This is a genomic window from Microbulbifer sp. A4B17 (genome assembly GCF_003076275.1).
Taxonomy (GTDB): domain Bacteria; phylum Pseudomonadota; class Gammaproteobacteria; order Pseudomonadales; family Cellvibrionaceae; genus Microbulbifer.
Map to the genome: position 1 here is coordinate 4,738,086 of NZ_CP029064.1, position 57,671 is coordinate 4,795,756.

Below are 57,671 nucleotides of genomic sequence, written 5' to 3' on the forward strand. Positions count from 1 at the left end.
TGCAGAACTGTTCCCCCAGATATCTCTCGGCGATGCACCGGAGCAGACAAAATAGCGGGGCCAAACTATGAAGATAAATGCAGCCGCAAAACTGCAAGAGCGCAGGCAAAGGCAAAAAAAGCAGCAGTCAAAACTGAACCTAGTATCACTGATGGATATCTTCACCATCCTGGTATTTTTCCTTCTGGTGAACTCAACCAGTGATGTTCAGGTTCTGCAGACTGATAAAACCATAAAGCTACCCAAGTCCACCTCACAACAGAAACCCGAGGTGACTACTGTAGTACGGGTCAACAATAAACAGCTGTTTGTCGGGGACCGATTTATCACTAATATCGATGATATAGACCCCAGCGCAGAGAATATTGAGGCCCTGGTAACAGAGCTTAAATACCGTGCTGAACGAGCTGGAGAGCTGAGCGAAGTCCAGAAAACTCTGGGCCGAGCAGTGACTATTTTAGGTGATGAACAAGTTCCCTATGAATTGCTAAAGCAGATCATGCACACCTGCGCAGCCGCAGACTTTCGCGATATGTCTTTCGCCGTAGAACAAACAGCGCCGGAAGATCCTTCGGGGGTGGAATCCTGATATGAGTACAGCAACCGTTAGTTACGCCCCCTGGCAACTACAGGAAACAGTACTTCCCTGGTCCGCCTCGAGAGAGGAGGATCAGCGATTTATTAAATTGCTGCGCGGTGGCCTGATAGCCCTGGCAATCAGTGGTATTGCCGTTGCACTGGCGCCAGTACCCGAACTCACCCGGGAGCAGGCCGAAAGGGTACCGCCACAGCTGGCCAAAGTGATTTTGGAAAAAAAGGAATTGCCAAAACCCAAGCCAAAGCCGAAACCCAAAGAGCAAAAGAAGCCCGAGGAAAAGAAAAAGCCCGAAGAGAAACCCAAAAAGAAAGCGGAAACACCCGACAAGCCCAAGCCTGTGGAGAAGCCGCGCAAGGTTAAAAATCCCCCGGTTGCCAAAGTACAACAGGCCCGGGAGAAAGCGGCCAATAGCGGCCTGAATGCACTCGCCGATGATCTGTTGGATATGCGCGAGAGTTTTAATACATCGGATATTAGCCGGGGCCAGCTCAGCTCGGGTAATGCTACTGCCACTAAAATAGAACGCAGTATGATCGCGGATAAGTCAAAAGCCTCCAGTGGCGGCGTTGCCGCCGGCAGAGTGAGTCGCGATACCGGTGGCGTCTCACTGGCCGGTCGTGAAAACACTCGTGTGCAAAGTACCCAGGCAACGGGTTCAGCCAAAGAAGCGGTGGCCAAGGCCAGAGGACAAAAATCCATACGTACCGACGATTCCATTCGCAGTGTTATGGAAGCCAATAAAGAGGCCATTATTGGAATCTATAATCGCGCGCTGCGCAGGGACCCAACTCTGCAGGGAAGGCTCACCGTACAGTTGGTGATCGCACCGAATGGTGCTATCGCGTCGATCAAATTGGTAGAGAGCGAGCTCAATAACCCGGCACTTGAGCGCAAGTTGCTGGCGAGAATCCGCATGATCAATTTTGGTTCTGCCAACGTTGAGAGTACTACCAAAAACTACTCAATCGACTTCCTGCCCTCTTAAGTACCGAGTAGCTATCTTGTCAGTAGCGTGGCGACACAGGGACGTGCCGCCATTTGAAGGGAGTAAATAGGTGGACAGGGAGCTGATCCACCCAATCAACTAAAGCAAATCCAGCGCATAGCGACGCAATGTTTGCATAGGAATAATTTCCAGCGCCTTCACATGTGTACTCTGTAAAAATACCCGGGGAGCCATATCCAATTTCTCCGCTTCAAGCCAGCGCGCGGCACAGAGACACCAACGATCCCCTTCCTTTAAACCGGGAAAATTAAACTCCTCTACCGGTGTACTCAAGTCATTGCCGCGACTGCGGGAAAACTCCAGAAACTTATCAGTCACGGCAACGCAGACGGTGTGGGAGCCGAGATCTTCTTTACAAGTGTTACAGCAACCATCGCGAAAAAAACCTGTCTTGGGGTCCAGGCTACAAGGCATCAGTGAATCGCCAAATACGTTGACTGACTTCTCTATCTCCATTCCTGACTCGCTCCACTTTTATCATCAATTAGCTGAATGTCCACTAACTGCCAGCGCAGGCCATTGCGTTGCATCAGCAGGCGCAATTCAGGCCGGCCATATTCACCATATTCAACACTCAGATGATTGAGGTCGGTAAAATGCCAGCCCATTCTCTGCCAGGAGTCCTCTTTATCCTCCTCCGTAGAAGGCTCACTTTCGGAGCTGCTCTGCATCTCGCTACCCTGCCGATAGATTTCCCGCTCAAATGCCTCCAGGTCCTCTCCCCCTCGAAGGAGGTCCGCAATGCCTTCAGGCGTAATAAACTGCTGTAAAAGTGGCTCCATAAAGAAGTTCGCACCAGCGCTCAATAGCTCATCAAACTCCTGGGGAACTGAATTACTTAGGGAGCTCCTAAGTTGCTGCTGCAAGCGAACCTTTAAATTGTCACGCAAAACAGGAAAATCGATATAGCGTTCTAAAGTATCAATACTCTCGCTTCTAACCTGCGGCTGTTCGGATTTAGCCATTTCCGCCGCACGCTGCAACTGCCCGATGGAATAAAATGGCAAAGCGGCATATCCGGCGATAACCAACACCAAAATCAGGCCACCCGTCCACAGTATTTTTTTCATTAATCCAGTTCCTTATTCGCTCTCTGGGGATTTTATGTCGAGAAAGATATATCACCTAATTTGATGATGTATTGGCGTGGCATTGTTCGCCACTCCCGCCTATGAGATATTCCCATCCCAGACTCTACACCCCACTAATAATCTGAATCTCAATAAGGACAGCTAACAAGATGAGTGACATCTATAAGGCCCCCGAAGCGAATTTGGCCAATAGCTCAGAGAGTGACGACTCTGGCTCTATTGAAAAGGGCATTGCCGGAGATTATTCATTTTCTATTGGGGAAACTATCAGTGAGGCCTGGGAACGCACTAGCGGCAACAAAGGCACCATTTGGGTGGGAGCAATACTCTACGGCGTAGCCACTATTGCTATTTCCCTCGTTGCAGCTTTGATTACTGGAGGCGCTGCGGCATTCAGCTTAGGTAGTGCCCCAGAGTCGACCTCAGCAATCGCCGGCATACTCTATCAGCTTATTGTCACGATTGGCTGCGCACCTCTGGCCGTGGGTATGACGATGATTGGTATCAAGATTGCCCGCGACGAAAAGACTTCCGGCACAGAGGTGTTCGCACACTTCGACAAAATAGTGCCACTCGGTATTGCCACCATCTTACTCTATCTACTAGTTGGGATAGGTATGGTATTGCTTGTGATTCCAGGTATTTACCTGGCTATCGCTTACTTGCTAACAATGCCGTTAGTCGCCGATCGTAATCTAGGTCCCTGGGAAGCACTTGAAACCTCTCGCAAGGCCATTACCAAAAACTGGTTTGCCTTCCTCGGCTTTTTCATTGTAACCATGTTGATCGTTATAGCCGGTGGTCTCGCCCTGCTAATCGGTCTGATCTGGGCATTACCTCTGTGCATTATTGCTATAGGTGTCGCCTACCGAAAAGTTTTCGGCGTCCCCAACCATAATTAAGTTTTTCTACCTGACAGGAGTGGTGGCTTGCTGGATACCACCTATAACGTCGAAACACCTGAGGGGATCGATTTACGCGCACGGGCAGCTGGGCCCGTGCCGCGTATCCTTGCCTATGCCGTGGACGTTTTTTATCGATCACTAATATTGGCTGCGATCGGCATGGGCCTGTTCTTCGCCGGTTTTGCCGGTGCTGGCATCTGGCTCGTCTGCGCCTTTCTTCTCGAGTGGTTCTACCCGGTATTTTTTGAGGTCATGCGCCGTGGCCAGACACCAGGCAAGAAGTCTTTTGGCTTGATGGTGGTCAACGATAACCTCACGCCCGTGTCTTGGAGTGCATCCATCGTACGCAACCTGCTGCGCTTTGCAGATTTTATGCCGTTTGCCTACGCCACTGGCGTAATCAGCATGACCCTTGGGCGCCACTTCCAGCGACTCGGAGATCTGGCTGCAGGCACTCTGGTGATCTATCGCGAAGAGGAAAAGGCACCGATTGCCCTCCCAGATACAACCCCGCTCCCACCACCGCAAAACCTGCGCCAGCAGGATCAGCAAGCACTGGTCAGCTTACTGGAGCGTCACGAGGATCTAAGTGAAGCGCGCCAGCGGGAACTCGCCAACCTGCTCGAGCCGATTACCCGAAAAAAGGACAGCGATGCCTTGAGCTACCTGCGTTCCGTAGGCAGTTGGCTACTCGGTGGCAGGGGATAGGCAGAGATACCTATGAAGCAGAGAGACTTTGAGAATCGCTACCGCGACAGCTGGGAGCAATTAGAAGCCTGGCTGAAAGCGGATCGTAACAAGTCCGAAGTTGCGGCTCTGGACCTGCCCGTCGCCTACCGAAACCTTTGCCAGCAGCTGGCGATGGCAAAGGAGCGACAATATACCAACCGCCTGATAGACCACCTCAACCAGCTGGTTATGGCCGCACATCATCGTGTCTACCGCCAGGAGACCTTGCGCCGCAAGGGTTGGTTGCACTATTTGTTGGCGGGTTTTCCCCAAGCTGTACGCGCTAACAGCCGGACCGTACTGCTAGCCACCGCTCTGTTCTTAGTGCCGGGGCTAATTTTGGGCATCGGCACTTACAACAACGATGCCCTGGTCTACGCCGTCATGTCACCAGACCAGGTTATGGATTTTGAATCCATGTATGACCCGAGCAATCGGGTGCTGGGCCGCGAGCGCGGTTCAGATACCGATCTGTTCATGTTCGGTTTTTATATCAAGAACAATATTGGCATCGCCTTTCGCACCTTTGCCGGCGGTGTACTTTTTGGCCTGGGGTCAATTTTCTTCCTGGTATTTAACGGCATCTATATTGGTGCTGCTTTCGGACATATTACCCGGGTCGGCTTTATTTCGACTTTCTATCCATTCGTGATTGGCCACGGCGCCTTTGAGTTAACTGCCATCGTTTTAGCTGGTGCGGCGGGACTGATATTGGGACGCTCACTCGTCGACCCGGGTCAACACCAGCGTACAGTGGCACTGCGCCTGGCCGCGGTGGAGGCAATGAAAATCATGTACGGTACTTTCCTGATGTTGGTGATTGCCGCCTTCCTCGAGGCCTTCTGGTCTTCTAGTGCCAGTACTCCAATTGCGATCAAGCTCGGGGTAGGCGCCCTGTTTTGGGTGCTGGTCTTTGCGTACTTTATCCTGGCGGGGCGCAGGGAGGACGCAAACCATGCAAATTAAGAATCTGGCCGTGCGCGCCCGCTTGCGCTCCCCCTGGGAGTCTGTCGATCTCGGCATCGCCCTGGCACGAAAGTACTGGTGGCAGCTTTTTATGGTCTACCTGTTGCCCTCAGCGCCACTATTTGCCCTGTGTTATTGGCTGTTTCCAGAGTCACCGATGCTCTCCATCTTATTTATCTGGTGGCTGAAACCGGTATTTGATCGGCTGCCCCTGTTTATGATCAGCCGCGCATTATTTGGCTCACCGGTATCCGTTGGCACGGCCTTGAAGCATTTCTTCAGCCAGAATCGTCGCGACTGGTTTTTGTGGCTCACTTTCCGTCGGCTGAGCCCCACGCGCTCTTTTGATATGCCTGTCACTGTACTGGAACAGTCCACGGGCAAAGCCCGCTCCTCGCGTATCGGAGTACTACATCGCAAACACTCCGGTGCAGCTACCTGGCTGACGATTACGCTTTACCATATTGAGATGTTCCTCCTCGCTGCATTGTCGGTGATGGCATTTCTGTTTATCCCTGAGCAGTATTCCGGTGGGATCGATTGGATGCCTCTGCTCCTTGGGGATACTCAATGGTTAGAGTGGATATACAACGGGCTTTACCTGTTTGTTATGGCGGTTGTTGCCCCCTTCTATATCGTCAGTGGGTTTTGTCTCTACATCGGCCGCCGCATCGAACTGGAAGGCTGGGATATTGAAATTCAATTCCGAGATCTGCTTGAAAACCAACAGCACAAAAAGGAATCCCGCCGTAGAAATAATCCCGGTGCCACCACTTTGGTTCTACTTTGCAGCCTTATCTTAATGGCGGTATTACCCGCACCGCCTACCAGCGCAGCGCCGGCGGAAACCCCACAGCAAGCCCAGGAACATATTGATGAAATCCTCGCCGGTGAGGACTTTCACCAAATTCAGGAAGTTAGTGGTTGGCGTAAAAAGGACAAAACAGAAATCGAGTTAGCCGAGGAAAAATTTCCAGATTGGCTGATCGACTTTATTGAATGGCTCTTTGAAAGCAATCCAGATGAACCCAGGAGTGAATTCAAATGGGGCCCAACAATCGCAAAGATTCTGGAAATTGTGCTGTGGGTAGGAATAGTGTGCGGTCTCGGTTACCTGATCTGGAGACATCACGAAAAGATTCTTCAGAGCTTACAGTGGCAGGCCAAGCCAAAGAAAAAGCAGCCCGTCCCCGAAACCCTATTCGGCCTGGATGTACGCCAATCGAGTCTGCCCGATGATGTCTGTGCAGAGGTCATGCGCCTGTGGGTAGAGGGCGATAAGCGAGCCAGTCTGGGACTGCTGTATCGCGCCACTCTTTCTCACTTGATTGAGGATTTCGAGTTCCATTTCGGCGACCACCTCACCGAAAGCGAATGTGCCCAGCTGGTGCGCACAAGACAACAGGAACCCAAAGAAGAACAGCCCCCGGTAAGCCCCACGCTGAGTCATTTTGTACAGGAACTCACCGCAAACTGGCAGCAGCTTGCCTATGCCCACCGACCGCCGCAAGAGGCCCAGGTAAACACCCTTTGCGGTCAGTGGCAGCAGGAGTTTGGCAATGACCGTTAAAAGAATATTGATAAGTGCCCTGGTGCTAGGCTGTGTCGCATTGGTATGGCTGTTCCTTACCTTCTACGAGCGCTACTCCGAAGAAATCGATATCGGCTGGGGCACAAAAGCCCGGCACAATCCCTACCTGGCCGCCGAGCAATACCTCACCGACTTACAGATGAAGCCGCGCCAGGCGGATAATATATCTGTACTCCAAGGCCTAGCCTCCGATGCCACCCTGTTTATCAGTAGCTCCAGCCAGGTCTATAACCCCACCAAAGCCCAAGAGCTTATCGGGTGGGTCGAGCGCGGTGGTCACGCTATCGTCGTGGCCTATACCGGCAACTTCGACAGCGACTCCGGACGCAGTGAAAACCGCGACTGGCTGCTTGAAGCCATGGACGTCTCCATTAAAGAGGGTTACAGCGAGTTCGAACTGCAGCAAACACTGGAACAACTTCTCGGGGAGGATGCCGTACTCGAACCTGAGCAGAACCCCGCCGATGCCATGCGCGAGCACAATCGTAAAATTGACGAAGGCGAGCCGGAAGAGGAACCCGAAGAGGAGCCATCCCGCAACCCAGTTGTGCCAGAGGAAGACCTGATAACTCTACCTGTTGAGGGTAATAGTGGGATACAGCTATATCTAGACCCCAGCCACCTGCTCTATCACCCGGCGTTCAACGACGAGACTTACGATAATGGGCCTGTTTTCTGGGCAAAAATATCCCGCGACGACAGCGGAGTACCATTTATGCAGTTCGAGCGCGGCAATGGTGTGATAACCCTGATGACAGACAGTACCCTATGGCAATCCCAGCGTATCGGCCACTTCGATCACGCCTATTTCTTACAGTTGCTGGCCGGTGAAGGAGAGTTTATCTTTCTCACCCGCCCCCGCTTTGAATCCCTTTCTAAGGTTGCTCGTCAATATGCCGCAGAGTTTTTTCTCGCCGGCGCACTGGCCTTACTCGCTTGGCTATTACTACACGGACGCCGCTTCGGCCCATTGCAGCCGGAGCCGGAAGTGTCCCGCCGTTCGCTGTTAGAGCACATCTCCGCCTGCGGCCACTACTACTGGCAGGACGATCAATGTGAAGCCCTGCTGCGCGGCTACCGTCAAGAGCTCCTACGGCGCCTTGACGCCACCCATATCGACGCCACTAAAAAGCGCAAGCTGTGCGACAAGCTCTGTGCCCCCACAGGCATGGATGAACGTCTAGTAGTGGAAACCCTGTGGGGCAAGCCCCCTACTACTGAAGAAACATTTACTGAACACATGCGTAATCTGCAGCGAATTGAGGCAGTCCTATGAGCGAGACCACTCTTCAACCGGAACAACAAACCGCGAGCCCATCACCTGACTGGCAGGCAGCATCCGCCAGGCTGCAGCTGCTGCGCAACAATATTAATCGACTGTTGATTGGCCAGGAACAGGTGGTCGACCAGGTAGTGGTAGCACTGTTGGCTTCCGGCCACGTACTGCTGGAAGGCGTGCCCGGCCTCGGTAAAACCCTGCTGGTGCGCACCCTGGCCAACTGTTTTGGCGGTAATTTCCGCCGCATCCAGTTTACCCCAGACCTGATGCCCGCCGACGTCACTGGCCACGCCATGTACAACATGGGGGAGAGTCGCTTTGAAGTGCGTCGCGGACCGGTATTTACCAACCTGCTGCTGGCGGATGAAATCAACCGCGCCCCCGCCAAAACCCAGGCCGCCCTGCTGGAAGTGATGCAGGAAAAGCAGGTCACCATCGACGGCCAGGCACTGAAAGTACCCAGCCCGTTTATGGTGCTCGCCACCCAGAACCCCATTGAGCAGGAGGGTACCTACCCGCTGCCAGAGGCGGAGCTTGACCGCTTCCTGCTGAAAATCCTGATCGATTATCCCAGCCTTGATGCGGAACTGAAATTAGCCGCGGCCGCCAGCAGTGGCCGCATTGAGCGCAGCCTGCAGGAGAAGCTGTCGGGGGAGATTACTGTCGAGGAGTTGCAGCAACTTCAAGCCCTGGTGCCCCAGGTGGGCCTCGACGAGCAGGTATTGAATTACGCCGTGCGCCTGGTGCGTGCCACCCGTCAATCGCCACAGCTGCGCAGTCCCGCCGGCCCCCGCGCCAGTATCGGCCTGCTACAGGCCGCTCGCGCCAATGCCCTGTTACAGGGACGAGAATTCGTATTGCCAGATGACATCAAAGCCATGGCAATCCCGGTGATGCGCCACCGTATCGGCCTGTCACCGGATATGGAAATTGACGGTGAAACTGCCGATACCGCCCTGGCGATGATTATCGACAGCGTAGAGGCGCCGCGACTGTGACACAGACTGTAGCTGCGGCCGAGCAGCAGGCAGTACCAGCAAAAAGCGGTCGTACCGGCCCAAGCCCGCGCCTGGTAAAACTGCTCGGCTACTGGTGCCTGGCCTCCCTGGCAATTACAGCAGCGCGAATCTGGATTCCGCAAACCAGCTCATTTATCGGCAACCTTTGGTGGGGAGCGAGTGCCCTGCTAATCGGTGCCGCCCTGCTGGACTTTCTCACCGGCTATCGGGTAACCGGCCTGCAGGGGCTGCGGCGACTGCCTGGCAACCTGGCTCTGGGCGTACGCAATACTGCACGGCTAAAACTGCGCAATACCAGCCCGCGCCCCCTGTTACTCCAGGTTTCGGACTCGATCCCACAGCAACTGGGATCGACAGGGCTGCCGCGCTCAGCACAGCTCAACCCCGACCAGGAAATCACCATCGAGTACGACCTGGTACCCCGCCGCCGAGGCAGCGCCTCTTTCGGACGAATCGAGGTGCTGGCCAACTCTCCCTGGGGACTCTGGCAGACAAGGGTATGGCTGGGAAAGGAGCAGACCGTAAAGGTCTACCCCAATTTTCTCGGCATTTCATCACTGCAGTCACTCTCCACCGAGCAGAGCTTGCGCCTGATGGGATTACACCAGCAACAGCGACGCGGTGAGGGCATGGACTTCCGTCAGTTGCGGGAATACCGCCAGGGCGACAGCCAGCGACAGGTGGATTGGCGCGCAAGTTCGCGACTGCGCAAACTGATCAGCCGCGAATACCAGGATGAGCGCGACCAGGAAATTATCTATATGCTGGATTGCGGCCGTCGGATGCGCGCTAAAGACGGCGAACTGAGCCACTTCGACCACGCGCTAAACGGCCTGTTGCTTTCCGCTTATGTTGCCATCAAACAAGGCGACGCGGTCGGCTTGCAAGCATTTGCTGCTGCACAAGAGAGCAGTGGTGGACAACTGCCGCCGGTGAAAGGGGAAAGCGCTATCAACCTGCTGTTGAATAACGTTTACGATCTTCACTCCGGCACCAGCAGTGCCGATTACACTGGCGCCGCACAACATCTGATGGCCCACCACAAGCGCCGCGCCCTGGTAATCCTGATTACCAACTTGCGCGATGAAGACAGTGACGAGCTGCTCGCCGCAATCAAATTGCTGTCACGCAATCACCTGGTGATGATTGCCAGTCTGCGGGAGACCTCCGTGGACAAATTGTTAAAGCAACCAATCCAGAACTTCGACAATGCGATAAACGGTGCCGCAGCGAGAGACTTCCTGCGTCGTCGGGAGCAACTACTCCAGCATTTGCAGGCGCACAATGTCATAGTGGTGGACTCAAGACCGGAGCTTTTGCACCAGTCCCTGGTGGAAGCCTACTGGCGCCTGAAGCGCAGTGGCAGAATCTGATCCCAGCAGGTTTACCGAACGGGGATTCTTCGAATCCCCTCTTTTCAAACCCTCTCTCCTACCTCTCCCTACCCGCGATACTCCTGGACTGCCTGGGAACTCTCCCCGACTCCAAGAATCTGTTATTAAGCGCATTATCTACCGGAGCCATTATCGCCCGGGAAAATTAAATTAATTTTCAGAGAGCGCTAGGGAAAAGGAATTAATTTCCAACCAAACCTGATAGAGCTCAATTTACCTCACGCTAGTTCGCAAAAGTTATCTTGTGGCAGTGGCACTTTGCTGTATCACCAGTTAACCTCTTGTTACTCACCGCCGGGTATTTAAAATGGGCCCCGGCAAAATACAGACCATCTTATTTATGAGCGGTAAGCGCACCATCCAATACTGTTCCCGTCTGTCCCAGTGGCAGGCGCTGTTGCTATTGCTGGTATTTCTCAGTGCGCGCGGTCTGGTTCCTGCGGGTTTTATGCCTGCAGAATTTGCAGCGGGAACGCCCTATGGGCTCTGCCATGGCGATAGTCGCAGCGCATTATTGCTCAATGCCCTCAGTGCGCATTCCCACAGCGATCATCACGGCGACCACTCTTCAAGCCACAATCACGATACGCTAACCGCGCACTCGTTTGCCGATAACCACTGTAATTTCTCCGCCGCTGCCAGTATTGCCAGCGCACCATCTACAGAACTGGAAATAGTCCTATCCGGTTTTACTCAACCGACTTCTTATCCGGCTTTTTTTCGCGTTATCTCTAACGCTTACAGCCGCCCACTGATTCGCGCGCCCCCGGTTTAATTCCTTTTTTATTCCAACATCATCCCTCCGCAGCTCGCTGTGGAGCGCAAGTCTCATTGCTGTCTTAATATTTTCAGCGCTTTGAGCCTTGCCAAAATACGACCACTTTTTCAGGTGGGGATATGTCGCGTGCGCCAAATATTACCCAGGCCTGCGCGCTTACTGCTGCGTGCCCGAAACGCCAGCGAAAAGGATTGAAACCATGCACCAGAGCAACAACACAAAAATTTTTTTGAAGAAACCTCTCAGTCTGGCACTTGCTGCCTGCTGTACCTTTTCAGCACACCTCGCGGCGGAAGAATCCGAAGAGTCAGAATCACTAAAAGACAGTGACATGGAGCAAATGGTAGTCACCGGAGTAAAAACTGAACTGCCTCTCAACCTGGTAACCGATCCGAAAAAACCCCGTCAGCCATTGCCGGCCAATGATGGTGCCGACTACTTGAAAACCATTCCGGGATTCTCCGTAGTGCGCAAAGGCGGTACCAGTGGCGACCCGATGCTCCGTGGTATGGGGGGATCGCGCCTGGGGATGGTAGTGGATGGAGAAACAATGGCGGGTGGTTGTCCCAGCCGAATGGACCCACCTACAGCCTATATTTTTCCCGAGGCAATGGACGAAATTGAAGTTATTAAAGGGCCACAGAGCGTCCTCTATGGCCCGGGAAATTCCGCCGGCGTAGTTGTATTTAATCAGCAGCAGGAACGCCCCACTGAAAGCGACTGGAATATGCATGCGAGCCTGCTCGGCGCCAGTGCCGAGCGTCGCGATGGTCTATTCGATATCTCCTATAGTTCGCCGCAGTTTTCTATCCGTAGCTCCTCGACCTCGGCATCTGCGGACGACTACGAAGACGGGGATGGCAATGAGGTAAATTCCAGTTATGAGCGCTGGAGCAGCCAGGTCAATTTAGCCTGGACACCCAGCGACGATACACGGGTCGAGTTTGATACTGCATTTAGCGATGGTGAAGCTGCCTATGCAGATCGGGGAGTCGACGGTTCCAAGTTTGCCCGTGAGAGCCACAAAGCTAAATATTTCCGCAGCAATATCACTAGCTGGCTCGACTCAATTGAGCTCCAGGCCTACTACAACTATATCGACCACATCATGGATAACTACAGCCTGCGCGAGCTATCCAGCACCGCTACCCCCATGGTCATGAATCTCGATAGTGAGACCACAGGTTTCAAGATGGCTCTGGTGTTTACGCCTATGGACGATGTGGAATTGACCAGTGGAATTGATGCCCGGGAAAATCGCCACACCGGCCGTTCGACCATGAACCAGTCCACCATGGACTACCGGGATATGGAGCGAGAGGCCGATGCCGAGTTTAACCAGCTGGGGTTATTTTCTGAGGTCAGCTGGCAGGTCGCAGCCAATCAGCGCTGGATCGCCGGTGCACGAATGGATGATTGGGAAGTAAAAGACCTTCGCGATGAAGTTGCTCTATCTATGATGTCCTCAGTGGATAACCCCACTGCGGGAGAAACTCGCTCAGAGCTATTGAGCAGCGGCTTCCTGCGCTATGAATATGGTCTCGAGAGCGGCCCCAATAGTTCTGCCACACTCTTTGCTGGACTCGGCTACACCGAGCGCTTCCCCGATTATTGGGAAATTTTCTCCTATGAGACAGCAGACTCTTACAGCGCACTGGATATCGAATCTGAAAAGACCACCCAGCTGGATATCGGCTATATCTATCGCGGTGAAAAACTCTCCGCCAGTGTCTCCGGATTCGTCAATCAGATTGATGACTACCTGATGATTGAAACGGATTACGAAAAAGCGGCAGTAATGAGTAGCATGGATTCTATGGGTAGTATGAATATGGATGGTATGGACTCCTCCGATACTCGCACTACCTCCATTGTCAGAAACATCCAGGCGCGCTCCTGGGGTTTGGAGTTTGACTCCTCATATCAGCTCAACGAGCAGTGGCGCACTGAATTCACCGTAACATCTGTTCGCGGTGCCAACGAAACCGATGGCACTACCCTTGCACAACTGCCTCCTTTAGAGGGCCGCCTGGGACTCTACTATGAACAGGCACAGTGGTCAGCAGGTGTTTTATGGCGCGCTATCGCAAGCCAGGACCGAGTGGATATCGGCAAAGGCAATATTGTTGGTCAGGATATTGGTGCAACCGACTCTGCCAACGTCGTTTCCATCAATGCCGGCTGGAAACCCAGTAAAAGTGTACTGGTAACTACCGGTATCGATAACCTATTCGATGAGACTTACGCTGAACATATCAGTCGCTCTGGAGCCAATATTATTGGTTTCGATCAGTTGACTCGGGTTAACGAACCGGGACGCACCTTCTGGCTGAAAGCCATTTATCGAATTTAAAAGCTATTGGGGCCCCAGGGCCCCTTTTTCACTATCCAAGAACCTCAGCATTTAATTAATAAATTTCCACGAATAAAAATATTGAGAAAAAATAAGTTAAAAGGTGGAAGGCCTACTAAAAGCGGTAGGAAAAATTCAAACTCAGGGTGCGCAGATGCCCGAGGTTAACACGTTCAATTTTGCCAATATTATTGTAGTTATACTCTAATGAAGTATCGAAATCCTGAGTCCACATAATTCGGTAACCCACTCCGGCATTCCAAAAGGTATCACTGCCACTGGCATCAATAATATAGATATATCGATCATCCGGATAAAATGGTGGGTATTCTCGATACCAATAGCCTCGTCTTATAACATTATTCAAATCCACATCGGCATAATTATATCCCACCATCCAATAGAGACATTGAACGTGGCAATTCAGGGTAAAATCAATTTTAAAATTTAAACCTACCTGATCTACTGTGACATGATTATCATCGAAATGTGAGGCTCGCAGCTCAACTTGCCAGACTCCCACAGCCGGTGTAATTCCAAGGCTGACATAGCCAAAAGAATCCCGCTGCTTATTTAACTGCTGCTCGCCACTCCCAAAACCAACGGTACCGATAATCCGGTACTCTCCCGTGGCGACACCATCAAAAGGATTATTCGCCTCGAATCCATAACTGGACGCAGCTATAAAAAAGGAAAGCAGGTAGACGGATAGCTTTATCATCGCCACTCACATCAAAAAGCCAGTCATCAAGTTCAAGCTCAGTGAATTATTTCAAGTTGTTTCTACATCAATAATGGCCCAGACGCCTCCTACAAAAGCCGGGTTTTTCTTCAGGTTGTCTACATCACCTGCTTGCGGCATTGGCTGTCCAGCCTGACGGAGCTCTTCCAACCGCTGAAAAATCGTTTCAGCCATTTTTTGCAGGGTCCCCTCAAGGGTATCGGCATAGCAGTGGCAATGCGGCAGATCCGGTGCAATGGCACCAAATCCGGCATATTCAATATTGTGCACCACAACCGGGTAGCGCATTGAAAAATACTCTTATGTATTAGCTTTCCAAAGCGTAGACTGCTTTACATTTTACGGGGGAATTTGGCAAGGAAATTAGCTAATTAGCCGGGAAATAATATTTCGCGCTGGCACAGATTCAACACTATAAGTGACAGCACTGAGTAGGAAGAACTGCCGTATTCAAATTAAAACCTGCAGCACTACAGTTTTTCACACAAGAAAATATTTGGAATTTAGTTAACGGGGCATCCTACCTAATAGGGCCCGGCGGGAAAATAGCATGCTGTTATAGGTGCGCCGCAACGCAATATCATTTGCATCGACTGCATTGGAGAGGGCTTCAAAATGCCGCTGCAACCAGTTTATTTCCTCCTCCAGTTCCCGACGCAAACAGCGAATTTCACCTTTATCCTGGTTAAAGCGCAGATCGGGTCCAGACATCAGTGAGCCTCCTGAATTTGGAAATATCCAGATCCCCTTTAAAGCCTCCACCAGTGGTGGTGGAGGCACAAAAATACTCTCTATATGTTTACTGGCGTCACACCCTAAGCAGCGGACTTATCCAGCAGTAGGGATTGCCAATCAAAAGAAGAATCGCCAATTACATAGAAAAAGGGATTTAGCAGAGAGTCTTTGGTGTTGTAGCGCAACAAATTAAACTCTTCGTCCACAACAATACCACCTGCTGCTTCAACTACAGCCTGAGCTGCCGCAGTATCCCACTCGCAAGTAGGAGCGAGACGCGGATACAAATCTGCTGCCCCCTCAGCAACCAGGCATAATTTCAGCGAGGAGCCCATATTTTTGCACTCGACAGCTCCCAGTTCAGACTCGATACGTTGTACCAACTGGTCGACGGTGCCAGTTCCATGGCTGCGGCTGGCCACAAGCTCAACAACTTCACTATTATCCAGGCGCGGCTTCAGTGGACGCACCCGAATTTCAGTTTCGCCATTGGCATCGCGCTTAAAGGCTCCTTCGCCCTTGCAGCCGGCATAAGTGATATTCAGTACCGGTACGTAAACCACCCCCAAAACGGGCTCGCCATTTTCGATTAACGCGACATTTACGGTAAATTCACCGTTGCGTCGGATAAATTCTTTGGTGCCATCGAGCGGATCGACAATCCAGTAACGCTGCCACTGACTGCGCTCTTCGAACGAGGGCATTTCCTGCTCTTCTGATAAAACCGGTACTCCCTCGATAAGCTGTGCTAACGCCGGTTCCAGTACTTTGTGAGCGGCCAGATCTGCGGCAGTTACTGGGGAATCATCTTTCTTTGTCTCGACTTCCAACTCAGCGCTGCTGTGATAAACCTCGAGAATCGCCTCTCCCGCGCGTTTGCAGATCTCTATCACCTGCTCCAAAAGTGCTTTATCCATTACAACTCCATACTCTGTGAACTCACCATTATAAAATCTTAGGCGGAGAAAAGGTCCTGAACGGACAGATAGCGCTCACCAGTGTCATAGCTGAACACCAGTACCCGGCTGCCCGCATCCATCTCACCCTCGCGTTTTTTCAGGGCCGCAAGGCTGGCACCAGAAGAGATACCCACAAAAATTCCCTCTTTTAGTGCGCATTGACGCGCCATTTCAAAACTATCTTCCTCACTCACCAATACAGTACCATCGAGTACTTCCGTATTGAGCACCTGGGGTACAAAGCCGGCGCCAATGCCCTGCAAACGATGCAGGCCTTTTTCTCCACCGCTAATCACCGGTGATTTCTCCGGCTCTACCGCATAGACCTGTAATTTGGGAAAGTGCTCTTTTAAGACTTCACCACAGCCCGTGATATGCCCGCCAGTACCCACACCGGTAATCATGTAATCCAGCCCCTCAGGAAAGTCTGCCAGGATTTCCTTGGAGGTAACATCCCGGTGCACCTGGGCATTGGCGCGGTTATTAAATTGTTGGGGCATCCAGCTATTCGCATGTGAGGCCAATAACTCCTCCGCCTTAGCAATAGCGCCGCCCATACCGCGCTCTTTAGGTGTAAGGACCAATTCTGCGCCCATTGCTTTCATGACCTGGCGACGCTCTGCCGACATAGACTCCGGCATGGTCAGGATCAGGCGATATCCCTTCACGGCAGCAACCATCGCCAGTCCAATACCCGTATTACCAGAGGTCGGTTCGATTATTACTCCACCGGGCTGCAGGGCTCCACGACGCTCTGCATCCTCAATCATCGCTAAGGCAATTCGGTCCTTAATGCTGCTACCCGGATTAAAGCGTTCTACCTTCATCCAAACTTCTATATCGGGGCGAAACAGGTGATTGATTCTTACGTGAGGGGTATTGCCGATTGTTTCCAGAATATTGGCCGCTTTCATCGGTGAGGCTCTCCATGACTAGTGCTCAAGGCAAACAACTGCCGGGCATGTATGTTCGATGCTCCATATTACCCCAGAAATGTCCCGCGACCGGCACGGGAGAAAACCCAATTGGAATTAGAGAGCACAAGCTATCGATGATGCGGAGGAAAACCGTTAAATTGATGAGGAGGTATACAAAATAAAAATAAGGTAAGTACCTATGTCCGTAGAAAATTCCGTACCCAAGCACAACTTTCGTAATTACCTGGTACCGCTGTTCCTGGCCAGTGCCACTTTATTCATCTTTCTGGATACCTGGAAGCTGGATAACTTGTGGATGCCCGCGCTAAAAGCGCTGCCGATACTGTCTCTAATGATGATTGCCAGACTAGAGCTGCGGGGCATAACCCTGCTTTTCACTTTTCTAGCCCTCTGTTTCTCCGCCATCGGCGATGTACTCCTCGAAATGCAATTCTCCCAGCACTTTGTGTTTGGACTGGGTGCTTTTCTTATTGCCCAGCTAATCTACGCATTGGGCTTCCTGCGTTTTGCGGAGCCCCCCAATCGGCGCAACTTTATTCGCACACTACCTGTGGTGATTGCCGCGCTGCTTTTGGCGCAAATTATCCTCCCTGCTGCTGGGGATTTAGCCCCGGCGGTAATGGCTTACCTGCTGGCTATCCTCGCCATGGCGGTCGCAGCCGCCATGCACAAGGGTGACTCCACTCTGCTATTTGCCGGTGCGGTCATCTTTATGGCTTCAGATACATTGATTGCTATTAACAAGTTCATTACCTCACTGCCACTAGCCGATGCCGCCATCATGCTCACCTACTACAGTGCACAACTGTGTATCCTGTACGGCATCCGCCGCGCCCAGGCATAATGCAAACGATCCGGGAAGGCACTGGCAAGCCAACTAAACTTGTCTTCCCGCCCCATCTCAAAGAGGTAGACAGCTCCCATGCTCGACTGGCGAAGTATCGACACCGTATTGCTGGACATGGACGGCACCCTGCTGGATTTGCATTACGACAATCACTTTTGGCTCACGCACCTGCCCAAGCGCTACGCCGAGGTCCACGGCTTTGACCCTAAGGAAGCCCAGCAGAAGCTCGAGATCGAGATCAATGCCCTCCGCGGTACATTGGAATGGTACTGCCTCGACTTCTGGGCGGAAAAGCTGGAACTGGATATCCTAGGCATACTGCGTGAAATTGAGAGCCGAATCGCCCTGCGCCCCCATACCGAGGCGTTTCTTAACGGCCTGCAACAATTGCAAAAACCCACTTACTTAGTCACCAATGCCCACCGTCATGGGCTGGAACACAAGCTGGAGATTACCGGTATCGACCGCTGGTTTGACGGCATCATTTCTTCCCACGATTATGGACATGCCAAAGAGAGCGCAGATTTCTGGGACTCTCTGCGGGAAAACCTGGAATTTGACCCGGAAAAAACCCTGTTTGTCGACGATAACCAGTGCGTGCTGGGCGCTGCCCAGGACTACGGTATCGCCCACCTGCTGTGTATCCGCCAACCGGATAGCCGGGGGCCCAAGCGGGAAATTACCAACTTCCCGGCGATCCATCATTTTGATGAGATTATGGCATTTGACTGCGGCAGATCCGGCACCGGGCCCGCCTGAATTCACAAGGAAAATATGGAAAAAGTACGTATCGACAAGTGGCTCTGGGCCGCGCGCTTCTTTAAGACTCGCAGTATTGCCAAGCAGGCGATTGAAGGGGGCAAGGTTCATGCGGATGGTCAGAGAGTCAAAGCCAGCAAAGAGGTTTCTACCGGTGCAAAACTAAGTATTCGCCAGGGCTGGGATCTGCTGGAAGTTGAAGTGACCGCACTGTCAGATCAGCGCCGCGGCGCCGAAATCGCCCGCACCCTGTATCGCGAGACGGAGGGCAGTATCGCCCGCCGTGAAAAGGAAAAAGCCGAGCGCCAGGCAGCGAATATCGGGGTACAACCAGAGCGCCCCAATAAAAAGCAACGCCGCCAGATACACCGCTTCCTGCGGGATCAAGAGTAGATTCGCCAGACAAAAGTGGTGAAATTTCCGCCATTTCCCACTTTAGCTGCTAAACTGCCCCCACTTAACCCGATAGAAACAGCCATGATGAAACGACTGATCGCCATCTCCCTGCTGATTTTGCTCGGTACTCAAACCGCCTTAGCAGACAGCCGTGAACACGAGCAGCTCAAGCGCTCAATCATCAAGATTTACACCACTGCCGCCGCCCCGGATTACTTCAATCCCTGGGCCCTGCTCAATCCCAAGCAGCTGTCCGGCTCCGGTGCCGTTATCCGCAACCAGCAGATTCTGACCAATGCGCACGTTGTAGCCAACGGCAGCTTTATTCAGGTCCAACGCCACGGCGACGCAAAAAAATTCCGCGCTCGGGTGAAATTTGTCTCTCACGATGCCGACCTTGCCCTGCTGACCGTCGATGACGAAAGCTTCTTCAACGATACCCGTCCCCTGACCCTGGGCGAATTGCCGGACCTGCAGGAAGAGGTCACCGTCTACGGCTATCCCATTGGCGGTAAATCCCTGTCCATTACCCGCGGTGTGCTCTCCCGCGTGGAACACCAGTACTATGCCCATGCCGAGAGCTACCTGATGGCGGGCCAGATAGATGCGGCAATCAACCCGGGCAACAGCGGTGGCCCGGTTATCTCCAATGGCCGCATAGTCGGCGTGGCCATGCAAACCAATCAGAGCGCTGAGAATCTTGGCTACTTTGTACCGCCCAGCGTGATCGCTCATGTCCTCGAAGATGCCAAGGACAATGTGCACCAAGGGTTCCCCGAACTGGGGCTGGTAACCCAGAGCCTTGAAAGCCCATCGATGAAAAAGGCGGCCGGTCTCGAGGAAGACCAGGATGGCGCCATGGTCGTTAAAGTGTTCGACAATTCCCCCGCAGCTGAAGTGTTTAAACCCGGCGATGTCCTGCTCGAAGTCGATGGCTTTAAAGTAGCTGCTGACCGCACGGTGGAGTGGAGAGAAAACCAGCGCACTAACTACCACTACGCTGTGGACCGCCACCATGTCGGTGAACGTTTACCGGTGCGCTTCTCCCGCGATGGTGAAGAGCAGACCGCTGAGGTCACGCTGGCCGCAACACCTCCCTCACGCGCTATGGTGCTAGGAGAGCAATTTGACCGCCAGCCCCGCTACTATATCTACGGCGGTGTTGTCTTTGTGCCCCTGAATATGAACCTGATCAAGCGCTGGGGCAAAAACTGGCACTCCAAGGCCCCCATCGATTACCTCTATGCCCGAAACCAGTGGAGCGATGAGGAACGCCGTGAACTGGTTGTCGCCTTGAAAGTATTACCCGCCAATGTGAACCTCGGTTACCACGACTGGAAGAACTGGATTATCGACTCTGTGAATGGCCACAGCATCAAGGACTTCGACGAATTTGCCCAATTAATGGAGAGCAATAAGCAGGACTTTGTGGACTTGCGCGACCGCTCCGGCTATCGGATGGTCTTGGATGCAGCAGAGGCCCAGGAACAGCAACCCCTGATCCTGCAGACCTACCATATCCCCCAGCGCCACTCCCAGGGGCTGTTTAGCCAGCTGGCCAACAAAGAAGAATAAAAACTGATAGAGGCAAGGGACAGCCGTGAAGTCACTGTACATAACCAGCATTTTCGGCAGCCTGTTATTGGCTGCCAACATTAGTGCCGGAGAGCTGTATCGCTGGATCGATGAAGATGGCCGAGTGCACTTTGGTGACCGCCCCCCAGTCCATGCTGAGGCCAAGGATATCTCTAGCAAGCTGACACCTATCAACTCAGCCAATGCCACCACGGCACGCAGTCGCAATCAATCCGCTCAGCCTCGAAATGTCGAGCAGCAATATCAGGATCGCTTAAATCGCGAGGCACAAGAGCGACAGCAACAATTAGATAAAGCCTGTAGCAAAGCCCGTAAAAACCTCGAGATATTGCGGGGTCGGGTAATATTTTTAGATGACAACGGCAAAGAAGTGCGCCGCACAGAGCGGGAGCGCGAACAGATGGCAGAAGACTATCAGCGCCAGGTTAATCTCTATTGCGGTTAAAATTAACCGGACCCCATAAGCGCAACTATTCCCCATTGATCAGCGACAGCTACCATTTAGGCATATCCGCCTCTAAAATCCTGCGGTTTTAATACCGAGAGCCCCCGACCTATGTCCGATCAGCTGGAACGCTTTATTTTCTCCAAACACGATATTCGCGGACAGGTGGTGACACTTACTGACTCCTACCGCGATGTACTTAAGCACAATCCATTGCCTGCGCCGGTGGCCCGCCTGCTGGGGGAGTTCCTCACCGCAGCCTGCCTGCTTTCAACCACACTGAAGTTCGAAGGTGTCCTTAGCCTCCAGGCCCGCGGCGAAGGCGATGTACCAATGATTATGGCGGAATGCACCCACCACAGCGACCTGCGCGGCATAGCCCGGGTAGCTGAGGGTGCACAGATCGACGAAAATGCCACCCTGCGCGATATGATCGGCCCCCGCGGCGCCCTGGCCATTACCCTAGAGCCAAAGCGCGGTGAGCGCTATCAAGGCGTGGTTCCCATGGAGCAGGATAATCTGGCCGGCTGCCTGGAAGACTATTTTAAGCAATCAGAACAGTTGGCAACCCGCGTTTGGCTGAAAAGCAGCGACAGCACCGTCGCCGGCCTTATGTTGCAGATACTGCCGGGCAACAATGCCGCCACGGAAGAGGAAAATCGGGACGCCTGGGAAACAGCGATTCATTTAGCAGAGACAGTGACCGCCGAAGAACTGTTTACCGTCCCCCACCCTGAGCTGATTCACCGCCTGTTCCACCAGCTGGAGCCTGCAACCCTGGGTACCGACGCCATTCGCTTCAAGTGCAGCTGTTCAAGAGAGCGCAGTGCCCGCGCGCTGGTTTCCCTGGGTGCTGAAGATGTTTACCGACTGCTGGAAGAGCAGCGGGGCGAAATTATCGCAGACTGCCAATTCTGTAATACCCAATACCGCTTTGACCGGGACCAGATAGAGTCCCTCCTCAACGCTCCTCCCCACACTCTTCACTGACGTATTCAGGGCTGCGCGACCGTCTTTACCCTTTGCGCAGCCCTGTTAACTGATACTTCTGCCTTCCACCTAAAATTCACAAAGCAAATAGTGTTTAATATAACCATAAGTTTAAAGAATTTTAGTCGATATTATTTTCCATGACAGCGCTGTCATTGACTACAAAACAGCCAGAGTTGGTATCCGCATATTTTGAATTTTGCAATAATGCGCCCCCAAAATTTTCTACGGCTGCTTATACCTTGGGCGGCCCCATTATTTTTACTGTCCAACTTTCACGGGTATTCCACGAATGGCACAGATCGACGACTCCGCGATGGTCTTCAAGAACCTATCACCGGCACAATTGGTAGAGCAGGCTCTGACACGCGGCGAGGGCAAGCTGTCAGATACAGGCGCTCTGGTGGCTGAAACCGGCGCGCGCACCGGTCGCTCCCCGGCTGACCGCTTTGTTGTAGAAGAGCCCTCCACTGCCGACAGCATCGCCTGGGGCAACGTCAACCGCCCTTTCCCGCAGGATAAATTTGACGCCCTGTGGGATCGTGTAGAGGCTTTCGTTGCCGGTAGCGATACTTTCGTCCAGCACCTGCATGTGGGCCAGGACGAGGACCACTACCTGCCAGTTGTAGTGACCACCCAAACCGCGTGGCACAACCTGTTCGGTCGCAACATGTTTATTCGCGCCGAAAAGTACAACCCCAAGTCCAAGGAAGAGTGGCAAATCCTGCACGCTCCTCACTTTGTCTGTGAGCCCGAGCGCGATGGAACCAACTCCGAAGGCTGTGTAATTATCAACTTCGGCCAGCGCAAAGTACTGCTGGCCGGTATGCGCTACGCCGGTGAGATGAAGAAGGCAATGTTCTCCGTACAGAACTTCCTGCTGCCAGAAAAAGACGTAATGCCCATGCACTGTGCAGCTAACGTCGGCGAAGATGGCGATACCTGCCTGTTCTTCGGTCTGTCCGGTACCGGCAAGACCACCCTGTCCGCAGATCCCGAGCGCTACCTGATCGGTGACGATGAGCACGGCTGGACCAAGGGCGCGGTATTCAATATGGAAGGTGGCTGCTATGCGAAAACCATCGACCTGAGCCAAAAGAATGAGCCGGTAATCTGGGATGCCATCCGCTTCGGTGCCATCGTTGAAAACGTAGTAACCAACGATCACGGTACTGCTGACTACTGCGACACCAGCCTGACTGAAAACGGCCGCTGCTCCTACCCGCTGGAGCACGTTGAAATGCGTCAGCTGGAAAACCGCGCCGGTGAGCCGAAGAACGTTATCTTCCTGACCTGTGATGTATCAGGCGTACTGCCCCCGGTATCTATTCTCTCCAAAGAGGCCGCGGCATACCACTTCCTGTCAGGTTACACTGCCCGCGTTGGCTCTACCGAGCTGGGCGCAGAAGCCGGTATCCACCCGACTTTCTCCACCTGCTTCGGCGCTCCGTTTATGCCCCGTGCACCGCGCGAATACGCAGACCTGCTGATGAAGCGCATCGAAGAGTTCGGCTCCAAGGTCTACCTGGTAAACACCGGTTGGACCGGCGGCTCTGGCGATAAAGGCAAGCGCTTCCCGATTCCGGTAACCCGCGCTGTGGTTGCCGCTATCCAGAGCGGCGCCCTGGAAGGCGTTGCCACTGAGCACCTGGATGCCCTGAACCTGGATATCCCCATGGAAGTGCCCGGTGTGGACAAGTCCTACCTGAATCCACGTGAAGCCTGGGCTGACAAGGCTGCTTACGACGATCAGGCAGGCAAGCTGGCTAAGCTGTTCGCAGAAAACATTGAAAAGTTCAATGTGAGCCAAGACGTTAAAAATGCAGGCCCTAAAGCCTAAATAAAAGGTTGCCGGGCACAAAGTGCTGCCCGTGACCCAAAAGCCGCTGTTTCCTCCGGGACCAGCGGCTTTTTTGTGGCTGCTTCCAAACCCGTGGCCCGTCGATTTTTGCGGCTATAGTGAGTAAACAGGCGCCGACGATTTTAGCGTCGGTAGAACAACTCTCTCAGCAGCAATCGCGAGCACTATGTCCGCAGGTAACTCGTTTACTCGCTTCGAAACTCTGTTCCCACACAAGCCGCCCGGGCAAAGGGTCAATCGGGTAGTCGTCAGTGCCCTCACCTTAATACTCAGCGCCATTTTATTCACTCTCTGGCTGTATCTATTCCTCTCGTCGCAAGAGAAGTCTTATGTTGAACATCGGGGTTACCGGCTCGCCAACGAAAAGACCTTCGATAAATTCCTGCGAGAGGGCAACAACCGGTCCAGGGTGCAAGCACTCAATCAATTGCTACATGACCGAGGTGTCGCCGAGGTTTTTCCCATCCGCGATCTTCTGCGACAGGGAGATGACTGGCTCGACCTGGGGGAACCGCCGTTCGCAATACCGCCCAGAGATCAGTGGTCAAATATTGTAAAAACACTCAATTTGGTGCGAGACAAGATAGTTCCGCTGATCGGCCCGGTCACCGTGGTTTCCGCTTATCGCACAGATGCCTATAAACGAAAACTTGAGGGTGAGGATCAGCCTCGTCACCGTGACTTTTGTGGGCTGGACCTGATCCCAAACTCCAATATCGGCCACAAAGAACTCGCTGAAGAGCTGAGCACCCTGCACGCGCGACTCGGCCCTGATAGTAATGTAGGGATAGGCCTGATCGACGACGTCCTGTTTCATATCGATACCTGTGGTTATCGCACCTGGTAACTGAGGGAGCCATCCGATGGTTATGCAAAGTGACAAAGAGTTTGCAGAGATCAACCAGCGCAATTTGCGCAGGCGAATCCTTATCATTGGAGCAATCGTTCTAGCGATCCTTGCCGGACTATTTATTTTTACCTACGATCGTGTGCGGGAGATTGATGATCGGGTGAAATCCCCCATCGACATCCTGCCCCTGCTGATGATCCCAGAGGTATACGATATCCAGGGCTACCCGGCAGCCTCAGAAAGGGCATTCAGCCGGTTTCTTACTAAGGGCAATAATCACGCGCGCTTCACCCAGCTAAAAAAATTCTTACGCTCCAACCGAGTCGACCAAGTTGTTCAACCCTATGAACTGTTACGCCAGGGCAGCGACTGGCAGGATTTGGACGAACCGGCTTTCGCTATTCCTCCCAAAGAACTCTGGTGGGGCATCGTCAATACACTGCGAGTCATCGAGCGAGAAGTAGTGCCTCGTATCGGCCCGGTTACCGTTGTCTCCGGCTGGCGCACGGTGGATTACAATCGCAAAGCCGGAGGCTCCAAGGGGAGCAAGCATCTGCACTTCTGCGGACTGGATATTGTCCCAAAAAAGAAATTTTCCCGGGAACAATTAGTGCCCGTGCTCAAGGATATCCACAAGCGCAACGGTCGTGAATGGCAAATGGGCCTGGGAATCTATCGGGGCATTCGATTTCACGTGGATACCTGCGGATACAGGCGCTGGTAAAACCCCACGGCTTCTGCTTAGATAGAGCAAAAATTAGGCGCCCTCTACCACTGGGCAGCCAGAGAAGCAGAGGAAGTCGCAGTGCAGGAAAAACTGGAAAGGCGCTCGTTTATATTGACCTTGTTATTGGTCAGCGTAGCTTTTTTATTCTTAATAAAACCCTTCTTTACCCCTATTTTTTGGGCTTGTGCCACCGCATTGATTTTCTATCCGGTATACCGCATGTTGATGCAGCGCTTTCCCAATTCCCCCAATTTAATGGCTTTGCTAACCCTCTTTATGTGTATCGTTTTATTGGTGATACCCGTATTGGTAGTGGCCACTTCCTTTATTAATGAAGCTGTAACCCTGTATCACCGGATTCAAGAGGGACAAATTGATGTTTCCAAATCCCTCGAGCAGATTCGCAGCGCCTTCCCCAGAGTCAACAGCACACTCGAAAGTATCGGTGTGGATATCGAGGAGGCCAAACAACGTCTGCTGGGAGGTGTAATGAATGCCGGTAGCTTTGTAGCCAAAAATGCGATCGAGGTGGGGCAAAATACCCTTAACTTTTTCGTCATGTTGGGCTTAATGCTCTACCTCACCTTCTTCCTGATTCGCGATGGTGAAAGGCTGGTAAACCTGATTATCCATGCCCTGCCTTTGGGAGATGAGCGCGAGCATCTTTTGCTGGCCAAGTTTGCTGAAGTCACCCGCGCAACTATCAAAGGAAACCTGGTGGTTGCCATTACCCAGGGCGGCTTGGGCGGAATTATTTTTTGGATACTGGGGTTACCTGCACCAGTCCTTTGGGGCGTTTTAATGACCTTACTGTCATTGCTGCCCGCAGTCGGTGCTGCATTAATCTGGTTCCCCGCTGCTATCTACCTCTATGCTATTGGCGAACCTATGAAGGCAACGATTTTACTCGCCTACGGTTTCACCGTGATCAGCCTGGTAGATAACCTGTTGCGCCCGATTCTGGTCGGCCGAGATACAAAGCTCCCCGACTATTTAGTGCTTTTCTCCACTGTCGGCGGCCTGTTTATGTTCGGAATCAGTGGCTTTGCTATAGGCCCATTACTCGCCGCACTATTCCTCGCCTTCTGGGAAATTTTTATGCGGGAGTTTGTCCACCCTGAGGATGTATTAATGCCGCAAAAACCCGAAGATCTTTGAGCAGTATAATTCGCTCCGGCCCGTTAAATACTTGTGCAATATCTGCCGATATAACTGTTTAACGGGCTAGCTCCTGAAGCTTCCTAAGCTTCAGGTTGAGATCAGTCATCGGCGACTGATCTACTAGCAGTGCCCCCTCATTGGCGCGATCCAAATCAGCTACCAATAAAATCACCGTCGAAAAGGTCAGGGCCAGGGCCACAACCACCTGTGCCGACCCTCCGCGACTTACACCCAACTGGTATCCAATAGCCAACATCGCCAAAATGGTCATAAAGTACAGGGAAAGCCAGAGTGGACCCGGTATACGGTATTGCAACCCAACCACAACTCTGGCGCGATGCAGGTCTACCATCCCATTGACCTGCTCGGAAAACTGACGCAAATAATCAGCGTTGTAGTCCCGTGCAATATGTCCTTCAATCAAGTCCCAAAGTGCTCTGTGGATTTTTTCACTGCGGGCTACATCCTCAGGGGTGACGGCAATAGTTGGGTCAATATCCCTGAGGGCTGCGTATTCAGCTATTAAGCCTCGCGCTTTGTTTCGCGCTTCCGGTTGTAGAAAGCTCGCATTTAAATAAGCGGCCTGAATAATATTGACCTCTTGCAACAGCAATGCCTTGCGTTCATTAAACCGGTCGGCCGTCATATTAAAGGTAAAGGCCAAAACGAAAGCAACCAACCCCAAAGTGGCCGCAACCGCGCTGCCCAGTGAAGAGTCCTCACTGAAACTGGTATTCGATAACCGCCACTGTCCCAGATAAATCCCCACAACCAGAGCGCACAGCACCACGGCAACCGAAAGGGTATAGATCAGTGGAAGTGGCAGAGTATAGAAAAGGCTGTCAAAGCGCATTTGAGCCCTTGGGGAGTGATAATTCTAAGCGGTTCATTGACGCAAAATTTTCTTTCAATGGCGCATAAAGCATAGCAGTTACAGTAGATGTATTGGCCAGCCAGGCCTCAGGGCAGTAGCATAGGCGTACCAGTAAACTAAAAGGGAAACATTCATGAAATATCTGCTGACCTTCTTAATCTCGGCGTTTATCAGCCTTCCCACCCTCGCTCTGGAAGTTGGTGAAATGGCGCCAAATTTCACTCTTCAAGGGTCTGATGGCCAAACCCACACATTGGCAGACCTCAAAGGCAAAAGCGCGGTTGTGATCGCCTGGTTTCCCAAAGCATTCACTCGTGGCTGCACCATAGAGTGTAAATCCCTCGCCCAAAACGGTGACAAGATCAAAGCCTATGAAGTGACTTACTTTATGGCCAGTACAGATGATCTTGACGATAACACACGATTTGCAGAGGAGAGCGAAGCGGACTTCCCATTACTCAGCGACCCCAACGGTGAAGTGGCTAAAGCTTACGATGTACTTATTCCAGTAATGAATATCGCCCGCCGTGTCACGATTTATATCGGCAAGGATGGTCGAGTTCTAAAAATTGACAAGGATATTAAGCCGGCCACCAGCGCGGAAGATATTGCGCAAACTCTGGATGAATTGGGTGTTAAAAAGGGATCAACCTGATAACAAATAGTCTGGAGTGACTAACTATACGATGAAAAAGCCCAATACTCTATTGGGCTATTGGGAATCAACGATAAAAGATATTCCAAAACAGCAATCCCGCCCCTCAAATTCATCCAACCATTTGCAGACACTCAACGTAGCCTCTCCACAGCTGGATTTATCGACATACTCTTGCAGGTATTCGGGTTTCCCAGAAGAAAAAACCCGATCATCCGCAGCTTTTAATGCATCAGCATTATTTGACCAGGGAAGCTCCCGGTCTGTCTTACCGGTGACATCATCACCAGCTAATTGACATATTTTGCGGTTACCCCATAGATAAACGCCTGTTTGATCTTTTACCCAAAATAAAAATGGAACCTCGGTAACTACTCGCAGTTCATCTGCAGTCATATCGCCTCAACCATCTAAATACCAGAAATTAACTCTAATTTTAGCAGGCAATGAGAATATCATTCAGGATTTTATAGATAACTGTATTTTCAAGTTTACCTGCTGGAATCAAAAATACCTATCTAAATAGATGTTAATAGATTACTGCTAGTAAAAGACTCAATCAGGAACAAAAATAAATAAATTAAGAGCTGCCTGACAGTGAGAAGTGAGTATATTTTAAGTAGGCCTTCCCATCCTGTTTGGGAAGACCTCACTGTTATTTACTCTCCGCCAATTTCCAATTCTTTTAACTTCCGCGTCAGGGTATTTCTCCCCCACCCCAGCAAGTCAGCGGCATCACGCTTACGTCCAGCCGTATGCTTGAGAGCAATTTCTATCAGCGCTTTTTCAAATGCGGGAACAGCTTCATTTAAAATCTCGCGCTGCCCCGAGGAGAGGGCCTGGTCGGCCCACAGACGTAGAGCTTTTTGCCAGTCTGCCGGTGTTTCTGTCGTCGCGCCCTGCTGGTGCAACTCCTGTGGTAAATCTTCAATATGCACCTCGCGTCCGGAAGCCATTACGGTAATCCAGCGACAGGTATTTTCCAGTTGTCGTACATTACCGGGCCAATCCAGCCCGGAAAGATACTCCTCAGTTTCCTTGGTTAGGATCTTTGGCTCCACCCCCAGATCTTTTGCCGCAGCATTAAAGAAGTGCCTCACCAATCGCGGAATATCCTCCCGGCGATCCGCCAGTCTAGGAATATGGATGCGAATAACATTCAGACGATGGAACAGGTCCTCGCGGAATTTATGCTGGCATACGAGCTCTTCCAGGTCCTGGTGAGTCGCGGCAATAATGCGCACGTCCACCTTTACCGGAGTGTGGCCACCGACCCGGTAAAATTCGCCATCAGCCAATACTCGCAATAACCGCGTCTGCGTATCTGCGGGCATATCGCCAATTTCATCCAAAAACAGGGTGCCGCCATTGGCCTGCTCAAAGCGTCCGGCTCGCTGAGAGCTGGCACCAGTGAAAGCCCCTTTTTCATGGCCGAATAATTCGGACTCCATCAGGTCCTTGGGAATGGCCGCCATATTCAAGGCAATAAATGGTTTATCTCTGCGCGGACTGTGATTGTGCAGTGCCTGCGCCACCAATTCCTTACCGGTGCCGGATTCACCATTGATTAATACGGTGATATTGGAATGTGACAGGCGGCCAATCGCGCGAAAGACCTCCTGCATCGCTGGCGCCTCACCAATAATTTCTTTATTACCCTGGCCGTTTTCCGGTTCAACCCGCTCTTCAGCACTCTGTTCACTGGCATGCATCAAAGCGCGCCGGGTTACCGCAACCGCTTCATCGATATCAAATGGCTTGGGCAGGTATTCAAAGGCACCTCCCTGGTAAGCGGCTACGGCGCTATCCAGGTCCGAGTGCGCAGTCATAATAATTATTGGCAGGCTCGGCCGCTCGGCCTGGAAGCGCTGCAACAATTTAAATCCATCGGAACCCGGCATACGAATATCGCTAATCACCACATCCGGTGAATCACTGTAGAAATCATCCAGGGCGCGGTCACCGCTCTCATAGCAATGGGTATCAATCCCCTCACGCGATAGCGCTCTCTCCAGCACCCAGCGGATTGATCTGTCGTCGTCAATAATCCAAACGCGATTACTCATTCTCTAGGCTCCTGTATTTGCTAATTCGGTAGTAAGGGGCAGGTAAATCTGGAAGATACTGCGGCCGGGTTGGCTGTCACACTTAATCAGCCCCTTGTGTTGATTGATTATGTTCTGTGAGATGGAAAGGCCGAGGCCAGAGCCCTCGGCGCGGCCGGAGATCATCGGGAAAAATATCCGCTCGCGAATCTCCTCCGGTATGCCTGGGCCGTTATCCTCGATTTCTATACGACAGACTAATGGGCAATTGCGGCGGCCGATGGTGAATTGGCGCTGTATTCGAGTGCGCAATACCATCTCCCCACTGCTGAGACCAATACTTTCATCGATGGCCTGCATGGCGTTGCGGGCAATATTGAGCAACGCCTGGATCAATTGTTCGCTATCTGCGGGGACATCGGGAATCGATGGATCGTAGTCCCTGCGGATTTGTAATTCACCGATGCACTCCGCATCCAATAACTGGGCAACGCGCTCCAGAACCTCATGCACATTAACCGGTTGCAGTACTACCGGCTGGCGTGGGCCCAGTAAACGATCGACGAGGTTGCGCAGTCGATCCACTTCTTCAATGATTATCTGGGTATATTCATCCAGTGCCGGGTCGGGCAACTCTCGCTGTAGCAGTTGTGCGGCACCTCGTATACCGCCGAGGGGGTTCTTGACCTCATGGGCCATACCGCGAACCAGGTTGCGTGTGGTTTCCTGGGCGTTAAGCAGCGCATCCTCCCTGGCAATTCGCAACAGGCGATCCATCGGCTGCACTTCCACAAGCAACACGGAAAACTCGGGGACCGGGCTGACTGAGTAATCCACAGTCCGGGTTTCAAGATTATTCAGCCGCCAACTGGCACGGCGTACTGTGTACTTTTCATTTTTTCGCAGCGCTTCCCGCATAGCCTCATAGGCAGCGGGAGATTCTCGCACCACCTCCTCCAACATCGAGCCTTTGACTCGAGTACTGGAGGCGGCCAACAAGTCCTCAGCAGCATTGTTCAAATAGCAAAGCGATAAGTTTTCATCCAACACCAACACTGCGGAAGTCAGGCTATCGAGTAATTGGCGCAACTGGCGATCATTCAGCATTCACAAAATTTCCGATTCATTCCGAGGCTCTGACCAAACTCCCTTTGGTCACCCCCAGCAAACTAGCGCTGTATCTAGTCAGTGCAAAAAGCAAACCAAAATGGCGCATATGCTGGCATTTGCAGGCGGAAACAACTTCAACCGGACACAATCGGTGCGCAGTGAGCTCTAGTGGCATAGCGAGTTACTCAGCTTAAAAAATGAGGTGTCGCCAACTACAGGCAGAATGCACCAGAACGGTGCGCAGGTCAAAAAATAAACAGACTGGATTGGGAGATGGGAGGAAGTGAGAGGGCAGTTAGATTGAGGGGGCTTTCGCCCCCCAGTATTTCAACCCCTAGCTATGGGGCGCTTCACGTAAATGGTAACCACTTTGGATTGAGCCATAACCTGCCCGTTTGCGCCCACCAAGACGGCCTGTAGGGTATGCGTTCCACGCTCAAGAGCCGAAATATCCAGGGCATTACCGTAAGCACTCCCCTGCCAGCGTTGCCCATCGATAATCGCATAAAAGCTTGAGCCCTCTGGGTAGGCTGGAGTTACTTGTACCTCAAGCGCAATCAGGGTTTGCCCAGGAGGGATAGTAGCCTCATTTATTGGGCTTACGATCTGTATCGAAACAGCCTCGGAACTTCTATCTTCCGTATTCGGCGACAATTTTTTTGAGGGTAGCTGCCGGGGCAAGGCGATCGGCTGGATGTTGATCGGTGCCAACTCAACCTCTTCCGAGCTGCCGTTTGGTGGTGGTGTATCACTAAAGGTTACCTGACCATCGGGACCCACTATTTTGTATATGGCTCCACTCTCTGCGAAAGCCACAAAAGCCACTAGTGGCAAAACTAATAAAACAGCTTTCAGTAGTTCTCGAATTCCCAACATTCTATTAGCCACCCTGCAACTCCCCCCATTTCAGGTATAGGGATTTTCATACTTTTGGCGCCGTTTATTGCAGCTGCAAACCACAGAGCCCTAGAGTCCCGGCTGACAGTGTACCCGCAATAAAAAAGCCCGCACCAGAGTAGTGCGGACTTTTCGAGAACGGCTCGACGGCATCATCGTGATGCCGGTCGCCATTACACGGAGTAGTACATATCGAACTCGACCGGGTGAGTGGTCATGTTCAGACGCTCTACTTCTTCACGCTTCAGCTCGATGTAGGCATCGATAGCATCGTTAGTGAATACACCACCGGCTGTCAGGAATTCGCGATCCTGGTCCAGAGCATCCAGGGCGCCTTCCAGGCTGGAAGCGACAGTCGGGTACTCAGCCAGCTCTTCCGGCGGCAGATCGTACAGATCCTTGTCCGCAGCATCGCCAGGGTGGATCTTGTTCTTGATACCGTCGAGACCCGCCATCAGCAGCGCGGCGAAAGACAGGTACGGGTTGGCGGTCGGGTCCGGGAAGCGAGTCTCAATGCGCTTGCCTTTCGGGGAGGGCACGAAAGGAATACGGATAGACGCAGAGCGGTTACGCGCAGAGTAAGCCAGGATTACCGGCGCTTCGAAGCCAGGTACCAGACGCTTATAAGAGTTGGTGGAAGCGTTACACAGCGCGTTCAGGGCGCGAGCGTGCTTAACGATACCGCCGATGTAGTACAGAGCAGCTTCGGACAGACCAGCGTAGGCGTCACCGGCAAACTGGTTTACGCCATCCTTGCTAAAGGACTGGTGAACGTGCATGCCAGAACCGTTATCGCCAACCAGCGGCTTGGGCATAAAGGTCGCGGTCTTGCCGTAGGCGTGGGCAACGTTGTGTACAGCGTACTTGAGGATCTGTACTTCGTCCGCTTTCTTGGTCAGGGTGTTGGCGGCAACGCCGATCTCACATTGGCCGGCAGTGCCCACTTCGTGGTGATGCACTTCTACACGCAGGCCCATCTGCTCCATCGCGGAACACATAGCGGCGCGAACGTCGTGCAGGGAATCCACCGGAGGAACCGGGAAGTAACCGCCTTTAACACCGGGGCGGTGACCAATATTGCCTTCGGCAAAGTTGTGACCGGAAGACCAGGCCGCTTCTTCGGAGTTGATTTTGTAGAAGGCGCCGCCCATTTCGGCACCCCAGGTGATGTCGTCGAATACGAAGAACTCGGGCTCGGGACCGAACAGAGCGGTGTCACCCAGACCAGTGGACTTCAGGTATTCCTCAGCGCGCAAAGCGATGGAGCGAGGATCGCGCTCGTAACCCTGACCGGTAATTGGGTCGACGATGTTACAGCGAATGATAACGGTGCTCTCATCGGTGAAGGGGTCGAGGAAAGCGGTCTCGTCATCCGGCATCAGGATCATGTCGGATTCGTTGATGCCCTTCCAACCGGCGATGGAAGAACCATCGAACATTTTGCCTTCTTCAAAGAACTCACCGTCAACTTCCGACGCAGGGATGGAAACGTGTTGTTCTTTACCCTTGGTATCGGTGAAGCGCAGGTCTATCCATTTCGCTTCACTTTCATTAATCAAACCGAGCGTTTTCGCTGACATTGCAGTCCTCCAGGTCTTGAAAAGTAATTGGTCGCTATGCCTTGCTGTCGCTGCCGGCATTCACTCTTTACCTGGCGTGAAATAAAGCAAGGAGTGTGCCAAATTAGGGCAATCGCCTCAGAGGCCCGGTTGGCGCCGGTGCGAGCCCCAGCAAAGTGCTGACGCAGCCAGGATAGATGTATTGTGGCCGAGCAGCCATATAAATACGCACCAAGATAGAACATATTTACTCTCGATTCGCCCGCAAACAGTGCACAACCAACTTGCCTCCGGCTAGTTTATAATGCCGCACCTTCTATCAACATGCGGTACCCCACGGATTCCCATGCACTTTGTCGTCAAGTTTTTTCCAGAGATCACCATCAAGAGCAACCCTGTGCGCAAGCGCATGTCGCGCCAGCTCAAGGACAACCTGCAGCGCCTGCTGCGCCAGCTGGACGACCGTATCCAGGTGCGCAAGGATTGGGAAAAGATCGATGTGATCGCGCCCGATGCTGTGTCCCACCTGGGTGGACGTATCGAAGAGGTGCTCTCTCACACCCCCGGCATCGCCAACTTCTCCCGCGTGCGCCAGTTCCCCCTGGGTGACCTGCACGACATGTACGAGAAAACCCTGTCGGTTTGGGGAGCAGCCCTGAAAGACAAGACTTTCTGTGTACGGGTTAAACGCACCGGTAAACACGACTTCCAGTCCCTGGATGTGGAACAGTATGTGGGCGGCGGCCTCAACAAGAATACCGAGGCATCCGGAGTCAAACTGAAAAACCCCGACATCACCGTCAAGCTGGAGATCCGCCACGACAAGCTCAACGTAATCGAAGAGCAGCATCCCGGCCTGGGCGGCTTCCCCCTGGGAACGCAAGACCCGGTTTTGTCGCTGGTATCCGGTGGCTTCGACTCTACCGTGGCCAGTTACATGACCATGAAGCGCGGTATCCGCACCCACTTCCTGTTCTTCAACCTGGGCGGACGCCAGCACGAGCTGGGCGTGAAAGAAGTCGCCTACTACCTGTGGAACAAATACGGCGCTTCCCATAGGGTGCGCTTTATCACCGTGCCGTTTGACGAGGTAGTGGCGGAGATTCTCGAGCGGGTCGATGACTCCCATATGGGCGTCATTTTGAAGCGCATGATGCTGCGCGCTGCCGATGTGATCGCCAAGGAGCTGGAGGTGGACGCCGTAGTCACCGGTGAAGCCATCGCCCAGGTTTCCAGCCAGACCCTGAAAAATCTGTCGGTGATCGACAGTGTTACCAATACCCTGGTATTGCGCCCACTGATCACCACCGACAAGACCGATATTATCCGTACCTCCCGGGCCATCGGCACTGAAGAGTTCGCCGCAAATATGCCGGAGTACTGCGGCGTTATCTCGGTTAAACCCACCACCCGCGCCAAAATTGAAAAAGTGGAGTCCGAGGAAAACCGCTTCGATTTCACCGTCCTCGATCGCGCTATCAGCAATCGGGTGATGCAAAATATTGATCAGGTGATCGAAGAAGTCGATGGCGAAGCACCGGATGTGGAGATCTACGAAGAGCCGGGCAACGCCGTGGTGATCGATATCCGCCACCCGGATGAGGAGGAGCTGGACCCACTGGAGCTGGGCTGCGAAGTACAGACAATTCCTTTCTACCGCCTCAACAACAGCTTCGCCCACCTGGACCAGGAGCGCGAGTACCTCCTGTATTGCTCTAAAGGCGTTATGAGCCGCCTGCACGCCTCACACCTGCTGGACGAAGGTTTTCGCAATGTGGGCGTGCTGCGCCCGCTGATTCCCCACAGACCGGAAACCATTAAGAAGTAACTTCTGCTCAAGGCGCGGGCAACCACCGCCCGCGCGGGTTTTAAAGCGATCAGCGCCCCAGGGCGGTGATTTTTTACTCAAAATCACTCCCAATTGTCATGCGGCCCCCCTATAATCGCCGCCTTTGGCCGGAATGCTGCTGTAGAAACCCCGCAGGCCCCCGCCCCGACTTACCAAGATTTAACGCCCAGAGGCCCCCAGTGATAGAGAATCTGCGCAATATTGCGATTATCGCCCACGTAGACCATGGCAAAACCACCCTTGTGGACAAGCTGTTGTCCCAGTCCGGCACTCTCGACCGCCGCGACGAAGGCGCCGAGCGCGTCATGGACTCCAACGATCAAGAGCGTGAGCGTGGCATCACCATTCTGGCGAAGAACACCGCTATCCGCTGGAATGACTACCGCATCAATATTGTCGACACCCCAGGGCACGCCGATTTCGGCGGTGAAGTAGAGCGCGTACTGTCCATGGTGGATTCTGTTCTACTGCTCGTAGACGCCGTAGACGGCCCCATGCCACAGACCCGCTTTGTTACTCAGAAGGCGTTTGAGCAGGGACTCAACCCGATCGTGGTAATCAATAAGATCGACCGCCCCGGCGCGCGCCCTGACTGGGTGATGGACCAGGTATTCGACCTGTTCGACAGCCTCGGCGCCACCGACGAGCAGTTGGACTTCCCGGTTGTCTACGCCTCCGCTCTGAACGGCATCGCCGGCCTCGACGACACCGATCTGGCCGACGACATGACCCCGCTGTTCCAGATGATTGTGGACAAGGTAGAGCCGCCTAAGGTTGACCCCAAAGGCGCCTTCCAGATGCAGATTTCCGCTCTGGATTACTCCAGCTATGTGGGCGTTATCGGCGTAGGCCGTATTACCCGTGGCACCCTGACCCCCAACCAGCAGGTAGTGGTACTGGACCGCGAAGGCAACTCCCGCAAGGCCAAGGTCCTGCAGGTTATGGGTTACCTGGGTCTTGAGCGCACAGAGGTTGAGCAAGCCAGCGCCGGCGACATCGTGTGTATCACCGGGGTGGGCGAATTGAACATCTCCGACACTCTGTGTGACCCGGACACGCCAGACGCTCTGCCGGCCCTGAGCGTGGACGAGCCCACCGTGAGCATGACCTTCCAGGTGAACGACTCTCCCTTTGCCGGCCAGGACGGCAAGTTCGTCACTTCGCGCAATATCAAGGAACGCCTGGACCAGGAACTGATTCACAACGTGGCCCTGCGTGTAGAGCAAGGTGATTCCCCAGATAAATTCCGCGTATCCGGTCGCGGTGAATTGCACCTGTCAGTACTGATCGAAACCATGCGTCGCGAAGGCTTCGAGCTGGGAGTGTCCCGCCCGGAAGTGGTGCAGAAAGAAGTCGATGGTGAAATCCACGAGCCTTACGAGGAAGTGGTGATCGACGTTGAAGACCAGCACCAGGGTCCAATTATGGAAGAGCTGGGTCTGCGTAAAGCCGAACTCACCAATATGGAGCCGGACGGCAAAGGCCGTGTGCGCCTGACCTTTATCGTGCCTTCCCGCGGCATGATCGGTTTCCGCAACCAGTTCCTGACCCTGACCAGCGGCTCCGGCATCATGACCAGTATCTTCGACCACTACGGCCCGGTAAAACAGGGTGAAGTGGCCAAGCGCATCAACGGCGTTCTGGTCTCCATGGTCAACGGCAAGACCCTCGCCTATGCCCTGTTCGCCTTGCAGGATCGCGGGCGTCTGTTCCTCGGCCACGGTGAAGACATTTACGAAGGCCAGGTTATCGGCATCCACTCTCGCGGCAACGACCTGGTGGTAAACCCCACCAAGGGCAAGCAGCTCACCAATATCCGCGCTGCCGGCACCGACGAAGCCCTGACCCTGACTCCGCCCATTCGTCATACCCTGGAGCAGGCACTGGAGTTTATCGAAGAGGACGAGCTGGTTGAGGTGACTCCCAACCATATCCGCATTCGCAAGAAAATCCTGCAGGAAAATATGCGCAAACGTACGAAGAAATAATTAGTATTTTCTTCAACTTTAAAAAGGGCCCTTTGGGCCCTTTTTTGTTTTGCCATTTCGTGACAAAACCAGTCACTGAAGAGCAACAAGTTTAAATTGCCCCGTGACAAGACTACACAGCGAGGAGCCCATTAATTAATACTGCAAGAGGTCTCGAATAATGCTCGTCAGCGCTCGGTAATTTTTCCCTTTTTTTATACATAAAAAGGAATCATATATTTTTTTGCCGTTAAATAATCGACCATTATTATCGCTAATAGACACAAAAGTTTTTCCTGGAAAGCGCTACTAAATTTTAAGTGCGCATTTTTTATTGTCCCCTTCACAAAACTACAGAGAAAATAAATATAGCCAGTCGGCCACTGATCCCCACAGCTTGCACATTTATTCCACATTTCCCCGCGGAACTTTTACCTCTCCATTTATTCAAATTTTTCCACATATAACGACAAATTTCTTCGTACATAAATAAGACCTATGGGAGGTCAATCTAATGTTTTCTTTCCTGCAATCTCAGGATCGAACAAGGATGTTGGAGGGCAACCGCAGTGAACGCGGATCTAAATTTGGGTTTAAATTAAAAACAGCGGCAGCACTCGCAGCAGCTATCGCCTTAAGTGGAAACGTCAGCGCACAAGAGACAACCAAACGGGTATCAGCCTACTGGGCCGATTGGGAATACTGGGCCGACTCATCCTTCACCCACGACAATGTGGACTTCTCCAGACTCACTCACGTCCAGTACGCCTTCGCCTGGAACGACGAAGATGGCAACATCTACTTTACAGACCCCTATGTTTTCTATGGACTGGGAACCCAGTCTTTTTCTGGCGGCGCCGGTGACGGCCCGGTGAAATGCTCACCGCAGTTTTGGCATCCGTACAGTGAATACGATTCAAGTATTCAACCTGCCGTTTGCCAGGGGTGGAATGATCACGAAACTGGTTTCGTAAAGTCGGTACACGACGCCGGTGCAAAAGCGATCCTATCCATGGGCGGTTGGACCCTCTCACATAAAGTCTCTGAAATGATGGAGAGCGATACCGCGCGTGCCGCCTTTATTGAGAATGCGGTAACGCTCCTGACTGACTGGGACTTCGATGGCCTCGATCTCGACTTCGAGTATCCCGGCTATGAACCTAATGGCGGGCGTTCGATCGACAAAGAAAACTTCACAATACTGCTCACAGAGCTTCGCGAACGCTTCGATGAAGTTGAAGCCGAGACGGGTAAGAGCCTGGAGCTCACCGCAGCCGTAGCTTGTGGCCCCTCGATTGCTGAAGAGGGCTATGATTTTGCCGCAGTGGGAGAGGTCCTCGACTACGTCAACCTGATGACCTACGACTTCGGAGGTGACTGGGACACCGTCGCTCAGCACACTTCTCCGCTGTATCCTTATGAAGGCCAGGTCAACGAAGGCTTCGACGCGGACAGCTGCCGCGACATGTGGATGACCGAAGGTAATATCCCCGCTGAAAAGATCATTCTGGGTATGTCCCACTATGGCCGCAGCGTGGCAGGCGCTACCGCAATTGGCGAGGCCGCATCCGGACAGGACGTCGCCAACTGGGGCTCTGACACCGAAACACGCTACTACCAGATCGTGGAGAAGATGGAGAGCGATTCTTCATTCCAGACGGCCTACGATCCTGAAGCAGTTACTCACTATGGCTGGTTCGAAGATGGCGGTTTCATTTCTTTCGAAGATACAACCTCTATTGCAGAACGCGCACAATACGTGCTCGATCAGGGTCTGGGTGGTGTGATGATCTGGCAACTCCGGGGTGGAATGCTCCAGGAGAACAACGACTATCAATATCCTCTTCTTGATGCTGCACTTGAGGTCTTCGGACAGAGCGGTTCCGATACCGGAGATACCGGAGATACCGGAGATACCGGAGATACCGGAGATACCGGTGACACTGGAGATACTGGTGACACTGGCGATACCGGTGACACTGGCGATACCGGTGACACTGGCGATACCGGAGATACTGGCGATACCGGAGATACCGGAGATACCGGAGATACTGGTGACACCGGAAGCGGCGGTGACGATAGCGGTACCGGAAGCAGCGCCTGTGTTGCATTCGAGCAGCCATATGCCGGCGACCCCGGTTATTCGATCGGTGACGTTGTTATCTATGAAGGTGTTGCCTATGAGTCCAACCACGAACCCAACTGGTGGTCTCCAGACGCTGCACCGTCACTGTGGAGCGAAACCACCTGTCAAACAGAGGACGATAGCTCTGACAATGGCTCCAGCGACGGCTCCGACGACAGCACTGACAATGGCTCCGATGACAACTCTGACGGCAACGAAGGTTCAGGCGAAACTGCTTCCTGCCCTGAGTTCCAGCAGCCATACGCAGGTGACGAAGGCTACCAAGTTGGTGACCTGGTAACCTTCGAAGGCCAGGTATACGTTTCTACCTTTGGTCCAAACTGGTGGTCCCCATCAGCGGCGCCCCAGTACTGGGAAGTAAGCTCGTGCCAGTAATCTGGATACACTTTGGCCGTCTCCTCAAGGAAGGCGGCTGAATGTTTCTTCTAATAAAAAAGGGCCCTTATCGGGCCCTTTTTATTTATCATTTAGTCCGTTCCCAAAAAAATCATTACGGCGTATCTAGTAAGATATGCATCACTTCACCAAAGCTCCCTTTTGACAAATGGTTTTTCAACCAACGAATACCATCATCTGTCAAATTTTGCTCGTACTTAATATGATTTGAATCTCGCAGATAAATTCTTAGCCTGGGATAAGAAGCAACAAATTCCTGCAACCAATAATCAACTAAATTAACTCTATTATTATCATCCATTCTAAAAATGTATTCAGGAATCCAACATTTACATGCTAAACCAGTACCGGTAGTTGTTTCAATCGCCTGAATCTGGCTCCAATTATACTATTCAAAAAAAAAGAGAAAATAAGGAATTAAATTTCACCCTACTGGAGCTGCCAACAAAATAAAGATTTACCCCCCAGGGCCACCCAAGGTAAAAAAGCCAAAAAAATACAGGAAAATCCTAAAATTATTACGGATTGACTGCCTTAATCCATAGCCCCCTGAATATCTCAAGTTTAGAGAGGGTGGAAAATAATATTATAGAAACAAACATTACTGGCAGCATTGAAAAATATATCCCTCATTAGTTAGACCGGCCAAGATAGCTCCCTTAGATAGAAACTCTACTCGCTGAGATACTACATGCTTAAAGTAAGAAATAACTATAGGAGCCACTAATCAAAGAGTAAGTGCGATGACAAGCCAGTCTCACTTGCAGCGAACAACAACGCACCATCTATTTATAGACGGCATTAAAAATTGTAAAAAAGAGGATTTCTTTTTTACTTCAGGAGACTCCTAACCCCGGCATAAAAAACATTTATGCCTTATATCTTCATAGATTTTTTTGTTTCTGTATGCATACTTTACAATGACTCATAGCCACTAAAAGTTTTTTAGATTGAAAATCTCCCCAGAGATATTGGGCATACTTATTAAATCATTAATAACTACCTCTAGTGAATAGATAACTCTTTACAACCAGCGAAAGTAATATTTAGTACGTTAGAACTAAGTGGTTAGGTGGAGGTATGGCACTTAATTGGTCAAAGGAAACGTTAGAAAAGGCTGTATAGCATCTGAATAACTCCCAACTCAGTAGATCGGAGGGCGGCCTGGTAAGTTATTGCCTCTTAGACTGACATGCTATGGCTCTATATGCTTGCACAGTAGAGTTACCTTATATATGTCATATTAGGTCACAGGGGGAACAATTAACTGTATTCAATCAATAGTGTTTTACTAGGTTATTAGCCAAATAGTATGTAATTCATTCACTTACTCGTGAAACATCAATGAGGACCATAAAAACGCTGCTCAACTTTCTGCCACTGCGCCAAAGCTGTTTGTGAGTGCAAACAAACTGTGAGTCGCTCGAATCTTGAGGCATAAGCGCGCAAAACGGCCAACCCCTGATGTGCCGCAATCTCGTGAGGAAAGCGGTTAGTGCCAGCCCCCAGTGCCGGAAACAGTATCGTTTTGCAGCCACGCTCTTTCGCCAACTCCAAAACACTTTCATAGCAATGCCTCAACTGCACTATTGCCTGGCTACCCCATTGATCGCCACTGCTCCACTGGGGCGTAACGGTATGCAACAGGTAATTGACGGGTAAATCATAGGCTCTGGTTAAACGGGCTTCACCTATTGGGCAGGCTCTTTGACTGGCACACTGTGGGATTAGTTGAGTCCCGCAATGGGCATAAATCTGTGCAGAGAGTCCCCGCCCCCGAATAAGATGCTTGTGCGCTGGACACACCAGTGCATCTCCAGACATCGTCAAAATATCACCACAAGTCAGCTGAATTTGTGTCACGATTTCTCAGTTCTAAAGTTTGAGTTACTGATACTGTAGCTTGCTACTTTGGTCGGTGGCCGATTCCCCCTATACTCAGCATTGCTTCACTCCGGCAGTGGCTACCCCCATAGTTGTATGATGCAGGGCGGTCCCGAGCAAGCGGAAGGTTGCAGTCGGTATAGCAACGGGAATGACTATGAGCTCAGGGTATAACAATCAAAACCCCGCGATTTCCACCTCCATTGATGAGGTGCAGCGCATAGATCTGCGCAGACGGATATTGGCTTCCTCTTATATGCTGATATTCGCTATGGCTATCACCGGGGCCATGGCAATTATTGCCCTTACCGCTACCAATATCCTGCAGGCCTCGACACTCTTTATCGTCGCCGTGGTAATTTTATTTGCATATATTACTGTCAATATCATTGGCCCCACTGAAAAAACACCCATGCTGGTGGGCATTCTCCTACTGGTACTATATTTCTACTTACTGCTCACCGGTGGCGTAAACAATACCGGTTTGATGTGGGCAGTTATGTTGGTACCCGGCTTTATCAACCTGTATGGCTATAAAACCGGAACAACTGCCCTATTGGGCATCGGCTTAGCCACAGCAGCAATTCTGTTTTACCCGGATTTCCCAGGGCTCACAGCCAAATATGACACGGCCTATCGCGCGCGTTTTATTGCAGTATTTGGTGCTCTCACCGCCCTGACAGCTCTTCTCGATAGCAGTCGTCACCAGACCCAGCAACTGCTCCAACGGCTAACCGGGGAACTGGAGAGCTATGCGGCAACGGATACGCTGACAGGGCTGGCAAACCGCCGGGAGGCCTTTCGCGCAATTAACGAACTGGAACGTCGCAATGACAAGCTTCAGGATCAATATGTCATTTTGATTGGTGATTTGGATAACTTCAAAATGATCAACGATACCTACGGTCACTCCTTTGGCGACCGTGTATTGCAGGATGTCGCCAAGATTTTGAAAAGTAATACTCGGTCCGAAGATATAGTGGCGCGCTGGGGCGGCGAAGAATTTTTACTGCTGTTGCCAAATACGGATTTAAAAGGTGGCAGTATCCTGGCAGAAAAGCTGCGCCGCAGGGTTTCTACACTTAGCCGCCGCTATACACGCCCGGTTAAAATATCGATTAGCCTGGGGGTCGTCGAGGGCAGCACCAGCGGCAAACCTCTCAATCAGCTATTAGCCGAAGCTGACAAACGTATGTATCGAGCCAAGAACGGCGGTCGTAACAAAGTGGTCGCGGCGTAAGTATCAAGTCACAAAGTGGCGCAACAGATAGCCAACGGTAAGTGCCAGGACTGCCGCGCTGCCACCAAATACCAGGGTTTTTAGGCCCGCCAGCAACAGGTAGTGGGAAAACACCAGGCCTTTACACAACCCAATGGCGAAAAAAGCGCAGGCCGATAAACCTGCACTCGTATAAAATTGTTCGGCGGGATTAAGACTGTGGAGAAGGTAGGGTAACAAGGGAATAGCACCCACACACAGAAAAGCGACAAAGGTCATCAGTGCCGCCCTCAGAGGTTTATGCTCCGCACGACTTATGCCGTACTCTTCCGCCAGCATTGTCTCTATCCACAGCTTTTGGTTCGCAGTGATGGTAGCGACAATATTATCGAGAACCTCTCCGCGAAAACCTTTCTGATAAAAAATCTGTCGAATCTCCTCCCTCTCTCCCTCAGGAACTAGAGCGATATGCTCGCGCTCAGTGTTCGTGGCAGCAGCCCGCTGCTCACGCTCCACACTGGCAGCTTCATAATTACTCACCGCCATACTGAAACCATCGGCTATAAGGTTGGCAAATCCCATTACAAGTACAACCGCTTCGGAGAAACCTGCACCGAAAGCACCGGCAACAATAGCAAAGGTGGTCACGCAACCATCTATCGCTCCCAGGACAAAATCAGAAAGCTGCTGTGATCGCGGCTGGCGCTGCAGGCGCGCTTCAATACGCTCCGGCCGGTGCTCTTCAATTAAAGCTTCTCGGCTATCCTGCTTGCGCCTTGGGTTTTGCCGTTCCATAACTCTGCGATCTACTGTAAAAAACGCTGCAAAACATAGGCATCCCGCAACTTTCCCGAGGAGTCAGTAAATGCTTTGTCCAGCGTCTCGATAATAGAAAATCCCAACTCCGTATAGAGCGTAATTGCCGGCAGGTTGTCGCTGGGAACGTAGTTAAACTGCATCTGCAGGTAACCAGCATCCTGAGCTCTGGAAATAGCATGCTGGACCAATGCTCGGCCTACACCGCGATCGCGCACTTCCGTGTGTACCAAAAAGCTGGCTGTCGCAACATGGCTGTTAATACCTGGAAAGTTAACCCCCAGCTTGTACACCCCCAATAAGTGCGGCAGCTCTTCAGCAACATACGTCTGTAAGTCTTCATTGAGCCATTGGGCAGAGAAAGCTTCTCGACTGATTTTATTTGAGTAACGAAGTTCACCACTACTTCGCACGGCGCAAAATAGACTCCATATACCCTCGAGATCGCTATCTGTTGCTTGCCGAATTTCCATTGAAGTCCATATCTTAGGCGGCATTCCGCACTTTAATCGCGCACAATAAAGCTGCCCCGGTCAACACCGGTATTCCCGGTCCTGGGATCGTAGGCATACAGCACAACTTCATAAACACCGGGCACATCTGTCGCAAAGGGTGCACTAAAGGTGTTCATCATTTCCTGAATCTCCAGTGGCACACGGGCAAATGGTTTGCCATCCCGTTTTATCAATGCAACAACTTCGATCTTACTGCCGTCCCAAAGACCGCCATCGGTAAGTGAACAGCCACACATCATCACAACGTTGGCACGAATCTCAAAGGGGCTCTGATCCAAACCGGTATAGAGATGTGTCTGGGGGCTGATTAAATCCACCAGCATTCCAGGAATTTCTACAATCAGCCCATCGCCAGTAATCGGCTTACCCGGAACCAGCCAGGTCTGTGTCTGCGCGACCACCCGGGCCTGCTTTTTAATATATGGAGCCAGAACTTCCACTGTCAGGAAAATCGGCTCACTGATATCTAGTGTAGCGGTAAATTGTGCAGCACCATCAGCTATGGGCTGGTACCTCGCGCGGGGCGTTTTCATAATCTTTGTGGTATCCCCGGTACTCCCTTGGGTGAGTCCTTTGGCGAGAATCTCACCAGAATCAGCATCGCGGATAATGACCATAGCACCGCCGATAGAGGTACCGATAAACTTGGCATCCATAGCCTTAGCACGCACAGTAATTTCTGTGGGTGTAGTTTCCGCGCACAAAAAGGAGCTGAAAAACTGTAATACCAGTGCTAAGGCAAAAATTCCTATATTCTTCATAGCTAGCTCCCTTTTACTCAAAGCCCAGTAAAAAATAGATCCCAAAAATAACAAATGCCCATAACACAGCACCTATTGCCAGCCAGATTAAATTCCAAGGGGTAAACTTTGAATTCGCGCGCCCCGAAATATCACCATTAACCGTATTGGCAGCCTTCTGTCCCTCATAGAGTGGCCACAGCATCAAGGGCAATAAAAGGATACTGATTAAATCGATCAATGAAATCTCATCGGAATAATAAGAAACCCTGTCAGCAACAGATCCGGCAATCGCAAAAACCACATAAAATGTGGCCCAAAGCCCGGGAGCCCAACGGTAATCTAGCCCGGCCTCCTCGATACGACTTTGAATTCTCGAAAAAAGGGAGTGAGTGAAAAAGATAGAGAATATCGCCCGCATAACCGGCCACATATCCTCGCCACTGACACGCCGATATTCTGACCAATGACGGTAAAACCAATAAACAGAATACAGCCCCATAGTGCCGAGACTCATCACCCAGAACTTGGTTGGTGACACTACATAAAATTGTGCCTCACCCTCCGAGACAATATCTAATTCAGACTCCGGAGCGGAGTATATATTTGTATCCATTGTGAACTGTCCATAAATAAAAATCGCAGGGAAAACCAGCCTTCCCCTATACACAGACGATATTCACAGAAATAGGCCCAATAAAAAAGCCGGGCATAGCCCGGCTTTTTTATTGGGGTCAGAACAGAAGCTTATGATTGCTTCACTGATTCAACCCAGGAAGCCACGCGGCTCTCCAAAACTGGTACAGGCAGAGCACCACCACCCAATACAGTATCGTGGAATCCGCGAATATCGAACTTTTCGCCCAGTTGATCCTCAGCCTGCTTGCGCAGCTCCTGGATCTTCAGCATACCGATTTTGTAAGCAGTAGCCTGACCCGGCCAAGTCAGGTAACGGCGCACTTCGGAACGAACCGCTGTTTCGGGAATTGCGGAGTTTTCCAGGAAGTACTCCACTGCCTGCTCTTCGCTCCAATCTTTAGCATGCAGGCCGGTATCGACGACTAAGCGAATAGCGCGCCACATTTCAGCAGTCAGATGACCAAATAAGTTGTAGGGATCTTCATATGCTCCCATTTCCTTGGCCAGTTTCTCGGAGTACAGCGCCCAGCCCTCTACGTAAACAGTGAAGTGGGCCTGGGTACGAAACTGTGGGATACCCTCCAGCTCCTGAGCAATAGAGATCTGCATATGGTGACCGGGGTTGCCCTCGTGATAGGCGACGGTTTCCATATCAGTCGTGGAGTAGGCACTCATATCGGACAGGTGCGCATAGTAAATACCCGGGCGGGAACCATCTGGAGTGCCGGGGTAGTAGTGCTGGGCACCGCCATCCTGCTCGCGGAAAGCTTCAACCCGCTTTACGACCAACTCGGCTTTCGGCAGCAGGCCAAAGTATTCCGGCAACTTCTTGGTAATGTTATCCAAAAATGCCGTTGAGTCATCCAGGTAGCCCTGGCGGCCTTCGTCGGTATTCGGGTAGTAGAACTGGCCATCTTCACGGATAAACTTGAAGAAGTCCTGCAGGCTTCCCTCGAAACCCACCTGCTTTTTGATCGTTTCCATCTCACCACGGATACGCGCCACTTCTTCGAGACCGATATTGTGAATCTGGTCAGCGGTGAGCTCTGTAGTGGTGGTGTTGGCCAGGCGATGATTGTAGAAGGCCATACCATTGGGCAGGCTGCTCGCACCTTGCGGTTCTGCTGAGGTTTTCTCCATATCCGCCTTGAGCCAGGCAACCAGGCCCTGATAGGCAGGGAAGAATTCTGTCTCTAAAGCCTTACGCGCTTCTGCAGTCAGCTTGTCTGCCTGCTTCTGGTCAATAGTGCCGGCTTCAAGCAGCTCTGCGATTTTGCCTTTGGCACCGGTCCATAGGGGCGCGTCTTCACCATCGGTGAAAGGCGCACCTTCAATCAGCTTGCTTGACTGTTCAATCGCACCCTCATAGGCAAAGCGCGGGGGACGAATACCTTCCTTGGCTGACAGCTTGGCGCGATCAAGCAACTGGTTGATCGCACGGGAAATACCACCGATACGGGTGATATACGCCTGCATATCTTCAATGTTATCCACTTTGTGGAAGTTCAGCAGGAAGTTGGGCAGCTGCGATTGCGCGCCTCCCATCTGCTCAAAGATATAGCCGTGGCGGATAAACGGTGCAGCAGCCTTGGCCTGTTCAAACTGATAAATCCAGATATCGTAGGAAGTTTTACCCTCCTGATTCAGCTTGCTGTAGTCGAAATTCTTCTTGAGTTCTTCGACACTCTTTTCCTGCCAGGCCAGCCTGCGAGCCTCTGCGGCCTCGCTCATATCATCAATCTGGTCGTATTGATCTTTACGGCCCAGGTAGGACAGCTGAATCGGGCTGAACTGCAGCTGCTCCTCATAGCGCTCATCCAGCCACTCAGTCAGGCGCTGGGTTTCGGCAACCGCATCTACAGTGACTGAAGCCTCGGCAACAATATTCTGGGGCTTATCTACGCTGGCTCCAGCTTGAGCACTCTTGTCACCCTGACAGCCCGCAAGGATCGCGACAGCCAGCAGGCTAGGGATAAGTGGATTGTTCAGCTTTATCGGCATCTTCCTATCTCGATCAAAAGTTGTACAAAAAAACGCCGCTAACTTTGACACGAAATCGGTGAAGTGTCGATTCATGCCCCCCAGAACGCCATATGTTTGCGTTGAGTTGAGGCAAATCGGAGATTTTGATCTAGGCGGGTGTGATATCAGAAGGAAGGTATTGCCACAAGTGACCTTGCAGTAATGGTCTAACGTCTCCCTGCTGTCCGATCCACGATATGCAGCTCTCGCTGGGGGAAGGGAACCGTTAAGCCCTCCGCCTCAAGTGCAGGCTTAAGCTGCTGCATCAGAGACCAGTAGACTTCCCAGTATTGATCATTGGCAGCCCAGGCCCTCAATTGCAAATTGACTGCGCTGTCAGCAAGTTCCTTTACGGCAAAACTGGGCTCCGGCTCAGCGAGAATACGGGGCTCCTCTGCTACCATGCGACGCAATACTGCTAAACCGGTATCAATATCATCGCCATAGGCAATACTCGCCACTATCTCAAAACGGCGAGTCTTATTGCGGCTGAAGTTGGTGAGCACTTGCCCCCAGATAGCACTGTTGGGTGCGCTAATACGCAACCCATCAATGGTATCCAGCTCAGTGGTAAACATTCCCACTTCACGCACAGTGCCCATGGTAGTACCGAACTGAATCACATCCCCGACGCGAAACGGCCGCAAACCCAATAACAGGAAACCTGAAGCAATATTTTGCAAGGTATCTTTTAGGGCAAGTGCTACTGCTACGCCAGTAGCGCCCAGCAGGGCTATCAAACTGGTGGTATTAATACCGAAGACATCCAACACCAGCAGAGCGCCAACAATATAAATCGCCCAACAGGACACACTGCGCAGTACTGGGCGCAAGGTAATATCAAGGCGTTCCGGCAATCGATTAACAGCCCGGCGGGCAAGATGAACTGCAAGAAGCGTCGCCAAAACCACTAGTAATGCGGCCCCCAGCTTTAGGGACAACTCTGTCAATTGAGGCCAGTATTCATTCGATAAGCTATTAATATTCATTGATCTCCAGGAATAAGACCTGATCTCAAATTCAAGCTAATCCTAAGCTCTGCGCCTCATTGATACAGCGCTGATGAGCCGGACAAGTTTCCAGGTGATCATTGACCATTCCGGTAGCCTGCATATGTGCATACATAATGGTTGACCCAACAAAACTGAAACCGGCCTTTTTTAAGGCCTTACTCATCGCATCGGATTCGGCTGTAGTCGCGGGTACCTGCTTCATAGTGCGGGGGCGATTAATGATCACCTTACCGTCGGTGAACTGCCAAAGGAAATCCTTCAGGGAAATACCGCGATCCCGCAGTTCAAGCGTTGCCCGTGCATTCTTAATAGCCGATTCAACTTTGAGCCGATTGCGAATAATTCCCGGGTTAAGCAGTAATTTCTCTATTTTTTTAGGAGTGTATCTGGCAATTTTGTCAGCGTCGAAATTATCGAAGAGTTTACGATAATTCTCCCGTTTATTGAGAACAGTAATCCAGGATAAACCAGCTTGGGCCCCTTCCAGCAACAAAAATTCAAACAGGGTTTGCTCATCAGTAACCGGCCTACCCCACTCTTCATCGTGGTAACTCTGATAAAGTGGCGTAGACAGGCACCAATCACAACGCTTTTCCGTCATATTTACTTCCCTATTTAATGACTAATTTGCGCCGGAAAAAAAATAATATTGAATTAATTGTAATACCAATAACAAAGCAACTAACCCAAATATAATATTATTACGATTCACTTCGACTCCAATAATTTCTTTTTCACTAGCCAGTCGCGACATTCGCACAACATAGTATCCAATGACACGCCAGACTCATAATCGAGTTCACGTTCAGCTTTTGCACTACTGGCTACAACTCTCCGTGTTACCAAAGTAGCCTTCTCTGGAGTAATAACCGGCTCCTGCCCTGTCACACGAGACCAAAGATCGGAAAACCAAGCTATAGATTGAATCATGAAAGCTGGCGTGGTACGTTTTGGTACAGGTTTTTTCAGCAATTCTGCAATCTTCCCGAAGAACTCTAAAAAGCTGGCATCAGTCCCGGCCAAGATATAATTTTCTCCACAACATCCTTTTTCAACGGCATTGATATGTGCTCGCGCAACTGCGCCGGCATGGCAAAAAGATCCCCAGCCCGGCGGAACTCCTGGAAGTTGATTTTTATCTATCAAAAAAAATGTCTGCGCCCAGCTGCTGGTATCATATTTACCCACAATTGCACAAGGGTTAAGAAATACCGCATCCAGCCCTCGTTCAATTTCCTTGCGGACTGCAATTTCCTCTCTTTTTTTTGTGTACAGATAGTGATGACGGGGATCGTCTGCCAACTTATCACTTTTCTCTGTAATTCTTTCCTTGTGGTAGCCGTAGGCAGATATTGAGCTGGTCACCACCATACGCCCTACATTTTTTTTCCTGGCCACCTTGGCAATATTCGCCGCCCCCTCAACATTATCTTTCCACTGCTGGGCATTACCGCCGCGCCACATGCTGGTATTGGCAGCCATATGGAAAAGTGCATCGACATTATCTGGAATCGCAGCCTGCAGGGAGTTGGTGTCATTTAATGAGGCCTCAACCAAGTCTACTCCAAGGGAGTGCAACATATCAGTATTTGAGGTGCGCCGGTGCATAGCGGTAACTTTCCACCCGTCGCCAACTAATTGCTCTACCAAATTAGCGCCGAGAAAACCGGTACCCCCGGTTACAAATGCGTGTTTCATAAATCCACCGGATGAGTTGTTATCGTTATTCAAACCCAGTGATAAGCTCTGCCGAAGCCACCTCCCTCCGGAAGGGCAGACCGGTTGGCGATACAACTGCTCCGGCAGAGCGGGCCACACTCATGGTTTCTCTGGAGTAACAGGCCCGGAAGTCTATCCAGCTCAAGGTAGGGTAACTTTGTGTAACAACAATCACTTTCCCTTTAAGCTGGATTTATAGGACAGCTATTTGATTTTCATACCCAGATGGTAAGCGATAAAACTCCACTGATTAGCAAAATCTTCTACCTGCATCCACACCGGCTTGCCAGCACCGTGCCCTGCACGGGTCTCTACCGCCAACCAAACCGGGCTCTTACACCCCTGGTCCTTTTGCAACGCGGCGGCGAACTTATAGCTGTGCCAAGGTACTACGCGATCATCGCGATCCGCAGTAGTGATCAGGGTTGCCGGGTAACAGGTGCCCTCGCGGGTGTTATGCACCGGTGAGTAGGAGTAAAGCGCTTCAAACTGCTCCCTATCTTCACTCAGGCCATAATCACTGGACCATTGACGGGCATTTGCAGAGGCGGTGTGATAGCGAAGCATATCCAATACACCTACTGCTGGCAGGGCAGCAGCAAACAGGTCCGGGCGTTGTGCCAAGGTAGCACCTACCAATAAGCCACCGTTCGAGCGTCCATTAATTGCCAGTTTCTGAGGGGAAGTCACCTTCTCATCAATAAGCCACTCTGCCGCCGCAATAAAGTCATCGAAGACGTTCTGTTTCTGGGTTTTGGTGCCCGCCTGATGCCAGGCCTCACCATACTCACTGCCTCCGCGAAGGTTTGCTATCGCCAGAGTTCCCCCCATATCCAGCCAACCGGCAAAGTGGTTGTAAAAGCGCGGCAATATAGAAACATTAAACCCACCGTAACCATACAGCAGTGTTGGGTTAGAGCCGTCACGCTTCATCCCTTTCCTGTGCACGAGGAACATAGGAATGGACGTGCCGTCCTTACTCTTGTAGAAGTGCTGGCTTACGGTCAAATCAGAAAAGTCAGCAGCATACTTAGGCTGCTTAAACAGCTTCGTCTCGCCAGTTTGTACATTCAGGTGATAAATACTCGGCGGAGTAATAAAGTTACTGAACGAGTAGAAGGTCTCCACTTCATCCTGATCGCCACCCAGGCCGGACACAGACCCCACTCCTGGTAACTTCAACTCATACTGCTTCTTACCTTTAATATCAGTGACCAAGACACGGGACTTGGCGTCTTCCAGGTAATGCAATACAAAGCGATCGCCCATGAAGTTAACGCTCTTCAGGGTACTTTTACTCTCCGGTATCAGGTCTCGCCAGTATTTTGGCTGAGGCTTGTCCAGATCAATAGCAATGACACGACCTAAAGGTGCATTCGCAGACGTTTTTACAAAGAAAGTCCCCCCTTCATTACCGAGGAATTCATACAAGCCGTCCCACTGGTCGAGTAACTTCACAACTTTCGCATTCTTGCTGCGAAGGTCACGGTAATAGAGGCCATTGGAGTCATATCCATCAAAGATGGAGAAAAGCAGGTAGTCACCATCGTGACTAACAAAGGCTTCTGGATTCCGGGTTGGGTGATCGGTGATCCTGTAGATCAACTGATCCTTCTCCTGAGGTTCACCCAGCCTATGGAAGTATACGGCCACCTGCTGACTATCATCCGCACTGCCATCTTCGTTGAAGGGATAGCGGCTGTAGTAAAAACCCGATTCATCAGGCGCCCAGCTGGCACCACTGAACTTGATACCGGTGAGTCGTTCCTTGAGGTCTTTACCAGTCTTCAAGTCACGAATTCGGTAGTCGGTCCAGTCTGTGCCTCCATCAGAGGTGCCGTAAGCCAGGTAGTGTCCCTTGGGGCTGACCCTGAGACGCTTGGCAGCAATAGTGCCATCATCGCTGAGGGTGCGTGGGTCCAACACCGTATTACCTTCCCCAGCCAGGTCTGTAGCCTTGTAGAAGACATTTTGATCCCAATCACCAGTGTTGTAGCTGTAGTAATAGCTATCACCCTTCTTGTAGGGCACTCCATAGCGCTCGTAGCGCCACAGCTCTGCCAGACGGTCATTGATTTTTTGCCACCCCGGCAGGTCCTTCAAGCGTGGCAGGGCATAGTTATTCTGTGCACCAACCCAGTTCTTAACCTCATCACTGGACATATCCTCCATCCAGCGATAAGGATCGGCCACCTTTTGGCCAAAATATTCATCAATTTGTGTACCCTGCTTACTGCCCGGATAGTCATCAGCTGCGTGAACACTCACCGCAGCAAGTGCACCGGCAACCAGTGCCACTAGCTCTCTCTTCATACCGTATTCTCGGTTTCTCTACTTGGATCAGTCCGCTAATCTAGGCGATTTGAACGCTTGGTTCCAGACAGACGGAGAGAAGTGAGATGAAAGGATTGATCCAAAGGGTAAGCCATGCCCAAGTTAACGTGGCTGGGCGGTCAGTTGGGGCTATCGAAAAAGGCATCCTCCTGCTACTGGGCATTGAGGCCCAAGACACCACCGATAGCGCGGATAAGCTACTGAATAAGGTTCTTAACTACCGTATCTTTCCCGACGAAAAAGGGCGCATGAATCTCAATCTCACCAAAGCGGGTGGCGGACTGCTAATCGTCAGTCAGTTCACGTTGGTCGCTGAAACCGATCGAGGCTTACGCCCTAGCTTTAGCCGTGGCGCATCTCCAGAATACGCGCAGGAGCTTTACAATTATTTTATTAATAGCTCCAAAGCTCAGTTCTCCCCAGTGGCCAGCGGAGTATTTGCAGCCGACATGCAGATATCACTAATCAATGATGGTCCGGTAACTTTTATGCTGGAAACCTAGCGCACCAGCGATCTACTTCCAGTGAATTAATCCAGTTTTACCGAGTAACAGAGATAATAACTAATACTATAAATCGCAAGAAACTCAATCTAACCTGATTTAAAAATAGTCGCATAAGTCATGCTAATTAATTAGCTCCAGCATCACAATTAGCAGAATATTTTTCCGAATTTTATGGGAAATAATAGGGCTGAAAATAGAGAAAAAATATGGCTGTAGAATGCATAGCAATAGACTCTGAAATCAAACTCGATCCACTTATGCCTAGTGATGCAAAGATCATCTTTGACTTGATCGAAAATAACCGGCCACTACTGGAAAAATATCTCTACTGGGCGAAAGTTGTTGTCGACTTAGGGACAACAGAAAAATATATAGCCGATAGAATTTTCAGTAAAAGCTTCGGGGCATCCTGGTATAAGGTTTGTTTGTCAGGCAAAGTAGTAGGAGTCTTTGGCATTAAAGAAATTGACTCCAAGAAAAAAAATGCCGAAATAGGGTACTGGCTCTGTAAAAGCAGTCACGGCAAGGGGGTCATGACACGGATTGTGAGCAGGGTGTCTTGCTACTTAAAAGATCGACATAAGATCCAAGCTTTAAAAATTCACTGTTTATCTGAAAATAGAGCCAGCATAGCCGTAGCTGAGCGTGTGGGTGGCGTGCACAGTGATACTATTCCAAACTACTATTCGATTGATGGAGTTTTTCAGGACTTAAAGATTTATACGGTCCCGATATAAACAAGAATTTTCACCATGGAGCCTGAATATATTTTTATTTTTCAATATTTACTGGGCTCCACTCAATACCATCTGACCCTTGTCCCGCATTAAATATACGCTTAACTTTCCAAGTTGCGGTATCTATTTCAACAACTTTTCCGTCTCTCTGAGAACCGGCAAATAAAAACTTTCCGTCCGGAGAGAAAAATAGCGATGCTGGTTGTCTGGCCCCTGCGCTGCCGACATCAATCTCATGTAACTGTTTACGGGTCTTGGCGTCATACACGAGTATACGATTGCCATTTAAGTCTGCTACAGCTACCACTTCGCCATCAGGGTGAAACCTAATTCGGATAGGCAGAAAACCAACATCTATCGTTTCTTTTTGCTTTAACGTTTCAGTATCGAAAATAAAGATATTTTCTGACTGATTATTTCCTATCCATAGCTCGCTATTATCGGGGCTTACCCACACCGCCTCCGGCCCATCCCCTGCCGGTATTGTAGATTTCAACTCCATAGTCTCTGTATCAATTACACTGAACGTAGCCGACCCCCGGCTAGTAACGTAGGCGGTCTTCAGATCAGGTGATAGTGCAAGCATATGGCTACCTACCTGATCAGTACGGGCAACGCCCAATACTTTTCCTTCAGCCACATCCACCTTTATCACGTCGCTGGTTTCTTCTGTCGTAACAATCACATTATTGCTATCGCCCAGCCAAGCGATACCGTGAGGGCCTTTGTGTGGACTGATATCAATTCTTTTCAGGCGCTTACCGCTCGCGATATCGAATACATTCAGCTCTTCTCCCACATAGCCATCTTCAAGGTAAGAAACCACCACAACTTTAGATTTATCCGGCGACACTATTAATTCATGGGGCGAACCTCCAGTTTCCGGCTTCTTAATCTCTTGGCCGGATTCCAGGTCAATAAAACTCACTGTGCCCTCATACTTATTTCCTACCACCAACGTCTGCGCCCTTAGTGCTCCAGCAGCTAAAAGTACTAATGACATAGAAATTAAAAGTAGAACTCTCATTAGCAAGCCTCTCGGAGCAATTTGTCGCTGATAGAATGCTTCCTTCACACCGCACCCCAGCAAGATTTTTAGAACTGATAAGTCAGCCCTGGTTATCCACTGCAACACTGGATGATAGATCGCAAAAATAGAACTTTTTAGACGTTTTCTTCATTACAGAGTTGTTACTAACAGAATTCTTGGATAGTGCTGTGTATAACTTTTGGATAGAGATCTGAAAGCCTTTGATTTCGTGCAGTAAAATAATTCGATTAAAAAACCAACGAAAAAAGTGTCAGGTTATCCACTAAAAGTAGGACCAGAACGTTACTAACAGAAAGGCTGGATAGACTTGTGTATAACTTTAATAAATGGGCTACAGGGCCCGTGGTTACAGGGATTTAATATAACGACTAAAAAATCACCGATAGTTTTTTGGGCTAATTCTAATTTTTGGCGGGAGTGGTAGCGGTACTTTTTCTTGTTTTTAATTTGCTTTTTACTGAGTCATTTTTTGAGTAAAGCCTGGAAGAGTTGGCTGGAAGTCAGCTTAAATACCTATTTTTAGCGGTTTATTTTTTCGAGTGGCAGACCGGTTAAATCAGCTGGGATTATTTTTTGTTTTTTTCTTATTTATTTTTAATTTATCTGATTTTTTCAAATTCAAATCAGACCGCAAAAATTAATTTTTAATTATTTTTCTATTTGTGTTTTTGTTGAGGGCTTTATTTTTTTAATCATTTTTTTCAGCCATAAAAAAAGGGCCACCCTGTTGGGTGGCCCTTTCGGATTAGAAGCCTGACGATGACCTACTCTCACATGGGGAAGCCCCACACTACCATCGGCGATGTTGCGTTTCACTTCTGAGTTCGGCAAGGGATCAGGTGGTTCCACAACTCTATTGTCGTCAGGCAAACTGGCTTGGGTTGGCGTTGGTCTTATAAGCAATGTGCTTGGCCTGCCGCGTTATCGCTGTTTGCCTCGGTCATGTTGTTGACCGGCGATAACCCCAAATAAGTCGGTAAAACAATCTGTAGTAATACACCGCAAGCGATCATATGTCTCTAACTCACAATCCGCTAGCTTCGCTAGTCGTTAGTAACCATCTCTGTTGTATGGTCAAGCCGCACGGGCAATTAGTACTGGTTAGCTCAACGCCTCACAACGCTTCCACACCCAGCCTATCAACGTGGTAGTCTTCCACGGCCCTTCAGGAGGCTCAAGGCCTCAGGGAGATCTTATCTTGAAGGAGGCTTCCCGCTTAGATGCTTTCAGCGGTTATCCCGTCCGAACATAGCTACCCGGCAATGCCACTGGCGTGACAACCGGAACACCAGAGGTTCGTTCACTCCGGTCCTCTCGTACTAGGAGCAACTCTTCTCAAATCTCCAACGCCCACGGCAGATAGGGACCGAACTGTCTCACGACGTTCTAAACCCAGCTCGCGTACCACTTTAAATGGCGAACAGCCATACCCTTGGGACCGGCTTCAGCCCCAGGATGTGATGAGCCGACATCGAGGTGCCAAACACCGCCGTCGATGTGAACTCTTGGGCGGTATCAGCCTGTTATCCCCGGAGTACCTTTTATCCGTTGAGCGATGGCCCTTCCATACAGAACCACCGGATCACTATGACCTACTTTCGTACCTGCTCGACATGTCTGTCTCGCAGTCAAGCGCACTTATACCATTATGCTCATTGCATGATTTCCGACCATGCTGAGTGCACCTTCGTACTCCTCCGTTACTCTTTGGGAGGAGACCGCCCCAGTCAAACTACCCACCATACACTGTCCTCGATCCGGATAACGGACCAGAGTTAGAACCTCAAACATACCAGGGTGGTATTTCAAGGACGGCTCCACAACAACTAGCGTCGCTGCTTCAAAGCCTCCCACCTATCCTACACAAATAGGCTCAAAGTTCAGTGCAAAGCTGTAGTAAAGGTTCACGGGGTCTTTCCGTCTAGCCGCGGGTACACTGCATCTTAACAGCGATTTCAATTTCACTGAGTCTCTGGTGGAGACAGCGTGGCCATCGTTACGCCATTCGTGCAGGTCGGAACTTACCCGACAAGGAATTTCGCTACCTTAGGACCGTTATAGTTACGGCCGCCGTTTACCGGGGCTTCGATCAAGAGCTTCGCCGAAGCTAACCCCATCAATTAACCTTCCGGCACCGGGCAGGCGTCACACCCTATACGTCCTCTTACGAGTTTGCAGAGTGCTATGTTTTTAATAAACAGTCGCAGCCACCTGGTCACTTCGACCGGCCTCAGCTTAGGGAGCAAGTCCCATCACCAAAACC

At 51.3% G+C, this 57,671-nt stretch carries 54 protein-coding genes and 2 rRNA genes (2 of these 56 cut by a window edge); 29 read left to right on the forward strand and 27 right to left on the reverse strand.

The window, feature by feature from the left end; all coding sequences use genetic code 11:
- The 3 genes in view from BTJ40_RS20705 to BTJ40_RS20715 are tightly spaced (at most 12 nt apart) and all read left to right on the forward strand, a layout consistent with a single transcriptional unit that may run on beyond the window.
- A protein-coding gene (locus tag BTJ40_RS20705) for a biopolymer transporter ExbD (protein ID WP_108734862.1) crosses the window boundary here: on the forward strand, positions 1-55 show its final stretch. 458 nt of this gene lie to the left of the window's left edge; 55 of the gene's 513 nt are visible here — the last part of the coding sequence; its start codon lies off the left edge, out of view; its stop codon occupies positions 53-55.
- A gap of 12 nt (positions 56-67) precedes the next feature.
- Complete coding sequence (locus BTJ40_RS20710) at positions 68-589, forward strand: biopolymer transporter ExbD (protein WP_108734863.1); 522 nt, start codon at positions 68-70, stop codon at positions 587-589.
- A gap of 1 nt (position 590) precedes the next feature.
- Positions 591-1,583, forward strand: coding sequence for an AgmX/PglI C-terminal domain-containing protein (locus BTJ40_RS20715; RefSeq protein ID WP_108734864.1), 993 nt, complete (start codon positions 591-593; stop codon positions 1,581-1,583).
- Between the two features lie 99 nt (positions 1,584-1,682).
- On the opposite strand, the gene BTJ40_RS20720 is transcribed toward BTJ40_RS20715, so the two are convergent.
- Positions 1,683-2,060 (reverse strand): DUF2237 family protein, encoded by a 378-nt coding sequence (locus tag BTJ40_RS20720; protein ID WP_108734865.1) that lies wholly within the window; start codon positions 2,058-2,060, stop codon positions 1,683-1,685.
- Positions 2,051-2,674 carry a DUF2939 domain-containing protein gene (locus BTJ40_RS20725; protein WP_108734866.1) on the reverse strand — a complete coding sequence of 208 codons (624 nt, stop codon included), beginning with the start codon at positions 2,672-2,674 and terminating at the stop codon, positions 2,051-2,053. Before BTJ40_RS20725 ends, BTJ40_RS20720 begins: the two co-directional genes overlap by 10 nt.
- 170 nt (positions 2,675-2,844) lie before the next feature.
- Between BTJ40_RS20725 and BTJ40_RS20730 the strand changes: the two genes are divergently transcribed.
- The 9 genes from BTJ40_RS20730 (at position 2,845) to BTJ40_RS20770 (ending at position 13,709) form a co-directional block, all read left to right on the forward strand.
- Complete coding sequence (locus BTJ40_RS20730) at positions 2,845-3,597, forward strand: hypothetical protein (RefSeq protein ID WP_108734867.1); 753 nt, start codon at positions 2,845-2,847, stop codon at positions 3,595-3,597.
- A 27-nt stretch (positions 3,598-3,624) separates the two neighbouring features.
- Entirely contained in the window at positions 3,625-4,308 is a 684-nt protein-coding gene (locus BTJ40_RS20735) for an RDD family protein (protein ID WP_108734868.1), read from the forward strand.
- 12 nt (positions 4,309-4,320) lie between these two features.
- Positions 4,321-5,295, forward strand: coding sequence for a stage II sporulation protein M (locus BTJ40_RS20740; RefSeq protein WP_108734869.1), 975 nt, complete (start codon positions 4,321-4,323; stop codon positions 5,293-5,295).
- Positions 5,285-6,865, forward strand: a complete 1,581-nt coding sequence (locus BTJ40_RS20745) for a DUF4129 domain-containing protein (protein WP_108734870.1) — start codon at positions 5,285-5,287, stop codon at positions 6,863-6,865. The genes BTJ40_RS20740 and BTJ40_RS20745 overlap by 11 nt, the downstream gene beginning before the upstream one ends.
- The gene (locus BTJ40_RS20750; RefSeq protein ID WP_108734871.1) at positions 6,855-8,162 is read left to right on the forward strand and encodes a DUF4350 domain-containing protein; all 1,308 of its coding nucleotides are present in this window, start codon (positions 6,855-6,857) and stop codon (positions 8,160-8,162) included. Before BTJ40_RS20745 ends, BTJ40_RS20750 begins: the two co-directional genes overlap by 11 nt.
- Positions 8,159-9,163 carry a MoxR family ATPase gene (locus tag BTJ40_RS20755; RefSeq protein ID WP_108734872.1) on the forward strand — a complete coding sequence of 335 codons (1,005 nt, stop codon included), beginning with the start codon at positions 8,159-8,161 and terminating at the stop codon, positions 9,161-9,163. The genes BTJ40_RS20750 and BTJ40_RS20755 overlap by 4 nt, the downstream gene beginning before the upstream one ends.
- Positions 9,160-10,557, forward strand: a complete 1,398-nt coding sequence (locus tag BTJ40_RS20760; RefSeq protein ID WP_108734873.1) for a DUF58 domain-containing protein — start codon at positions 9,160-9,162, stop codon at positions 10,555-10,557. Before BTJ40_RS20755 ends, BTJ40_RS20760 begins: the two co-directional genes overlap by 4 nt.
- Positions 10,558-10,885: 328 nt before the next feature.
- Positions 10,886-11,353 carry a hypothetical protein gene (locus BTJ40_RS20765; protein ID WP_108734874.1) on the forward strand — a complete coding sequence of 156 codons (468 nt, stop codon included), beginning with the start codon at positions 10,886-10,888 and terminating at the stop codon, positions 11,351-11,353.
- 202 nt (positions 11,354-11,555) lie between these two features.
- Positions 11,556-13,709, forward strand: coding sequence for a TonB-dependent copper receptor (locus tag BTJ40_RS20770; RefSeq protein ID WP_108734875.1), 2,154 nt, complete (start codon positions 11,556-11,558; stop codon positions 13,707-13,709).
- A 115-nt stretch (positions 13,710-13,824) separates the two neighbouring features.
- On the opposite strand, the gene BTJ40_RS20775 is transcribed toward BTJ40_RS20770, so the two are convergent.
- From BTJ40_RS20775 to cysK, 5 genes are all read right to left on the reverse strand, one after another.
- Complete coding sequence (locus BTJ40_RS20775; RefSeq protein ID WP_238152084.1) at positions 13,825-14,430, reverse strand: outer membrane beta-barrel protein; 606 nt, start codon at positions 14,428-14,430, stop codon at positions 13,825-13,827.
- A 51-nt stretch (positions 14,431-14,481) separates the two neighbouring features.
- Positions 14,482-14,739 (reverse strand): type II toxin-antitoxin system HicB family antitoxin, encoded by a 258-nt coding sequence (locus BTJ40_RS20780; RefSeq protein WP_108734877.1) that lies wholly within the window; start codon positions 14,737-14,739, stop codon positions 14,482-14,484.
- Between the two features lie 219 nt (positions 14,740-14,958).
- Positions 14,959-15,162, reverse strand: coding sequence for a hypothetical protein (locus BTJ40_RS20785; RefSeq protein WP_108734878.1), 204 nt, complete (start codon positions 15,160-15,162; stop codon positions 14,959-14,961).
- A 104-nt stretch (positions 15,163-15,266) separates the two neighbouring features.
- A complete protein-coding gene (gene cysQ, locus BTJ40_RS20790) occupies positions 15,267-16,103 on the reverse strand; it encodes a 3'(2'),5'-bisphosphate nucleotidase CysQ (RefSeq protein WP_108734879.1) in 837 nt (278 codons plus the stop codon).
- 38 nt (positions 16,104-16,141) lie between these two features.
- The gene (gene cysK, locus BTJ40_RS20795; RefSeq protein WP_108734880.1) at positions 16,142-17,059 is read right to left on the reverse strand and encodes a cysteine synthase A; all 918 of its coding nucleotides are present in this window, start codon (positions 17,057-17,059) and stop codon (positions 16,142-16,144) included.
- A 202-nt stretch (positions 17,060-17,261) separates the two neighbouring features.
- Between cysK and BTJ40_RS20800 the strand changes: the two genes are divergently transcribed.
- The 10 genes from BTJ40_RS20800 (at position 17,262) to BTJ40_RS20845 (ending at position 26,712) form a co-directional block, all read left to right on the forward strand.
- Positions 17,262-17,927, forward strand: coding sequence for a lysoplasmalogenase (locus tag BTJ40_RS20800; RefSeq protein ID WP_108734881.1), 666 nt, complete (start codon positions 17,262-17,264; stop codon positions 17,925-17,927).
- Between the two features lie 78 nt (positions 17,928-18,005).
- Positions 18,006-18,689, forward strand: coding sequence for a GMP/IMP nucleotidase (gene yrfG, locus BTJ40_RS20805; RefSeq protein WP_108734882.1), 684 nt, complete (start codon positions 18,006-18,008; stop codon positions 18,687-18,689).
- Between the two features lie 15 nt (positions 18,690-18,704).
- Positions 18,705-19,082 carry an RNA-binding S4 domain-containing protein gene (locus BTJ40_RS20810; RefSeq protein ID WP_108734883.1) on the forward strand — a complete coding sequence of 126 codons (378 nt, stop codon included), beginning with the start codon at positions 18,705-18,707 and terminating at the stop codon, positions 19,080-19,082.
- Between the two features lie 84 nt (positions 19,083-19,166).
- The gene (locus tag BTJ40_RS20815; RefSeq protein ID WP_108734884.1) at positions 19,167-20,660 is read left to right on the forward strand and encodes a serine protease; all 1,494 of its coding nucleotides are present in this window, start codon (positions 19,167-19,169) and stop codon (positions 20,658-20,660) included.
- A 25-nt stretch (positions 20,661-20,685) separates the two neighbouring features.
- The gene (locus BTJ40_RS20820) at positions 20,686-21,126 is read left to right on the forward strand and encodes a DUF4124 domain-containing protein (protein WP_108734885.1); all 441 of its coding nucleotides are present in this window, start codon (positions 20,686-20,688) and stop codon (positions 21,124-21,126) included.
- Positions 21,127-21,237: 111 nt separating this feature from the next.
- Entirely contained in the window at positions 21,238-22,116 is an 879-nt protein-coding gene (hslO, locus tag BTJ40_RS20825; protein ID WP_108734886.1) for an Hsp33 family molecular chaperone HslO, read from the forward strand.
- 292 nt (positions 22,117-22,408) lie between these two features.
- The gene (locus BTJ40_RS20830) at positions 22,409-23,956 is read left to right on the forward strand and encodes a phosphoenolpyruvate carboxykinase (protein ID WP_108734887.1); all 1,548 of its coding nucleotides are present in this window, start codon (positions 22,409-22,411) and stop codon (positions 23,954-23,956) included.
- Between the two features lie 187 nt (positions 23,957-24,143).
- The gene (locus tag BTJ40_RS20835; RefSeq protein WP_108734888.1) at positions 24,144-24,824 is read left to right on the forward strand and encodes a hypothetical protein; all 681 of its coding nucleotides are present in this window, start codon (positions 24,144-24,146) and stop codon (positions 24,822-24,824) included.
- A 16-nt stretch (positions 24,825-24,840) separates the two neighbouring features.
- Positions 24,841-25,551, forward strand: a complete 711-nt coding sequence (locus BTJ40_RS20840) for a D-Ala-D-Ala carboxypeptidase family metallohydrolase (RefSeq protein WP_238152085.1) — start codon at positions 24,841-24,843, stop codon at positions 25,549-25,551.
- An 81-nt stretch (positions 25,552-25,632) separates the two neighbouring features.
- Positions 25,633-26,712 carry an AI-2E family transporter gene (locus tag BTJ40_RS20845; RefSeq protein ID WP_108734889.1) on the forward strand — a complete coding sequence of 360 codons (1,080 nt, stop codon included), beginning with the start codon at positions 25,633-25,635 and terminating at the stop codon, positions 26,710-26,712.
- Between the two features lie 58 nt (positions 26,713-26,770).
- Here the strand turns inward: BTJ40_RS20845 and BTJ40_RS20850 are convergent, their stop codons facing one another.
- Entirely contained in the window at positions 26,771-27,568 is a 798-nt protein-coding gene (locus BTJ40_RS20850; RefSeq protein ID WP_108734890.1) for a hypothetical protein, read from the reverse strand.
- Between the two features lie 154 nt (positions 27,569-27,722).
- Here BTJ40_RS20850 and BTJ40_RS20855 point away from each other — a divergent pair, with 154 nt between their 5' ends.
- Positions 27,723-28,244 carry a peroxiredoxin gene (locus BTJ40_RS20855; protein WP_108734891.1) on the forward strand — a complete coding sequence of 174 codons (522 nt, stop codon included), beginning with the start codon at positions 27,723-27,725 and terminating at the stop codon, positions 28,242-28,244.
- A 57-nt stretch (positions 28,245-28,301) separates the two neighbouring features.
- Here BTJ40_RS20855 and BTJ40_RS20860 read toward each other — a convergent pair whose 3' ends face one another.
- The 5 genes from BTJ40_RS20860 to glnA all read right to left on the reverse strand — a co-directional run bounded on the left by BTJ40_RS20860 (position 28,302) and on the right by glnA (position 33,876).
- Entirely contained in the window at positions 28,302-28,640 is a 339-nt protein-coding gene (locus BTJ40_RS20860; RefSeq protein ID WP_108734892.1) for a PAS domain-containing protein, read from the reverse strand.
- Positions 28,641-28,903: 263 nt separating this feature from the next.
- A complete protein-coding gene (gene ntrC / locus BTJ40_RS20865; protein WP_108734893.1) occupies positions 28,904-30,310 on the reverse strand; it encodes a nitrogen regulation protein NR(I) in 1,407 nt (468 codons plus the stop codon).
- A 3-nt stretch (positions 30,311-30,313) separates the two neighbouring features.
- The gene (gene glnL / locus BTJ40_RS20870; RefSeq protein ID WP_108734894.1) at positions 30,314-31,396 is read right to left on the reverse strand and encodes a nitrogen regulation protein NR(II); all 1,083 of its coding nucleotides are present in this window, start codon (positions 31,394-31,396) and stop codon (positions 30,314-30,316) included.
- A gap of 330 nt (positions 31,397-31,726) precedes the next feature.
- Entirely contained in the window at positions 31,727-32,287 is a 561-nt protein-coding gene (locus tag BTJ40_RS20875) for a DUF4124 domain-containing protein (RefSeq protein WP_238152086.1), read from the reverse strand.
- A 182-nt stretch (positions 32,288-32,469) separates the two neighbouring features.
- Positions 32,470-33,876 carry a glutamate--ammonia ligase gene (gene glnA / locus BTJ40_RS20880; protein WP_108734896.1) on the reverse strand — a complete coding sequence of 469 codons (1,407 nt, stop codon included), beginning with the start codon at positions 33,874-33,876 and terminating at the stop codon, positions 32,470-32,472.
- A 325-nt stretch (positions 33,877-34,201) separates the two neighbouring features.
- Between glnA and thiI the strand changes: the two genes are divergently transcribed.
- The 3 genes from thiI to BTJ40_RS20900 all read left to right on the forward strand — a co-directional run bounded on the left by thiI (position 34,202) and on the right by BTJ40_RS20900 (position 40,192).
- A complete protein-coding gene (gene thiI, locus BTJ40_RS20885) occupies positions 34,202-35,683 on the forward strand; it encodes a tRNA uracil 4-sulfurtransferase ThiI (protein ID WP_108734897.1) in 1,482 nt (493 codons plus the stop codon).
- 200 nt (positions 35,684-35,883) lie between these two features.
- Positions 35,884-37,692, forward strand: coding sequence for a translational GTPase TypA (typA, locus tag BTJ40_RS20890; RefSeq protein ID WP_108734898.1), 1,809 nt, complete (start codon positions 35,884-35,886; stop codon positions 37,690-37,692).
- 493 nt (positions 37,693-38,185) lie between these two features.
- Positions 38,186-40,192: a glycosyl hydrolase family 18 protein gene (locus BTJ40_RS20900; RefSeq protein ID WP_108734900.1), complete on the forward strand. Its 2,007-nt coding sequence runs from the start codon at positions 38,186-38,188 to the stop codon at positions 40,190-40,192.
- Between the two features lie 115 nt (positions 40,193-40,307).
- Here BTJ40_RS20900 and BTJ40_RS20905 read toward each other — a convergent pair whose 3' ends face one another.
- Both BTJ40_RS20905 and BTJ40_RS20910 read right to left on the reverse strand, forming a co-directional pair.
- Positions 40,308-40,514: a hypothetical protein gene (locus BTJ40_RS20905; RefSeq protein ID WP_108734901.1), complete on the reverse strand. Its 207-nt coding sequence runs from the start codon at positions 40,512-40,514 to the stop codon at positions 40,308-40,310.
- 1,040 nt (positions 40,515-41,554) lie between these two features.
- Positions 41,555-42,076: a macro domain-containing protein gene (locus tag BTJ40_RS20910; RefSeq protein WP_108734902.1), complete on the reverse strand. Its 522-nt coding sequence runs from the start codon at positions 42,074-42,076 to the stop codon at positions 41,555-41,557.
- Positions 42,077-42,254: 178 nt separating this feature from the next.
- Between BTJ40_RS20910 and BTJ40_RS20915 the strand changes: the two genes are divergently transcribed.
- Positions 42,255-43,337, forward strand: coding sequence for a diguanylate cyclase (locus BTJ40_RS20915; protein WP_108734903.1), 1,083 nt, complete (start codon positions 42,255-42,257; stop codon positions 43,335-43,337).
- A 3-nt stretch (positions 43,338-43,340) separates the two neighbouring features.
- On the opposite strand, the gene BTJ40_RS20920 is transcribed toward BTJ40_RS20915, so the two are convergent.
- The 9 genes from BTJ40_RS20920 to BTJ40_RS20960 form a co-directional block, all read right to left on the reverse strand.
- On the reverse strand, positions 43,341-44,111 hold the full coding sequence (locus tag BTJ40_RS20920) for a VIT1/CCC1 transporter family protein (protein WP_108734904.1): 771 nt from the start codon (positions 44,109-44,111) through the stop codon (positions 43,341-43,343).
- Between the two features lie 11 nt (positions 44,112-44,122).
- Complete coding sequence (locus tag BTJ40_RS20925) at positions 44,123-44,605, reverse strand: GNAT family N-acetyltransferase (RefSeq protein ID WP_157954185.1); 483 nt, start codon at positions 44,603-44,605, stop codon at positions 44,123-44,125.
- Positions 44,606-44,637: 32 nt separating this feature from the next.
- Entirely contained in the window at positions 44,638-45,408 is a 771-nt protein-coding gene (locus tag BTJ40_RS20930; protein ID WP_108734906.1) for a hypothetical protein, read from the reverse strand.
- Positions 45,409-45,421: 13 nt separating this feature from the next.
- Positions 45,422-46,003: a hypothetical protein gene (locus BTJ40_RS20935; protein WP_108734907.1), complete on the reverse strand. Its 582-nt coding sequence runs from the start codon at positions 46,001-46,003 to the stop codon at positions 45,422-45,424.
- A 131-nt stretch (positions 46,004-46,134) separates the two neighbouring features.
- Complete coding sequence (locus BTJ40_RS20940) at positions 46,135-48,027, reverse strand: DUF885 family protein (protein ID WP_108734908.1); 1,893 nt, start codon at positions 48,025-48,027, stop codon at positions 46,135-46,137.
- A 188-nt stretch (positions 48,028-48,215) separates the two neighbouring features.
- A complete protein-coding gene (locus BTJ40_RS20945; protein ID WP_108734909.1) occupies positions 48,216-49,037 on the reverse strand; it encodes a mechanosensitive ion channel family protein in 822 nt (273 codons plus the stop codon).
- A gap of 31 nt (positions 49,038-49,068) precedes the next feature.
- Entirely contained in the window at positions 49,069-49,662 is a 594-nt protein-coding gene (locus BTJ40_RS20950; RefSeq protein ID WP_108734910.1) for a DNA-3-methyladenine glycosylase I, read from the reverse strand.
- A gap of 107 nt (positions 49,663-49,769) precedes the next feature.
- Entirely contained in the window at positions 49,770-50,759 is a 990-nt protein-coding gene (locus BTJ40_RS20955) for an SDR family oxidoreductase (RefSeq protein ID WP_108735380.1), read from the reverse strand.
- A 225-nt stretch (positions 50,760-50,984) separates the two neighbouring features.
- Complete coding sequence (locus BTJ40_RS20960) at positions 50,985-53,093, reverse strand: prolyl oligopeptidase family protein (RefSeq protein WP_108734911.1); 2,109 nt, start codon at positions 53,091-53,093, stop codon at positions 50,985-50,987.
- Between the two features lie 86 nt (positions 53,094-53,179).
- On the opposite strand from BTJ40_RS20960, the gene dtd reads away from it, so the two are divergent.
- Together dtd and BTJ40_RS20970 are read left to right on the forward strand one after the other, a co-directional pair.
- Positions 53,180-53,617 (forward strand): D-aminoacyl-tRNA deacylase, encoded by a 438-nt coding sequence (dtd, locus tag BTJ40_RS20965; RefSeq protein WP_108734912.1) that lies wholly within the window; start codon positions 53,180-53,182, stop codon positions 53,615-53,617.
- Positions 53,618-53,826: 209 nt separating this feature from the next.
- A complete protein-coding gene (locus tag BTJ40_RS20970) occupies positions 53,827-54,357 on the forward strand; it encodes a GNAT family N-acetyltransferase (protein WP_108734913.1) in 531 nt (176 codons plus the stop codon).
- A gap of 34 nt (positions 54,358-54,391) precedes the next feature.
- On the opposite strand, the gene BTJ40_RS20975 is transcribed toward BTJ40_RS20970, so the two are convergent.
- From BTJ40_RS20975 to BTJ40_RS20985, 3 genes are all read right to left on the reverse strand, one after another.
- Complete coding sequence (locus BTJ40_RS20975) at positions 54,392-55,384, reverse strand: YncE family protein (protein ID WP_108734914.1); 993 nt, start codon at positions 55,382-55,384, stop codon at positions 54,392-54,394.
- 775 nt (positions 55,385-56,159) lie between these two features.
- Positions 56,160-56,275: ribosomal RNA gene (gene rrf, locus BTJ40_RS20980) — 5S ribosomal RNA — on the reverse strand.
- A gap of 203 nt (positions 56,276-56,478) precedes the next feature.
- Positions 56,479-57,671, reverse strand: a 23S ribosomal RNA gene (locus BTJ40_RS20985); it runs 1,689 nt beyond the window's last position.

Coding starts and splice junctions, on each gene's coding strand:
- BTJ40_RS20970 (WP_108734913.1), top strand. CDS start 53,827: ATGGCTGTAGAATGCATAGCAATAGACTCTGAAATCAAACTCGATCCA.
- yrfG (WP_108734882.1), top strand. CDS start 18,006: ATGCTCGACTGGCGAAGTATCGACACCGTATTGCTGGACATGGACGGC.
- BTJ40_RS20840 (WP_238152085.1), top strand. CDS start 24,841: ATGGTTATGCAAAGTGACAAAGAGTTTGCAGAGATCAACCAGCGCAAT.
- BTJ40_RS20855 (WP_108734891.1), top strand. CDS start 27,723: ATGAAATATCTGCTGACCTTCTTAATCTCGGCGTTTATCAGCCTTCCC.
- BTJ40_RS20780 (WP_108734877.1), bottom strand. CDS start 14,739: ATGCGCTACCCGGTTGTGGTGCACAATATTGAATATGCCGGATTTGGT.
- BTJ40_RS20720 (WP_108734865.1), bottom strand. CDS start 2,060: ATGGAGATAGAGAAGTCAGTCAACGTATTTGGCGATTCACTGATGCCT.
- BTJ40_RS20740 (WP_108734869.1), top strand. CDS start 4,321: ATGAAGCAGAGAGACTTTGAGAATCGCTACCGCGACAGCTGGGAGCAA.
- BTJ40_RS20800 (WP_108734881.1), top strand. CDS start 17,262: ATGTCCGTAGAAAATTCCGTACCCAAGCACAACTTTCGTAATTACCTG.
- BTJ40_RS20955 (WP_108735380.1), bottom strand. CDS start 50,759: ATGAAACACGCATTTGTAACCGGGGGTACCGGTTTTCTCGGCGCTAAT.
- BTJ40_RS20810 (WP_108734883.1), top strand. CDS start 18,705: ATGGAAAAAGTACGTATCGACAAGTGGCTCTGGGCCGCGCGCTTCTTT.
- glnL (WP_108734894.1), bottom strand. CDS start 31,396: ATGCTGAATGATCGCCAGTTGCGCCAATTACTCGATAGCCTGACTTCC.
- BTJ40_RS20950 (WP_108734910.1), bottom strand. CDS start 49,662: ATGACGGAAAAGCGTTGTGATTGGTGCCTGTCTACGCCACTTTATCAG.
- BTJ40_RS20745 (WP_108734870.1), top strand. CDS start 5,285: ATGCAAATTAAGAATCTGGCCGTGCGCGCCCGCTTGCGCTCCCCCTGG.
- ntrC (WP_108734893.1), bottom strand. CDS start 30,310: ATGAGTAATCGCGTTTGGATTATTGACGACGACAGATCAATCCGCTGG.
- BTJ40_RS20930 (WP_108734906.1), bottom strand. CDS start 45,408: ATGAAGAATATAGGAATTTTTGCCTTAGCACTGGTATTACAGTTTTTC.
- BTJ40_RS20940 (WP_108734908.1), bottom strand. CDS start 48,027: ATGCCGATAAAGCTGAACAATCCACTTATCCCTAGCCTGCTGGCTGTC.
- dtd (WP_108734912.1), top strand. CDS start 53,180: ATGAAAGGATTGATCCAAAGGGTAAGCCATGCCCAAGTTAACGTGGCT.
- BTJ40_RS20725 (WP_108734866.1), bottom strand. CDS start 2,674: ATGAAAAAAATACTGTGGACGGGTGGCCTGATTTTGGTGTTGGTTATC.
- BTJ40_RS20730 (WP_108734867.1), top strand. CDS start 2,845: ATGAGTGACATCTATAAGGCCCCCGAAGCGAATTTGGCCAATAGCTCA.
- BTJ40_RS20715 (WP_108734864.1), top strand. CDS start 591: ATGAGTACAGCAACCGTTAGTTACGCCCCCTGGCAACTACAGGAAACA.
- cysK (WP_108734880.1), bottom strand. CDS start 17,059: ATGAAAGCGGCCAATATTCTGGAAACAATCGGCAATACCCCTCACGTA.
- BTJ40_RS20815 (WP_108734884.1), top strand. CDS start 19,167: ATGATGAAACGACTGATCGCCATCTCCCTGCTGATTTTGCTCGGTACT.
- glnA (WP_108734896.1), bottom strand. CDS start 33,876: ATGTCAGCGAAAACGCTCGGTTTGATTAATGAAAGTGAAGCGAAATGG.
- BTJ40_RS20765 (WP_108734874.1), top strand. CDS start 10,886: ATGGGCCCCGGCAAAATACAGACCATCTTATTTATGAGCGGTAAGCGC.
- BTJ40_RS20850 (WP_108734890.1), bottom strand. CDS start 27,568: ATGCGCTTTGACAGCCTTTTCTATACTCTGCCACTTCCACTGATCTAT.
- BTJ40_RS20960 (WP_108734911.1), bottom strand. CDS start 53,093: ATGAAGAGAGAGCTAGTGGCACTGGTTGCCGGTGCACTTGCTGCGGTG.
- BTJ40_RS20905 (WP_108734901.1), bottom strand. CDS start 40,514: ATGGATGATAATAATAGAGTTAATTTAGTTGATTATTGGTTGCAGGAA.
- BTJ40_RS20750 (WP_108734871.1), top strand. CDS start 6,855: ATGACCGTTAAAAGAATATTGATAAGTGCCCTGGTGCTAGGCTGTGTC.
- BTJ40_RS20785 (WP_108734878.1), bottom strand. CDS start 15,162: ATGTCTGGACCCGATCTGCGCTTTAACCAGGATAAAGGTGAAATTCGC.
- BTJ40_RS20920 (WP_108734904.1), bottom strand. CDS start 44,111: ATGGAACGGCAAAACCCAAGGCGCAAGCAGGATAGCCGAGAAGCTTTA.
- BTJ40_RS20925 (WP_157954185.1), bottom strand. CDS start 44,605: ATGGAAATTCGGCAAGCAACAGATAGCGATCTCGAGGGTATATGGAGT.
- BTJ40_RS20900 (WP_108734900.1), top strand. CDS start 38,186: ATGTTTTCTTTCCTGCAATCTCAGGATCGAACAAGGATGTTGGAGGGC.
- thiI (WP_108734897.1), top strand. CDS start 34,202: ATGCACTTTGTCGTCAAGTTTTTTCCAGAGATCACCATCAAGAGCAAC.
- BTJ40_RS20755 (WP_108734872.1), top strand. CDS start 8,159: ATGAGCGAGACCACTCTTCAACCGGAACAACAAACCGCGAGCCCATCA.
- BTJ40_RS20935 (WP_108734907.1), bottom strand. CDS start 46,003: ATGGATACAAATATATACTCCGCTCCGGAGTCTGAATTAGATATTGTC.
- BTJ40_RS20830 (WP_108734887.1), top strand. CDS start 22,409: ATGGCACAGATCGACGACTCCGCGATGGTCTTCAAGAACCTATCACCG.
- BTJ40_RS20770 (WP_108734875.1), top strand. CDS start 11,556: ATGCACCAGAGCAACAACACAAAAATTTTTTTGAAGAAACCTCTCAGT.
- BTJ40_RS20835 (WP_108734888.1), top strand. CDS start 24,144: ATGTCCGCAGGTAACTCGTTTACTCGCTTCGAAACTCTGTTCCCACAC.
- cysQ (WP_108734879.1), bottom strand. CDS start 16,103: ATGGATAAAGCACTTTTGGAGCAGGTGATAGAGATCTGCAAACGCGCG.
- hslO (WP_108734886.1), top strand. CDS start 21,238: ATGTCCGATCAGCTGGAACGCTTTATTTTCTCCAAACACGATATTCGC.
- BTJ40_RS20860 (WP_108734892.1), bottom strand. CDS start 28,640: ATGACTGCAGATGAACTGCGAGTAGTTACCGAGGTTCCATTTTTATTT.
- BTJ40_RS20710 (WP_108734863.1), top strand. CDS start 68: ATGAAGATAAATGCAGCCGCAAAACTGCAAGAGCGCAGGCAAAGGCAA.
- BTJ40_RS20915 (WP_108734903.1), top strand. CDS start 42,255: ATGAGCTCAGGGTATAACAATCAAAACCCCGCGATTTCCACCTCCATT.
- BTJ40_RS20945 (WP_108734909.1), bottom strand. CDS start 49,037: ATGAATATTAATAGCTTATCGAATGAATACTGGCCTCAATTGACAGAG.
- BTJ40_RS20975 (WP_108734914.1), bottom strand. CDS start 55,384: ATGAGAGTTCTACTTTTAATTTCTATGTCATTAGTACTTTTAGCTGCT.
- BTJ40_RS20775 (WP_238152084.1), bottom strand. CDS start 14,430: ATGATAAAGCTATCCGTCTACCTGCTTTCCTTTTTTATAGCTGCGTCC.